Source organism: Nocardia sp. NPDC056952, assembly GCF_042674185.1.
In the GTDB taxonomy this organism is placed as follows: Bacteria; Actinomycetota; Actinomycetes; order Mycobacteriales; family Mycobacteriaceae; genus Nocardia.
Genome location: NZ_JBHURA010000017.1, coordinates 1 through 55,969, shown reverse-complemented (window position 1 = coordinate 55,969; position 55,969 = coordinate 1). Strand labels below are relative to the sequence as shown.

Sequence of the window (55,969 nt, the reverse complement as noted above, 5' to 3'; positions counted from 1 at the left end):
CCCCGCGGGCCTGACGGTGGCCACCGAACTCGCCGCCGCCGGACTGCGGGTACTGGTGCTGGAGAGCGGCGGACACGAGATCACCGCGGACGACACAGCATTCGCCGCGATCGAGAACATCGGCGCACCCCGCGCGGAACCGCACCGGATCGCGGGAAACCGGGTGCTCGGCGGCAGCTCACACACCTGGGCAGGGCGCTGCGGCGTGCTCGACGATCTCGACTTCGCCCATCGGCCCTGGGTCACCCGGTCCGGCTGGCCGATCGACGCGGGCGCACTGCGCCCCTTCGCCGAACGCGCCGCCGCGCACGCCGGGCTCGGGCACGGCACCGGCTTCACCGAGCGCGAATTCTGGCCGCTGGCCGGGCGGCAAGCACCCGCCGACGCGCTCGACACCGCCGCGCTGCGCCCCTACTTCTGGCAGTTCAGCCGCGACCCGGCCAACCGGCTCGACTGCAAACGGTGGGGACCGCGGGTGCGTGACATCGTCGCGCCGACCGCGCGGGTACTGGTGAACGCGACGGTCACCCATATCGATACCGATACCACCGGCGCGCATGTGAATTCGGTCGAGGTGACCGGAGCGGGTGGCCGTGTACGCACCGTGGAGGCGCGGGTGTTCGTGCTGGCCGCTGGTGGAATCGCGACACCACGGCTGCTGCTGGCATCGCGACGCACCGTCGTCGGCGGGATCGGGAATCGGTACGACCAGGTGGGGCGATGCCTGATCGATCATCGCAGCGGAGTGGTCGCGACGCTGCGCCCCGCGCAGGCCCGGGCAGCGCTCGACCGGTTCGGCAAGTACGTCGTGAAGAGCGCGCGAGGTAAGCACACCTTTCTGCACGGGATGGCGTTGTCGCCCTCGGTGCAGCGGCGCGAGTCGCTGGTGAACTGTGCGCTGTGGTTGCAGGAGATCACCGACGACGACGATCCGTGGGACTCGGCGAAGCGGTTGCTGCGCGGCCGGGTTCGGTGGCAGGACCTGCGAAACTTGCTGTCCGACAACGGGTTTCTAGCCAGCGGTGCGCGGCGCGGATCGGTCGACGGTGTCGGGTTGCCACACCGGCTGGTCCATGTCGAGGTGCGGGCTGTAGTGGAGCAGACACCGGACGCCGACAGCCGGGTACGGCTCTCGACGCGCACCGACCCGCTGGGAATGCCGCTGCCGCAGGTGGACTGGCGGATCAGCGATCAGGAGGATCGGACGGTGCGCCGGGCGACAGCATTGCTCGCGGGCGAGTTCGCCCGGATCGGCTTGCCCGCGCCGCAAGTAGTTCCCGCGGCGTTGCCCGACAGCACCGATTCCCTACCGCTCACCGACTGCGCGCATCCCAGTGGCACCACCCGGATGTCGGCCGACCCACGGCACGGGGTCGTGGACCAGCACTGCCGGGTGCACGGGGTGGACAACCTCTACATCGCGGGCAGTTCGGTCTTTCCGACGAACGGGCACGTCAATCCGACGTTGACCGTGATCGCGCTCGCGGTACGTCTGGCCGACACACTGCGCGCGGCCATGGCGGCCACTGCTGATTCCCCGGTTACCCGACGGAACTGAGCGGTGGCCGACTTCTCCGCGGCGAGCCGATGATCTGCTGGTTGTCCCGACTAGGCTGAGCGGGTGCCGGACTCGCCCGCAGAGAACAGTCGTCCGAGGCAGGCCGGGGATGCGCCCCGGTCAGGTCATCCGCACGAGCCGCATACCGAAGGTCTCGCGACCCGGTTGAACTGGTTGCGTGCCGGAGTGCTCGGCGCGAACGACGGCATCGTTTCCACCGCCGGGTTGGTCGTCGGTGTCGCCGCGACCACGAACAACGCCCAGACGATCCTCACCGCGGGCATCGCGGGACTGGTGGCGGGGGCGATCTCGATGGCCGCGGGCGAATACGTGTCGGTGAGCACTCAGCGGGATTCGGAGAAGGCGCTGCTCGCCAAGGAACGCCGAGAACTGGCCGACGAACCCGATTTCGAACTGGCCGAGCTGGCCGGGATCTACGAGAAGAAGGGCCTCAGCCCGGCCACCGCGCGCACCGTGGCCGCCGAGCTCACCGCCCACGACGCGTTCACCGCGCACGCGGAGGCCGAACTCGGCATCGACCCGCGCTCGCTGACCAACCCGTGGGCGGCCGCGATCTCCTCGGCGATCGCGTTCACCTGCGGTGCGCTGCTGCCGTTGCTGGCGATCGTTTTGCCGCCCACCGGATGGCGGGTACCGGTGACGTTCGCCGCGGTGCTGATCGCCCTCGCGATCACCGGGTCGGTGAGTGCGCGGCTCGGCGGTAGCAATCTCGGACGCGCGGTGCTGCGAGTGGTGGTCGGCGGCGCGCTGGCCATGGCGATCACCTACGGAATCGGGGCTGCCACAGACTCGCTGGGAATCGGCTGAGCTCCGAGCAGGTCGGCTCGCGACTGACAAACGGGCAGTGCGCCGTCAATGCATCGGGCCGAGGTCGAGCCGGCGGGTGACTCGGTCGACAACATCCGGGGGCATGCCGGGTTCGCGACGAGCGGCTTGGGCTTCGCGACGGCCTGCCTCGGTGACGGCTGCGCGGACCGCACGCATCTGGGAGGCGAGTTTGCGTTCCTTGTCCAGCGCGGCTTTCGCGTCGGCGTCGGCCGCCTCGGGATCGGCTTTGGCGGACAGCCGACGCAGCAGCGCCTTGAGATCCTCGTAGACGTCCTCCGGGAGGTTGTCGCGGGCGGCGATCGCTTTGAGTTCGGTGAGTTCGGCGTTGACGACCCTGGTCCAGAGCGCCTGTTCGACGGCGCGTTCCTGGCGGGTGTCGGCGTGCACCCCGGTGAGGCGGACCACCAGTGGGAGGGTCGGGCCCTGTACGAGCAGGGTGAACAGCACGACCGCGAACGCGATGAACAGGATCTCCGAGCGGGCGGGGAAGTCGGCGCCGGTGTCGAGGGTGAACGGCACGGCCAGTGCCAGCGCCACCGTCGCGACCCCGCGCATGCCCGCCCACCAGGTGACGATCACCTCGCGCCAGGTGAACGGTTCGTCGGTGTTGGGCAGTTTGCTGCTGATCGCCCAGGTCGCCATCAGCCAAGCCAGGCGCAATCCGACGACGACCACGATCACCGCGGCGGTGACCCCGGCCAGTCCCGGCCAGTTGTGTCCGGTGGTGTCGATGACCACCCGCAGTTCGAGGCCGATCAGGGCGAAGGCGAAACCGGTGATGAGCATTTCGGTGATGTCCCAGAACGAGTCGGCGACCAGGCGATAGTCGCGGTCGCCGATTTCGGTGACGGCATCGGTGAGGTACAGCGCGCAGACCAGCACCGCGAGGACCGCCGAGCCCTCCCAGTGCTCGGCGATGCCGTAGGCGGCGAAGGGCAACAGCAGGCTCACCGCGACCTGACCGGTGGCCGTGTCCAGATACTTGGTGAGCTTGCTGCCCAGCCAGCCGAGCAGCAGGCCGACGGCGACGCCGACCACCGCGGCGATCGCGAAGTCACCGAGCGCGTGCCACGGCGAGAACAGGCCGGTGACCACTGCCTGGATTCCGACCGTGTAGATGACGATCGCGGTGACGTCGTTGAACAGCCCTTCGCCGCCGAGGGTCACGATCAATCGGCGTGGCAGGCCTAGGCTGCCCGCCATGGACGTGGCCGCGACCGGGTCGGGTGGTGCGACCAGGGCACCGAGCACCAGGCCCGCGGCGACCGCGGTGGCGGGATTCCACGCGTGGAAGACCGCGGTGACCGCGATCGCGGTGACGATCACGAGCCCCACCGCGCGCAACGCGATGATCTGCCAGTTCTCCGCGAACTGCCGCCATGACGTGCGGCGCGCGGCGGCGTAGAGCAGTGGCGGCAGGACCAGGGGCAGGATCAGCTCGGGCGGGATGTGCAAGCTGGGCACGGCCGGAATCAGCGCGAGCAGGCAGCCGAACACTGTCATCAGGATCGACGGCGCGAGACCGAGGCGCGCGCCGAGTGGTTCGGCGAGCACGGCCGCGAGCAGGATCACCAGAGTCAGCACCAACTGGTCCATAGCTGACCAGTCTCACCGACATCGGCGGCGCACGGGGATCGACCCGCCGCCGGTCAGGGCCGGACGGCTGCCGCCGGTGGGAGCAGGATCGGCGGGAGGGGGAACGGCAGTTGCAGGACAGGGGGCGGCGGAGGAGGCGGGGGCGGCGCCGGGGCGGGTTCGGGTTCGAAGACCGGGGGCGGCGGCTCGGGCGGGGGCGGCGGCTCGTAGGCGGGCGGCTCGTAGGCAGGCGGCGGAGGCGGGGGCTCGAACGCGGGCGGGGGCGCAGGTGCCTCGACAGGCACGGGCCCGGGGGCGGGTTCGGTTCCGGGCGGCGGGGGCGGAGGTGGTGGCGGCGCGGGGGCCGCTGCCGGGGGCAGGGCGTCGGGGGTGGTCACCGTGCACTGCCAGCTGCCGTCGTCGTGGACGCGCCAATGCGCGACGATGCCACCGGCCGAGCAGTTCCCGCCGACCCGCCTGGCCGGCCACGGGGGTGCGAATTCCTGGTCCTGATCGGTCCCGGCGATCGGGAGACCGTTGGCGTCGGATCCCATCGGGTTCACCGACGGGTTGTCGTCACCACCCTGATCGGCGCGCATCACCAGGCCGAGCGCGACCACCAGCGCGAGTATCGCGGCGAGTACCGCCGCGATCGCGATCATCCGAGTACTGCTGCCGGTCCGTGTTTGTGGACCCTCGCTGCTCTCTGCCATCGCACCGCCTTTGCCGCGGACCAGGTCTCCCCTCGTTCGGTCACGCTACCGTACGGTTGCTCGCAGATCGCTCTGCTCGACGGAACAACCACTGGCCAGGGCAGATACCTATATCCGATGGTTGCCGGATGTTCACTTGATCGCGACCCGCACCTTCACCGCGTCGGCGTCGGTGTTGTGCAGAGCCTGCGCGATCAGTGCGCTCAGATCGAGCTGCGGAGCGGTCGCGGTCACCGATTCGGTGAGTGGGCGCAGTCCGGGCAGCAGGGCGGAGAGCTCGGGGCCGAGCTCGTTCAGCTTGGCGCTGAGCTGCTCGAGCAACGGCACCAGACCACCGTCGCGCACGTAGATCCGCGGATCGCCTTCGGTGGCCCGGCCGACCGATTCGACGAACTGGTCGATCACCTGGCTCAACCGGATGAAGGCGGGCGCGGCGGCCGAGGTGGCCGGTCCGGCCCAGCCGATGTCACCGGAAACGTACTCGAAGTTGTTCTGCAACTCGCCGATCGCCGGTGCGCGGCTCATGAGCGCGGCGGCGAGCAGGTCGCCCGCCCTCGCCAGCTCGGGGACGACATTCTCGGTGCCGACCATCGCCGTGCCGAGGGTGTCGACCAGGGAGCCGACGACCGCGGGATCGAGCTGCTCGACGGTCTTGGTGACCAGCCGCGCGACCTCGGGGATCGACATCGGGGTGCGCACGTTCTCCCCGGACAGGCGCTGTCCGTCGGTGAGATAGGGACCGTTCGCGTCGCGCGGCACGAACTGCACGTACGGCTCGCCGAGGGAGGACAGGTGCTCGATGGTGACGACGCTGCTCATCGGCACCTTGTGGTCGGCGCCGAACCGGAAGCCGACCTGCACCCGACCGCTCGCCGAGGTGTCGACGCCGGTGACCTCGCCGATCTCGATGCCGGTCAGCAGGATCGGCGAACCGACACTGAGGCCACCGGAATTCGCGATCTCGATCGAGGCCGCGGTGTAGTCGGCGAACGGGTCGACGCGCACCACCCCGAAGGTCAGGTAGCTCGCGCCGAGCACGGTGATGGCGGCGATGCCGCCGAGGGAGGCCAGTGCACCGATCTTCATCGCACCATTCCGATCATCCGCAGCGCGGTGACGATCTGCGCCACCTGGTCTTCCTCGGATACCTGGACGCCGGTGACGTTCACCTTCGGGCCGTTCTCGACGAAGGGAATGATCTTGTCGCGCAGCAGCGCGGTGAGCAGCGCCATGTTGGTCGAGGAGCGCAGGTCGGCCGAACCGCCGGTGGCCAGCGGCAGGAACGCCGACGCGGCGGCATCACCGGAGTTCGCGATCGGGGCCAGCCAGGTGAGCGAGGAACCCACCGGGCCGAGCGCGTCGAAGATCTTCATCGTCTTGGCGATCGAATCCTGGGTGCCCGTCAGCGACGCGACGGCCTCGGGAGTGAGGATGCTGGTCAGCGCTTCTTCGGTGTCGTCGTGCAGGATCGCCGCATTCCGGCTCAGCCCGTTGACCAGCAGGTCGACCTGGTCGAGATGGGCCGCCAGGTCGGCGGCGTCGGCGCCCATCACCGCCGAGATGCGCGCGGTTTCCTTGGGATCGGGTGGCATCACCGAGTTGATCCGGCCGAGCATCTCCTGCAGCTGACCGATCGCACCGCCCTGCACGAACAGCGCCATGGTGGCCATCGTGTCTTCCAGCTGCACAGGCGGTTTCGTGCGCTCGATCGGGATGGTGCCGCCGTCGCGCAGCAGGTCGCCGAAGCCGTCCTTCGGAGTGGTGAGCGAGAGATGGATGTCGCCGAGGATGGTGTCCTGGCGCAGTTCGGCGATGGACTTCGCCGGCAGCTGCACGGTGTCGAGGATGTCGGCCTCGACGATGACGTAACCGCCGCGGCCCGCGGGCGCATCGGCGGGCTGGACCACCCGCACACCGTCGACGATGCCGATCTCGGCGCCGTTGGCGATCACCTTCGACTTGGCGGGCAGGTTCAGCGCGCTGCTGAACTCGATCTGCACACGATAGGTCGAACCGCTGACGGTCGAGCCGGGGACGGGCACTTCCGCGGGGTCGAAACCGCAGCCGCCGACCGCGAGTCCGGCCGCGACGACGAGTGCGACCGCGCTGCGGCGCAACATCTTTCGGGTGTTCATCGAGCACCTGCCATTCCCAGCACAACCTGCACGAGATTCACATCGGCCAGTCCCTGCGCCGGGTCGGGGCACTGCCCCGGAATCAGCTCGTTCACCGCGCCGCACACCTGGTCGGCCTCACCGACGGGCAAGGCGACCTTCGGCGGCGCGTAGGTGATCGCGGTGCCGCCCGCGGGATCGGTGGCGCTGCGGAAGGCGGAGGCGAGCGCGGGCATCTTCGCCACGATCTCGCTGAGCGATCCGACGTTGGCGCGCAACAACTTCACCAGCGGGACCACGTCGTCGAGCGCGCCGATCAACGGATCACCGAGAATGACGGCGACATCGTTGAGCATCGGCAACAGCTCGCCGAGACCGTCGAACAGCGAGGTGGCCGGGCCGAGCAGGTCGTCGGAGGCCATGTTGAGCAGCGGGGCCAGCCGGACCAGCATCGTCTGCAGGTCGCCCCAGTTCGCGGAGACCCGGTTCGAGACCGAGGCGAACGCGTCGAAAAGACTGGCGAGATGGCCGATGTCGGCGTCGGGCTTGTTCATCGCCGAACCGAGCTTGTGGATGAGTTCGTTGACCGTCGGGCCGGTGCCCTCGGTGGCGCGGTTGAGCGAGGACAGGCCGTCCGACAGCGCGCTCGGCGCACCCGCGGTGCCGCCGGAGAGTTCGTCGGACAGGCTCGCCAGCGCCGTGAGCGTTTCGGTGATGCTCTTGGGTGTCAGCGTTTTGGTGATGCAGCCCCCCGCGAGCGGCGGCGCGGCCTTGCCGGTGGTGAGCACCGCCAGATTGCGGTCCGCCGCCACCGAATACGCGACGGTGGTGGCGGAAGCGTCGGAGTTGACGTCGAATTCGGCGTCGACCTCGAACTCGACGCGGACCTTGGCGCCCTCGTTGCGCACCGCGGTCACCTCGCCGACATCCATGCCGCGCATGGTGACGTGGTTACCCGGGTAGAGGCCGATCGCGTCGGGCATGAGCGCGCAATAGGATTCGGTCTTCTTCAGCGGATCGAAGGCGATGAAGTAGCCGCCGGTGACCAGCGCCACGAGCACCGCGACGCCGGCGATCGACATGAACGCCTGGGATCCGAGTAGTCGTTTCAGCATCAGCACGCCTTCCCGGGCAGCGGTACGCACACGCGGGCGCTCGACTGGTCGACGACCACACCGGCCTCAGGGGTCGCCAGCTGCGACAACTTGGTCTGCAGCGCACCGACCGTGCCGATGACGGGCTCGAGCTGACTGCTGAGTTCCCCGAGCCTCGGCAGCGCGTCGGCCAGCGCCTGCACCTGCGGCTTCAGGGTGGAGTCCCAGGTCGGGGCGAGTCCCGCCAGGCGATTCACCACCGAGGTGAGCAACCGAACCGCTTCGGCCATTTCGGCCCGCTTGCTCAGCAGCACGTCTTCGAGCATGTTGACGTTGTCCATCAGCCTGCCCAGATCCGCCTTGGCGCCGTCGTACATGGTGATGTACTCGTCGACGACCGCGATCGACTTCGACACCTGCGAGCGCTGACGATCGAGCATGTCGACGTACTTGCCGACGGTGTCGAGCGTGGTGCGCAGGGCTTCGGGCGAGGTCGCGATCGCGGAGTTCGCGGCGGCCAGGTTGTTGCGCACGGTGTCGCCGTCGACGGCGGCCAGCGGCGCGGTCGCGTCCTGGAAGGTCTCGATCAGGCTGTAGGGCAAGCGGATTCGATCAGCGGGAATCGCCTTGTCCCCCAGCGGCTTCGAACCCGCGGGGTAGAGCGCCACGTAGTGACCGCCGACCACGGTGAGCATGCGGACATCCAGGGACGTCTGATCACCCACGAAGACATCGTTTTTCACGGTGAACCGCATGAGCACCTTGTCGGGCTTCAGTTCCAGCGAGGTGACGCTGCCCACCGAGATGCCGGCCAGGCGCACGTCGTCGCCCTCGCGCACCGACTGCGCTTCGCTGAGCTCGGCGGTATAGGTGTTCTTGCCCAGCGGCACCACATACACCACGCCCGCGGCGATGATGAACAGCACGACCAGGCTCAGGCCGATGATCCCCATCCGCAGTTCCCGTGCGAGTTTGCCCGCTTCATCGGGGATCGGGCGATCACCGGCGAACAGCGCGGCGAGCTTCTTCAGCGGTTGCATACGGTGACCTTCTGTCCGGCGATCAGCACCTGTAGCGGCGCGGGCACCTCGGCGGCGCCGTTGCTGCAGTGCGGCGTGAAGTCGGCGAAACCGCGCGCGAGCGAGGCGTCGACCGTGGCCAGCAGACCGGGGAGCTTGCCGAACACCTCGACGGCTTCCTGTGGATTGGGGAACAGCGCGCGGATCATCGCGTCGACATCGGCGCCGCCGCCCTCGACCAGGCCGAGCGAGGCGAGCAACCGGTCCACCGGCGCCAGCACCGAGGGCGCGGTCATCGCGAACTGCGCGACACCGCCGATATTGCGCTGCATCGCCTCGAAGATGTCGGTGAGCCGGGCCAGCAGCGGCACCAGGTGGCCGACCTTGCCGCCGTGGCGTTCGGACAGCTCCGACAAGTTGTGGATCAGCGTGCTGATCACCTGCTGACGGTCGTCAGCGTAGCTCGCGAGCTGATCGATCGCGGTGAGCGCGGGGCCAAGGCCCGTGCCATCGCCCTCGATCACGGCGAGCATGCTGGCGGTGAACTGGTTGATCGCCTCGGGCGACAGCGTGGCGAGCACCGGCTTGAGGCCGCTGAACAGACTGGTCACGTCGAAGGACGGGACGGTCATGTTGGCGCCGATCCGTGCCCCTGCCGCGATGGTCTTGCCCGGTTTCGGCGCCTGCTGCAGGTCGATATAGCGCTGGCCGGTGAGGTTCTGGTAGCGGATGGCCAGCTTGGAGTTGTCGTAGATCGGGGTGTCGGTCTTGACCGTGATCGCGACCTTGGCCTTGTCGCCTTCGAGGCTGATCTTCTCGATCTTGCCCACCTGCACGCCGAACATCCGCACGTCGTTGCCGACCTTGAGGCCGTTGGCGTCGGTGAACAGTGCGTCATGGGCGACGGTGTCGCCGTCGACCGGGCGCTTGATCAGGGTGAACACCATGCCGAGGATGGCGATCATCACCAGGCTGAAGACACCGAGGCGCAGTGCGGTTCCGCGAATCTTCATCGCCCACCGGCCTTTCCGAACAGCGGCACCGCGATGCCGGGGACACCGCTGAGCTCGACGTCGAGATTGAGGACAGGACCGTTAGGGCTGTCGGGCATCGCGCCGCGCAGATTCTGCAGCAGGGCGGTGAGATCGGCGCCGGTCCGGCTCGGATTCGGCGACATCTGCGCCAGCGCGAGCAGCATCGGCGCGAGCATGTCGGTGGTCTCGGCGAAGTGCCCGCCCGCGGTGCTCACGGTGGTGGTGAGCGCGGGCAGGATGGAGCCGCCGATCACCCCGACGCCGATGTCGTAGCGCTCTTTGTCGATCTGGGTCACCCGGATGTCGCTGAGCTGGTCGATCACCTTCATGGTGGCGCTCGCGAACTCGCCGCCGCCGTCGAAGGCGGGACCGAGCTTGCCGAACAGCTCCGACGGCATCACGTCCTGGTTGTCGGCGAGGGTCTTGGCGACCGTGATCAGGGCCTGCACCAGCGGGGTGAAGGCCTTGAAGTCAGCGGCCAGCTGGGAGATGACGGTGGCCATCTGGGGGCTGGTCACGGTCATGCCGACCTGCGAGAGGCTGCGCAGGATGGCACTCATCGTCGCGTCGTAGACCCGGTCGTTGTTCGCGCCGGTGAGGTCGAGGACCGCGCCCTCGCGCAGCGGCGAACCGCCCGCGCCACGGCGCAATTCGATCTCGGCGATGCCGAACAGGTTGGTCGGGGCGTAGTCGATCGCGAGACTGTCGTCGATGCCGACCAGTCGCTCGGTGTCGAGCAGCAGCGCGATCTGCTGGGTGCCGCGCTCGCCGGGGGTCACCTCGGCGACCTCGCCGACCGTCACGCCGTCGACGCGGACCTGGCTGCCCGCGCTGATGCCGTCACCGAGGTGTTCGGTGTGCAGGGCGATGCGCAGGCCGTCTTCGGCGCGCAGATTCGAGTAGGTGACGTAGGCGAGTGCGATGGCCGCGATCACCGACAGGATGATCACGCCGGTCAGCCGCGACGTGCGCCGATCGGCCGCGACGCCGGGCATTCCATAGTTAGGCATCTACTCTTCTCACCCCGTAAAACTGATCGCCGAGTTGAAGCCCCAGAGCATGATCGTGAGGACCATGTCGATGGCGATGATGGCCACCGAGCTGGCGCGCACCGCGCGACCGGAGGCGATGCCGACCCCCTCGGGGCCGCCGGTGGCGAAGAACCCGAAGTAGGCGTGCACCAGGATCACCACCGTGCCGAACACGGCCACCTTGATCACCGCGGCGATCATGTCGAAGCCCGAGATGAACTGGAAGAAGTAGTGGTCGTACACACCGGCCGACTGCCCGTAGACCATGGTGAGCAGCCCGCGGCAGGCGCCGTAGGCCAGGATCAGCGCGATCAGGAAGGTCGGCACGATGGCGATGGCGCCGGCGATCACCCGGGTGGTGACGACGTAAGGCACCGAACGCAGGCCGAGCGCCTCGATCGCGTCGATCTCCTCGGAGATGCGCATCGCGCCGATCTCGGCGGTGATCCGGCAGCCCGCCTGTGCGGCGAAGCCGATGGCCGCCGCGATCGGGGCCAGCTCGCGGGTGGTCGCGTAGGCCGAGATCACGCCGGTGACCGGGCCCATGCCGAGCATGTCGAGTGAGGCGAACGATTCGACGCCCACCGAGGCGCCCATCACCAGGCCGAGCACGATCATCATCGGGACGGTGCCGCCGCCGACGATGATCGACCCGCGTCCCCAGGTCATATCGGTGACCGCGCGCAGCGTCTCGTCCCGGTAGCGGCGCAGCGTCAGCGGCACCGAGGACAGCACCTGCCAGACGAACACCGCGACGAAGCCGAGCGATTCACCGGCGGTGACGATCCGCTTGCCGATGCGGGCGGGCTTGCGCAGCCAGTGCAGCGAGGTGGGGATGTACGACGAGGCAGCCATCACGCCAACTTCGTCGGCAGGAACATGGCACTGATCTGGCTTGCGAGGAGGTTCACGATGGCGATCGAGACCACCGAGAGCACCACCGCCGCGTTCACCGCGTCGGCCACACCGCGCGGTCCGCCCTTGGCTTCCAGTCCGCGCTGGCAGGAGATGATCACGACCAGGAAGCCGAAGATCAGCGCCTTGAGCAGCGAGACCCACACGTCACCGGCGGTCGCGAACGAACCGAACGTCGACCAGTAGCTACCCGGGGTCACGCCCTGACCGCCGACGGCGACCGCGTACCCGGCCAGCACGCCGACGAAGATGATCAGCACATTGAGCATCGGCGCGACCAGCAGCATGGCGGCCAGGCGCGGGATGACGAGCCGGTGCACGGGGTTGATGCCCATGGTGTTGAGCGCGTCGATCTCCTCGCGGATGGTGCGCGCGCCGAGGTCGGCCGCGATGGCCGCCGCGCCCGCGCCACCGAGCAGGAAGCCGGTGGCGATGGGCGCGCCCTGCTTGATCACGCCGAGGCCGCCGGTGGCGCCGAGCATGGAGTCGGCGCCGAGGCTGTGGATCAGGTTGCCGACCTGGACCGAGACGATCACGCCGAACGGGATCGCCATCAGGATCGCGGGAATGGCGGTGACCGTGATCAGGCGCCAGGCCTGCACGAGGGTCTCCCGCCACTGGAACTGCCTGCGGGCGATGTCGGAGAACGAGCCGCCGACCGATTGCTGTGCGAGATCGACCGCACGCCCGAAGGTCCGCAGCGACGACACGACGGTGTCGGTGAAATTCTTGCGGACGATCTGGGTAGCGGAATCCGGCTTCGCGGAGTGCAGATCGGTAGGCATCAGAGATGCCTCCGGGCCGCTCGTGAAGCACGGGGCTTGGTGATTTTCATACCGCACTCTCTGGCTTCGGCGTCGGTGCCAACTCCAGCAAGCTAACCGGTACTCTGCGTCACAACAAAATTTCCAGTGGGTGACCCTGGTCGCTTTTCCGCGGTTTCCATGACAGGTCGACCCACCATGTGATCCGCAACACCCCAGCTACGGACTTGCGGCCAGGAACACGAACGCCGCGAACAACGCCAGGTGAACACCACTGTGCAGCAGGGTCGCGCGGCCGGGAACGATCGTCAGCGTGCTCACCACGACGGTCAGTGCGAGCAGCACCATCTGCGTGGCGCCCAGACCCAGCACCAGCGGCCCGCTCAACCAGATGGTCGCGATCGCGATCACCGGGATGGTCAGACCGATACTGGCCATCGCCGAGCCGAGTGCCAGGTTCAAACCGATCTGCACCTGATTGCGGCGCGCGGAGTTCACCGCGGCGATCGTCTCGGGCAACAGCACCAGCATCGCGATCACCACACCCACCGCCGACTGCGGCAATCCGGCCGAGGCCACCGCCGATTCGAGCGCGGGCGAAACCACCTTGGCCAGGCCGACCACGCACACCAGGGCGAGTACCAGCATCCCGAGGCTGATCAGCGCGACCTTGTTGGACGGCGCGTGGCTGTGGGTGTCGCTGTCGTCGACCGCGCCGCCGTCCTCCACCGGGAGGAAGTCGTCGGGGTGGCGCACCGTCTGCACCATCACGAACAGCCCGTAGAGCGCCAGCGACGCGACCGCGGCGAAGGCGAGCTGCGCGGGCGAGAACTCCGGGCCCGGCGCGCTGGTGGTGAAGGTCGGCAACACCAGACTCAGCGTGGCCAGGGTCGCGACGGTGGCCAGCGCCGCGCCGGTGCCTTCGGCGTTGAACACCGCCACCCGCCTGCGCAGCGCGCCGACCAGCAGCACCAACCCGAAGATGCCGTTGCAGGTGATCATCACCGCGGCGAACACGGTGTCGCGAGCGAGCGAGGCCGCCTTGTCGCCGCCGGAGATCATCATCGTGACGATCAGTGCCACCTCGATCACGGTCACCGCCACCGCGAGGACCAGCGAGCCATAGGGTTCACCGACCCGGTGGGCCACGATTTCCGCGTGATAGACCGCCGAGAGCACCGCGCCGACCAGCGCGACACTCACCAGCGCGACGATCAATCCCGGTACGGAACGCCCCCAGCTGAGTACGAGCACGAGCGCGGCGAGGATGGGCACGTACAGGGTCCATTTAGTCGTCAACGCGGCAATCATGACCCCCATCCTTCCAGCTACGGCCGGGCACACCCGGAATCGTCACCGCACGGATCTCGGCGATGGATTCACTCACGCCCCCTCGATGGGGAACAATTCAGCGCGTGCGGACCCAGTTCACCCTCGAGCTCGTCGCTTTGGCCAACGACCTCACCCTGATGTCGCGCGTCGCCCATGACGCGACCGAGCGGGTTACCCAGGCGCTGGCCGGCGCCGACCTCGCGGCCACCTACGAGGTGTTCGCGCTCGACGAGCAACTACAGCTGATGTTCGCCGCCTGCGAATCCCGCACCATGGCGCTGCTCGCGTTGCAGGCGCCGGTGGCGCGCGATCTGCGTCACGTGGTGACCGCGATTCAGGTCGCCGGTGAGCTGTCGCGGATCGGCCGGCGCACCGAAACCGCTGGGCAGTACGTCTATCGGGCTCATCCGGCCGCGGTCGCGCCCGCACCGGTGATCGCCGAACTCGTGTCGATGGGCACGCTCGCGGCCGGGTGCGTGGCGCGGGTGAGCGCGTCGGTGGCGAGCGGGCGGTTCGCGGCCGGTGACGGCTCCGATGTCGAGGCGATGGAGACGCTGTGCAAGCAATTGCGCACCGCCCTCACCGAAGCCGACGTGAGCACCGAAGCCGCGATCGATATGGCGTTGCTCGGCAGCCAATTTCAGCGCTGCGTCGACCATGCCGCCCGCATCGCACGCCTGATCCGCTTCCTGGACACCGGCATTCCGCCCGAATCGGGATCACTACCCGACTGATCGATTGTGATCTACGTCACCATCGGTTTGCGCCTCGGCGCCGACGGTCACCTCCGTCGATAGATGAACGCTATTGAGCCGCAATCAGTTCACGCTGTGCTGTGCGGAACCTCATAGCGGACAATCACTGACGACACCCGGCGCGGCCGTTAGGTTGTGCCGGTTCATTTTTCGACGGAGCATCTGGGTGGTACGGGCATGAAGTGGTCTTCGATCAGCGGTTCTCCCCTGGGTCGAGCCCTGCTCGCCCTAGCCGCGGCGGCGGTTATCGCCGTGGTGGTCACCCTCGCGAACACGTTCCTGGACAAGGTGAGTCCGACCGCGCCCGGTCCGGGTTCCGCGGGCGCGGCGACGGTGTCGGGCAAGGAAGTCGGCGATCTGGTCGCCACTCTCGTCGTCGCGAAGGAAGGCCCGATGACGGGCTACACGCGCGAGAAGTTCCCGCACTGGGACACCAACAAGCCCGAGCACGGCTTCACCGGCGACCTGGCGCAGTACACGAAATGCACCAGCCGCGAAGTGATGATGCTGCGCGACGCCAACGGCAAGGTCACCCTCGACGCCAAGACCTGCGACCTGAAGGTGGCGGCCGGTGGCGGCTGGCAGGACCACTACGGCTTCATCGACAAGAAGACCGGGCAGCTCGGGCCGTACAAGTTCATCACCGACCCGTCCAAGGTCGACGCCGAACACATTGTGGCCCTTGCCGAAGCATGGCGATCGGGCGCGGCCGACCGCGACGAGGACACCCGCCGCCGCATCGCCAACGACTCGATGAACCTGGTCGCCGCCGACCCGTCGGCGAACCGTTCCAAGGGCGATCAGGACCCCGCGAACTACTTGCCGCCCGGGAACTTCCGGTGCGCCTATGTCGAGCATTACGTCAAGGTGAAGGTAAAATACGCCTTGACCGTTGACACCGCAGAGCACACCGCGTTGCGCACCGCAGTCGATGACTGCCTCCGCCGAGGAGAGTTCAAATAAGCGAGCCCATCGAGATCACCGCCGAGAGCGCCGTCATGACCGAAGAGGAAGGGACGGTGTCCGGCGAGCTCGATGTCATGCTCGACGACGCGGGCAAGGGCCTCGTCCGCTATCGCGGCACCGATACCTGGTACACGATCGGCAATATCGAGGGCGAGCCGCCGCGCACCTGGGACTGCGTCGCCGACCTGGTGAAGGCGATCAAGAAGGACGCGGGCACCCGCGACGTCGCGGGAAACACGGTGGTCTTCGAAGCCTGAGGCGCGAGCTGGCAATCTGGTAGCTATGCCGACTGCCTATCGACAACCACCGCCCACCGAGGTCGCCTGGACCTCGCTCTGCCGCCGGACGCCGATCCTGGTGGCCATGATCGTGACCGCGGCGGTGCTGATCACCGCCCTCACCTGGCAGGTCACCAGCGGCGTCAGCGCGATGGACACCGCGGTACTCGACTGGATGATCGCGCACCGCGGCGAAGCGCTCACCGACATCGCCACGGTGATCACCGACCTGGGCGACACACTGTCGATGACGATTCTGGCGGTGGTCACCGTCGGCTGGTTCGCGCTGCGCCGCAATCTGCCGGTGGCCGCCCTGGTCGCGATCACCTCGCTGGGGGCGGGCGTGCTGGTGTGGGTGATCAAACGCCTCGTCGGGCGTCATCGACCGCCCGAGGCGTCCCGGCTGGTCTTCGAACCGAGCCTGTCGTATCCGTCGGGCCACACGCTCGGTTCCACGGTGGTGGTCGGCATCGTGGCGATCGCGGTGATCCCCCGTCTGCGCAGGCACTGGGTCCGGGTGAGCGCCACCGTGTTCGCGATCGTCTTTCCCGTCGCCGTCGGGTTGTCGCGCATCTATCTGGGCGTCCACTGGACCACCGACGTGCTCGCGGGCTGGATCATCGGGTTGCTGTGGCTCGTCCTGTGCGTCACCGCCTTCACCCGCGGGCTGTGCCCTCAACCCACCACGATCACCACCTTGCCGAACGAGGCACCCGACCGCAGGTAGTCGTAGGCGTCGGCGGCCTTGTCGACCGCGAATTCGCGGTCGATCACCGGGCGCAGGCGGTGCTCGGTGATCGCACGGTTCATCGCCTCGAAACCGGCGCGGCTGCCGACCGCGATGCGCCGGATGGCCAGGTAGGAGGAGCCGAACGGGTTGTCCGGCAGTGTGGTTCCCGGGGCGGGCGCCATCGCGCCGACCATCGTCACCGTCGAGTTGTACGCGCCCGCGCGCACCGATTGTTCGAGCGTGGGCAGGCCGACCGCGTCGACGATGTGCTCGGCACCGGTCCCGGTCATGTCCATCACGGCGTCACCCCAGTTCCGGGTCACGGTGCGGTCGATCACCGCGTCGGCGCCCAGCGCGCGCAACCGGTCTGCCTTCGCTTGGCTGGAGGTGATCGAGATGACCTCGGCGCCGAGGATTTTCGCGAACTGGATCGCGTACAGCGCCACCGCGCCGCTGCCGACGGTGAGCACGCGCGCACCGGGTGCGGGCGGGCCGGGAGTGGTGAGCGCCGACCAGGCCACCAGGCCCGCGCAACTCAGGGTCGCCGCCTCCGCGTCGGTGAGATGGGCGGGCACGTGCACGATCGAATCCTCTTCGATGAGCGCGTAGGTGGCGAGAAATCCGTCGTAGTTCGCGCCGTACTGTTCGGCGGCGGTGGCGAGGGTTTGCGGACCGTCGACCCAGTGGACGAAGTAACTCGCGGTGATCCGGTCGCCGATTCCCGCACGGGTCACCCCGGGGCCGAGCGCGATCACCTCGCCGACACCATCGGAGAGCGGGATGATGCCCGCGGTAGCGGGCAGCGGGTAGGTGCCGTCCATCAGCATCAGGTCGCGGCGGTTCACCGACGCGGCGCGGACCCGGATCAGGACCTGGTGCGGGCCCGGTTCCGGCCGCTGCTGCGCGGACCGTGTGAGACCGCCGTCGAGGTGGTAGGCGACGGCGTGATCAGGGTGGATGTCGCTGTCAGGCATGGGACAACTCTGTCGGTGACGGCGTCATCGCGCGATTCCCCGGAGGGTATGGGCAGGTGCTCGTCGGGATCGGTGCCGCATCGACCGATCGGTTCTGCTAGGTGGCGCCGGAGGCTGATTCCCGGCGGGAATGGTGGCGGCCGTCGACGCGGTTCACTCAGTTCATGACCGCTGCCCCGCCATCGACCGGATTCGGCCCCCAACTGCGTCACTGGCGCACCCTGCGCCGGGTCAGCCAGCTCGACCTGGCGATCCGGGCCGAGACCAGCCAGCGCTATCTGAGCTTCCTCGAGCAGGGCAGATCGCAACCGGGACGCACGATGGTGGTGCGGCTGGCCGAATCGCTCGAGCTGTCCCTGCGCGACCGCAACACCTTGCTACTGGCCGCGGGGTTCGCACCCGTTTTCCCCGAAAGTGATCTGGCGGCACCGGAATTGGCGCCCGTTCGTGCGGCGATCACCGCCGTGCTGGACGGGCATCTGCCGTATCCGGCGCTGGTCGCTCGCCCGCGCGGCGAACTCGTCACGGCCAATGCCGCCTTCGACCTGTTCACCGAGGACGTGGCCCCGGAACTGCTGGTCGCGCCGATCAACATCCTGCGGTTGGCCCTGCACCCCGACGGCGTCGCCCCGCGCGTGCGCAACCTGCCGGACTGGGGCAGGCACATCATGGATTCGTTGCGAAACCGCGCCGCCCACACGCCCGATCCAGCCCTCGACCAGCTCATCGCCGAACTGGCGGGCTACCTCCCCGCTCCGTGCCCAGGGCCCGACCACGTCGGCTTCGCCGTCCCCCTGCACCTGCGTACCCCAGACGGCGACCTCCGTCTGATCACCACACTCACCTCGTTCGCGACCGCCACCGATGTCACCCTCGCCGAACTCCACCTCGAGGCGTTCCTGCCCGCCGACGCGGAGACCGCGCGCATTCTCGCGCTGCGCGCGACCCGTCGCTGATCGCGCCGTCGGGCAAGTACCGGTGCGCCCTCGATCGCCGCAGCGCGGCAACCGAGGGCGGACGGATCAGCCTGCGGCAGTGGCGAGTTCATCCTGGACCGGCGCGTCCCAGTCGATGCGGTATCGACGTTCGGTACCCATCGTCTTCTCCGGGTTCATCACCGTTTTGACCATGAGCGGCATCACCGCGTTCATCACCTTGCGGGCGATCGGGCCCGGTGTCTTGCTGTGGTTGATCTTCGCCGCGCGCGCCGCGACCCCCTCCACCCTGGCCCGGCGCAACTGCTCGTAGACAGCGAAAGCCTCGGTGGGCGAGGCGATATCGCGCAGGCACCGCGCCAGCTGCACGCCGCTCTCGATCGCCAGTGACGCGCCCTGTCCGGAGCTGTTCGACGGAGCGTGCACCGAGTCGCCCACCAGCACCATGCGATCGCGATACCAGTGCGGCACCGGCGGCATGATGTGCAGGGCGCCGGTGATCTCGAGGTTCCGCGCCGTGGTGCGGCGGGCGAATTCGGCACCGGGCGAGTCGGCGGCGTAGGTCTCGCGTAGCACCTCGAGCCAGTGTTCGGCGGCGACAGCGCGGGCTTCGGTGAGCGAAAGGTACTGCTTGCTGGGAAGATTCGCGCCCCACGTCACGCGGCCGTCGGCATGCTTCCAGTACAGATAGTAGGCCTTGGCGCCGAAGGCGAACACCATGGTGTCGTCGGGCAGGTCGAGGTCGCAGTCGACCATGGCGCCGAAGCCGAGCATGCCGGTGTAGTCGGGTCCCGGTGCGGCCGGATCGATCAGACCCCGCACGGTGGAACGGATTCCGTCGGTGCCGACGAGGATGTCGGCGGTCGCGGTGGAGCCGTCGGTGAAGTGCGCGGTGACGCCGTCGGGGTGTTCGTCGACGCTCACCAGCCGCTTGTCGTAGCTGAACGGCACGCCCGCGGCGACCGCGTGATCGTGCAGCGTGCGGTGCAATTCGCCGCGGTCGACGGCCTGCAGCGGGGGCTGGTCGGCCAGCACCGGCACGACGTGTTCGCGGCCGCTGACGCGCAGCCGCATCTGCGCGACCGGCAGGGCGATCTCGCGCACCGCGTCGCCGGCGCCGATGATGTCGAGCGCCGCGACACCGTTGGGCGCCAGCGCGAGCCCGGAGCCGATGCCCTCGGAGGGACCGGAGTAGGCCTCGTGCACGTGGGCCTGGATGCCTGCCTTGTGCAAGGCGGTGGCGGTGACGGGTCCGGCGATGCCGCCGCCGATGATCAATGCGGAACGGGTGGTGGACATGGGTGATCTCCAGATCTGATGTCGGCGTCACCCAGCTATCCTGTGGTTGCCTCACCTCGTGGCCGGGTGCGCCTGGTTGCGGGACGGTATCTCGGGCTCGGTGGGGTGTTGCCGCACGCCACCGGGTCCGGGTCTTCGGGGTCGAGCTAGCCGTTCCCCCTCTCGCCGAGTTCGGGGATCTGTTCGGTGGGCATGCCGTCGGCATGCCACTGCCGCCAGAGTTCGAGGCCTTCGAAGGTGCCCGCGGCCAGTTCGTCACGCAGGGAACGCGCCCAGTTCGCCTCGGCTTCCAGCATCGCCAGGCCGAATTCGGATTCGACGACGAACAACCGGGGCAGCGTCAGCGCGCCGAGCTCGGCCCTGGTGGTCTCGATGGTTCGCTCCAGCGCCGCGATGCGCGTGCCGAGCAGGACGATCACCTCATCCGGCGGCAGCACCGCCAGAATCGACAGACCCGCGGTGAAGCGGTGGTGTTCGGGCTCGGGTGCGGCGAGCAGTTCGCGGGTCCAGTCCGCCATCTCGGCGCGACCGGCGTCGGTGATCCGGTAGATCACCCGCTCGGGGCGCGCGCCGTCGCGTTCGCTGCCGATGACCTCGAGGAATCCGGCCTTCTCCATGTTCTGCACGACGGTGTAGAGCGAGCCCCATTTGATGTCCATGTCGCGGTCTTTGCCGTGGGCACGCAGGGTGGCGGCGATCTCGTAGCGGTGCATCGGGCGCTGCACGATCACCGAGAGCACGGCGAGCGCCAGCAGGTTGTTCACTTTGCGCTTGGTCGCCATGACTGCCTCCTTACTCGTCTACGAATATACGTCCACGAGTATTCCGCGGCAAGGCTCGTTCAGCGGAGTGGACAACCGAAATCAGACTTTCGATACCTCGCTGCTATCAGCGCCCTGGTCGAGCAGCTTGGCCGCGATCTTCGACAGCGCCTCGTCGAGCAGCGCGCGGTCGACCGGGTCCTCGGAATTCCAGTCGTCGAGGCGGTCGCCGAGCCAGCGGCGCCAGCCCGCGCGCAGCTTGTCGACCTCGTTGTCGCCGTCGGCGGTCAGCGACAGGGTGCCCCCGTCGTCGTGCAGCAGACCCGCATCGACGGCCTGCCGAAAGACCGGCGACAGCACCTCCACCGGCAGCCGGTGCCGGTAGGCGATGGCATACACCGTGGCGGGCACCTCTTCCTTGGAGTACAGGTACACCTGCCCCAGCGCCCACACCGAGTCCGGGCTCAGCGTGCTACCCGAGGCCGTGATGAGCTGGGGGATGAGCGGTTTCTCCGCCCTGGCCTTGCGCACCGTCGTGGCGACCGAGCGTTCCAGCTGCACCACCCGGTCGTGCGAATCGGGCACCGAGAAACCCTCACCGACGTCGGCCGCGCCGTGGCGAGCGCTGTCACGCAACCGCACCTGCGGCAGGAACCAGGCGACGGCGAAACCGACCAGCGCCACCGGAACAACCCAGCGGAACACGTAGTCGATCGAATTCGCGTAGGCGTCGATGATCGGCGCGGACTGCTCGAGCGGTAGCTCACGCAGCAGTTTCGGGTTCGCTGCCACCTCCGGTGAGACGCCGGGGGCCTGCTGCAACGCCTCCGCCAGCGCGGGTTTGCTCTTGTTGTTGTAGAGCGTGCCGAAGACCGCGGTGCCGAACGCGCTGCCCAGGGTGCGGAAGAAGGTGACCCCCGAGGTGGCGGTGCCCAGATCGGCGTAGGGCACGGTGTTCTGCACGACGATGGTGAGCACCTGCATCGACAGGCCCAGCCCGGCACCCAGAATCAGCATGTACAACGATTCCAGCCACACGCTGGTGCCGCGGCCCATCGTCGACATCAGGGCGAGGCCGACCGCCATCACCGCCATGCCGACGACCGGGAAGTACCGGTACTGCCCGGTCTTGCCGACGACCTGACCGGAGAAGACCGAGGTGACGAACAGGCCGACCACCAGCGGCAGGGTGCGGACGCCGGAGATCGTCGCCGTCGCCCCGTCGACATATTGCAGATAGGCGGGCAGATAGGTCATCGAGCCGAGCATCGCGAAACCGACGATGAAACTGAGCACCGACGACACGGTGAACACGCGGCTGCCGAACAACCGCATCGGCAGCATCGGCTCCTTCGCGCGGTTCTCCACCAGCACGAACCCGGTGATCAGCACGGCGGCGAGCACGAACAAACCGATGATCTGCCAAGAGCCCCACGGATATTCGCTACCGCCGAACTCGAGTCCGAGGATCAGCGACGACACACCGAGCGCGATCAGGCCGATGCCGAGGTAATCGATCACCGGCCGGGTCACCGCGCGCAGGTGCGGCAGGGTGCGCGCCGCCATCACCACCATGATGATCGCGATCGGCACATTCACGTAGAAACACCAGCGCCAGCTCGCGTGGTCGGTGAACAACCCGCCCAGGGTGGGCCCGACGACGGTGGTCACGCCGAACACCGCGCCGAGGGCGCCCTGATACTTGCCGCGTTCACGCAGCGGAATGGTGTCGGCGATCAGGGCCATCGAGGTGACCATCAGCCCGCCCGCGCCGACGCCCTGGATTCCGCGCGCCACGATCAGCACGCCCATGCCGCCCGCGACGCCGGCCAGCGCCGAGCCCGCGATGAAGATGATGCCGCTGATCTGGAACAGCAGTTTGCGGCCGAACAGGTCGCCGAGCTTGCCCGCGAGCACGGTCGCGACGGCCTCGGCGAGCAGATATGCGGTCACCACCCAGGCCATGTGCCCGGCGCTGCCGAGGTCGGCGACGATCGAGGGCAGCGCCGCCGACACGATGGTCTGGTCGAGGGCGGCCATGAGCATGCCGAGCACCACCGTCGCGAAGACGATATTGATCTTCGCCTTACTCATCGGCTCGACGGGCTTGTCCACAGCAACACCATCCGGCATGCCTCAGTATGGGCTTTCAGGCCCTGCGCGAGAGCTCAGTGACACGGCAGCAATCGCCACCGATCGCTCAGCGGACGGCGTAGTTTCCCAGGCCGGGTTCGAGCGTGTCGAACGCGATCTCGGCATCGCGAGTCAGCGCGGCGGCGATCTCGGCGTTGGATTCGCCTTCGAGGGTGCGGCGCATGATCTCGTTGAACAGCACTCGCTGCACGCCGGCGATCTGGGCCGCGGCAACGCGCGGGGTGATGTCATCGGGCGCGGCACCCGTCTCGGCGGCGAGTGCGTCGGCCAATGCCAGCTGACGGGCGTCGTGTAGATCGCGCCCGCGCGCGGTCAGCGCGGGACTGTCGGCGATCATCCTGGCGAACGGCTCGCCGCTGAAGCCGATGAGCTGGTCTTGCGCCGCTATGGCTGCCAGGCAAGCGTGGCGCAGCGCGGCCAGTGCCGACTGGCCTGGCGCGCGTTCCCGGACGATCGACGCGAGTTGCTCGATGTAGATCTCGCCGAGGTCGAGCGCCAGGTCTTCCTTGCGGGGGAAGTAGTTGGTGACCGTCATCTTCGAGACATCGGCGGCCGCGGCCACCTCGGCGATGGTCACCTGATCGAATCCGCGAGCCAGGAACAGCTCGGTCGCCCGGTCCGAGATCTGCTGCCTGGTCTGCTGCTTCTTCCTGGCACGGAGGCCCTGCTGCGTCGTCATGTCACCAGCATATCTGAACTCGTCCTAAATTTGTTCTTGACATATTTTTAGGTTCGTTCTAAGTTTATGTCCGTCGCCGCAAGCGACACGATCGAAGGAGACAGCGCATGCCGCACGGACCCGATATCGCCGCCGAGCCCCTCAACACCCGTTCCACCACCGAAGGAGCAGCCGATATGGCCCGATTCACGACGATGCGACGTTCACTCGACGACGCGGTCCGCGAGATCATGACCGCGCCGCAACCCCTCCCCCTGCCCGGCCGACCCCGGGCGGCCCGCCGCGTCGAAGCGTCTTTCCCGGCGCACCGGCGACGTGGAACCGGCTCGGCCATTCGCGGCGCGCAGACCCGGTCGACGGCCGTGCGCCGCCCGATCCGGATTCCCGGCAAGTAGTCACTGCGATCCCCGCGTAACCCGACCGGTGGGGCGCCGTCGCCCCACCGGTCACCAGCCCCACATCGAACGGGAGTTCTCTTGACCACCACCGTCACCGCCGACCCCATTCGCGACTACCTGACCGCCATCGGGCGCACGCCCCTGCTGACCGCCGAACAGGAATACGCCCTCGGTGCGCGGATCGCCGCGGGCGCGGCCGCGCGTGCCGAGATCGATGCGGCCGGCACCGAACTCACCGCCGCACGACGAGAACTGTTGCGCCGCACCGAACTCGACGGACTGCGCGCGAAAGATCACATGGTGCGGGCGAATCTGCGCCTGGTCGTCTCCATCGCGCGCCGGTTCCCGACCAACACCGGGATGTCGCTGCTCGATCTGATCCAGGAGGGCACGCTGGGGCTGATGCGTGCGGTAGAGAAGTTCGACCACGAGCGCGGCCTCAAACTCTCCACCTACGCGACGTTCTGGATCCGGCAGTCGATCGGGCGCGCACTCACCGATCAGGGGCGCACGATCCGGCTGCCCTCGAATGTGGCCGATGTCCTGCATCGGGTGATCCGGGTGCGGCGCGAGCTGGCGCATCAGCTGGGGCGCGCGGCCACCACCGAGGAACTGGCCGCGGGCGCCGACCTGACCGTCGCGCAGGTAGCGGCGGTGCTGCGGCACGAAGCCGAGCCCGTGTCGCTGCACGCGCCCGTCGGCGAGGACACCGATCTGGGCTCACTGTTGCCCGACACCACGCCCGCGCCGGCGGATGTGGTCGCGGCGCGGATGCTCGGGGGCTACGTGGAGGCGGCGTTGGCGGGGCTCACCGAGCGCGAATCCGCCGTCATCCGACTGCGTTTCGGCCTCGACCGCGGCGAGGGCCGCACGCTGGAGGAGGTGGGTTCGGCGCTCGGCTTCTCCCGCGAACGGGCGCGCCAGATCGAGGCGAAAGCCATGATCAAGCTGCGTAAACCCGCCTGTACCCGTACGCTGACCGGATTGCTGGGCTGACCTTCCCTCCTATCTTACTCCAGAGTAAGATAGGAGCATGGCATGGAAACCAACTGACATCGCGGACCAGTCCGGGCGCACGTTCGTGATCACCGGGGCCAACGGCGGCCTCGGTGCCGAGACCACCAAGGTGCTCGCAGGCAAGGGCGCCACGGTGATCATGGCCTGCCGCAACGCGAGCAAAGCGCAGCCGATCGCCGACGCCATCCCCGGTGACGTGCGGGTGGCCGCGCTCGACCTGGCCGATCTGGCCTCTGTACGCGAATTCGCCGCGCAGCAGGGCGAATTCGATGTGCTGATCAACAACGCGGGCCTGATGAACATCCCGTTCTCGCGCACCGCCGACGGGTTCGAGACGCAGTTCGGCGTCAACCACCTCGGCCACTTCGCGCTCACCGGACTGCTGCTCGACCGCGTTCGCGACCGGGTGATCTCGCTCGCCAGCATCGCGCACAAGCAGACCCCGAAGCTGTGGATCGACGACCTCAACTACGAGAACCGCCGCTACCAGCGCAATCTCGCCTACGCCCAGGCCAAGCTCGCCAACCTGATGTTCGGCCGTGAACTGCAGCGCAGGCTCACCGAGGCCGGGTCGGCGAAGAAGTCCTACGCCGTGCACCCCGGGGTCTCGGCCACGGACCTGTTCGCCCGCACCGAGACCCCTCTCGACAAGGTCAGCAAGCCGTTCATCAAGCTCATCGGCCACCCCCCACACAAGGCCGCCCACTCCACCCTGTTCGCGGCCACCGAGCCGGACGCCGACCCCACCGTGTACTGGGGACCCAACCGGCTGATGCAGTCGCAGGGACCGGTCGAGGCGTGCCCGTCGAGCAAGATCTCGCGCGATCCCGAGCTGCTGCGCAGACTGTGGGAGGAATCCGAGCAGATGACCGGGATCAGCTACAAGTTCTGATCATCCTCACTGCGTGACCGTGAGCACGATCTTGCCGCGGGTGCGCTGATTGTCGCTGATCTCGTGGGCCTTGCTCACGAGATCCAGTGGCAGGACGGTTTCCACGTGCGGTCGCAGCGCACCGCTTTCGACCAGATCCGCGAGAGCGCGCAGACCCGCGCCGTCGGCTTCGACGATCATGAACCCGGCCCGCAGGCCGAGCGGGCGGGCGACCTCCACCAGGGCCGCTTCCGCCGGGGAAGCCAGCGACACGATGATGCCGCCGGGCCGCAGGGTTCGCAGCGAGCGCGGGCCGTATTCGCCGCCGATGGTGTCGACGACGATGTCGATGCCATCGGCCGCGTCGACGAAATCCGTTGCGGTGTAATCGATCACCTCATCGGCGCCGAGGTCGCGGACGAAGTCGTGATTGTCGGCGCGCGCGGTGGCGACGACGTACGCGCCGCGCGCCTTGGCGATCTGCACCGCGACGTGCCCGACCCCGCCCGCGGCGGCATGGATCAGTACCCGGTGGCCGGGCCGCACGTCGGCGGTGTCGACCAGCGCCTGCCAGGCGGTGAGCGCGACGAGCGGCAGCGCGGCGGCTTCGACGTGGGTGAGATTCGACGGCTTGCGCGCGAGGTGGCGGGCCGGTGCGGTGACGTACTCGGCGTAGGCGCCCGCGGCACGCGGCTGACGCGGCATGCCGAAGACCTCGTCGCCCGGCGCGAACAGGGTGACACCGACGCCGACGGCCTCGACCACGCCGGACACATCCCAGCCCAGCGGTGCGATCGCGCCGAGGAGCCCGCCGGTGGCGCGGTGCCAGGAATCGGTCGGGTTCACCCCGGCCGCATGTACGCGGATCAGCACTTCGGCCGGTCCGGGGCTCGGCTTGTCGACCTCGATCACACGCAGGACCTCGGGTCCGCCGAAGGTGTCCTGACCGATTGCCCGCATGGCGCGTCTCCCTGTGTCTCCCAGGCCGTTTCGCTGCGAACCGGCCGTGTGAAGTCCACGATGCCGGGTGCGCGAATCATCGACGAGTGGCAAGAAAGCCAACATGTGCAAGAATCTTGCCATGCATCGCGTGGTGGTTCTGGCGCTGAACGGGGTCTATCCGTTCGAATTGGGGATTCCCGCCCGGATCTTCGGCACGGCGACCGATCCCGACGGCGCCGCGCTCTACGACGTGCGCACCTGCAGCCTCGACGGGGCCCCGGTGTCGACCAACGCCGACTTCACCATCGCCGTCGAATACGACAGCAGCGCGCTCGCCGAGGCCGACACCGTGGTGATCCCGCCCTTCTCCGCGTGTGACGCCCCAGAGGAGGAGTGGATGCCCGCCGACCTGGCTGACGCGCTGGGTCGGCTCAGACCGGATACCCGCATCGTGTCGATCTGCACCGCGGCGTTCGTACTCGCTGCCCTCGGCTTGCTGAACGACCGCCCCGCGACCACGCACTGGCGGCAAGCCGACCGGTTCCGCGCCCTGTTCCCGCAGGTCAGAATGGATGCCGATGTGCTGTTCGTCGATGAGGGACGCATCCTCACCGCGGCGGGCAGCGCCGCCGGGATCGATGCCTGCCTGCACCTGCTGCGCCGCGATCACGGCAGCGCGGTCGCCAATCACGTCGCCCGCCTGTGCATCGTGCCGCCGTGGCGCGAAGGTGGGCAGGCCCAGTTCATCGACCGACCGATCCCCGAACCCAGCACCGCGACGACCGCCACCACCCGCGCCTGGGCCATGACCCACCTCGATCGCCCACTGCCGCTCACCGAACTCGCCGCCCACGCCCGCATGAGCGTGCGCACCTTCTGCCGCCGCTTCCGCGAGGAGACCGGCCTCCCACCCGGCCAGTGGCTCACCCAGCGACGCGTCGACCACGCCCGCCACCTCCTCGAAGCCACCGACCTGTCCATCGACCGCGTCGCCGCCGACGCGGGCCTCGGCACCGCCGCCTCGCTGCGCCAGCACCTGTCCACCGCCATCGGCGTCTCCCCCACCGCCTACCGCCAGACCTTCCAGGCCGGGACCTCGCGCTCGCGCGCCACCCGGACTACGGTGCTGTGACGCCTGACTCCGCGGTTGACTCCGGCCGCGACCTGCTCCTACGTGCTCTGTAGTAGGCGGGTACCGTGGAGCGCGTGTCCGTTCCACCTTCGCGCCCGACGCACAATCGACCGGCCCTGATCGCGCTGGTCTGTGTCGCCGCACTGGGCTGTCTGGCGTTGGCCTGGTGGCAGTGGGAGCGGTTCGAATCGTCGTCGGGAACCGGCCAGAATCTCGGCTACGCACTGCAGTGGCCGCTGTTCGCCGGGTTCGCGGTGTTCGCCTATGTGCGGTTCGTGCGGCTGGAACGCGAGGCCGAGGAGCCCGCGCCGCCGCGTCCGGGCAAGGCCGAGGCGCCGCGCGAGATCCCCGCGGGCATCCTGCCCGAACGCCCCGAGGCCGCGAAGTCCGAAGACCCGGAAACGGCCGCCTACAACCAGTACCTGGCGCAACTGCACGCCAGCGACATCGATGCGCAGGTCCGCACCGCCGGCTTGCACTCCCCCGAGAGGAACGCCGGGTGACCGACAACAACACCACCGCACCGCCGCTCGACGATGCCACCGCCGCCCCCGCGGGCAGCGCCCCCATCGCCAAGATCACCTCGGCCCTGCAGCGCTACCGCGTGCTCGCCTGGGTCACCGGCCTGTGGCTGCTGCTGCTCACCGTCGAGATGATCGCCAAGTACGGCTTCGGCGTCGACACCCCCAGCTGGATCGCGGTCGTGCACGGCTGGGTGTACTTCGCCTACCTGCTGGTCACCGCCGACCTCGCCGTGAAGGTCCGCTGGCCCATCGGCCGCACCGTCGGCACTCTGATCGCGGGCACCATCCCGCTGCTGTCGTTCTTCGTCGAGCACCGCAACGCCAAAGACGTGAAGCAGCAGTACAGCCTCTGACTCCCACAAAAAGCGCCGCCGCCCCGGTGATCCGGAGCGGCGGCGCTTGTGTTGTGGAGTCGGTCAGGCCAGAGCGGCCAGGGCCGGGATGAGCTGGGTGAGCGCGCGGCCTCGGTGGGAGACCGCGTCCTTCTCGGCGGGGGTGAGTTCGGCGGCGCTGCCGGTACCGCCCTCGGGCAGGAACAGCGGGTCGTAGCCGAAACCGCCGTCGCCGTGAGGTTCACGGGCGATGGTGCCGGGCCATTCCCCGCGCACCACCGTGGTCGTGCCGTCGGGCAGGACCAGCGCGCAGGTGGAGACGAAGCGGCCGCCGCGACGGTCGTCGGGGACGTCGCCCAGCTGGGCGAGCAGCAGGGTGTTGTTCGCGGCATCGTCGCCGTGGCCGCCCGCCCACCGAGCGGACAGCACACCCGGCATCCCGTTCAGCGCGTCGACTTCGATGCCGGAATCGTCTGCCACGCAGGGCAATCCGGTGACGACGGCACCGTCACGCGCCTTCGCGATCGCGTTCTCCTCGAAGGTGGCGCCGGTCTCGGGCGCCTCCTCGTACGGGGGCACCTCGTTCAGGCTCACCAATTCGATTCCGGCCACCCCGGCTTCATCGAGGATCCGGCGAAGCTCCTTGAGCTTCTTCGCATTTCGGCTGGCGACCAGCACACGCACGGCCACGACTACTTCTTCGCGGACGGCTCGGGCAGGGTGCCCGGGTACGGCAGTGCCAGCGCCGCCTTCTGGATCGCGAACAACTGCTCGGCACCGGCGAAGGCCGAGTCGAGCATCTTGTCCAGGGTCGATCGCGGGAACGTCGCGCCCTCGCCGGTGCCCTGGATCTCGACCAGTGTTCCGGTGTCGGTGGCCACCACGTTCATGTCGACCTCGGCGCGCGAGTCTTCCTCGTAGGGCAGGTCGAGGCGAACACGCCCATCGACCACACCCACGCTCACCGCGGCGATCATGCACGAAATCGGCTGCGGGTCAGCCAGTTTGCCCGCGGCGGCCAGATAGGTCACCGCGTCCGAGAGCGCCACATAGGCGCCGGTGATCGCGGCGGTGCGCGTGCCACCGTCGGCCTGCAGCACATCGCAGTCGAGCGCGATCGTGTTCTCGCCGAGCGCGGCCAGGTCGATGCAGGCCCGCAGCGAGCGCCCGATCAGCCTGCTGATCTCCTGCGTCCGCCCACCGACCTTGCCCTTGACCGACTCCCGCCCACTGCGCGTGTGCGTGGCCGCGGGCAGCATCGCGTACTCCGCGGTGAGCCAGCCCAGCCCCGAATCCCGGCGCCACGGCGGCACCCCCTCGGTGACGCTCGCGGTGCACATCACCCGCGTCTGCCCGAATTCCACCAGCACCGACCCCGCCGGGTGCGTGGTGAATCCCCGAGTGATCTTCACGTCGCGGAGTTCGTCATCCGCCCTACCATCAGCTCGTCTAGACACAGCCGACACACTAGCGCGTGCCCCCCACTCCACGCCCAGCCACACCGAACCCCCGAAGCCCGCACCCACACCGCACTACCAGCGACACCGCACACCCCAAGGTCCGTAGCTCTACCGCGCTCCCCGCGACACCGCGCACCCCGAAGTCCGCAGCCCTACCGCACTAGCCGGCCCCACCGTTCAACCCCAGATCCGCCATGACCGCACCACCAGCCACCGCACTCCCGACCCTTAGGGAGGGACGGCCACGAAGTGGCCGGTCCGCGGCCGGGTCGTCGCCGGTCAGCGCTCGAAGCGCATGCGCCGCAGGCGCGAGTCTCGAGCTCTTAAATTATGCCCCTCAGGGCCGCGGACACGCGCGCGCCAGCGCGCCAAAAACACAGCCTCAAACCGTCCCGGGACTACCGAACACCCGATCCCGACCTAAACGTCGAACGACTCCCCCGGCGATACCGCGTGCACCGGCCCCGAGAACGCCGCCTTGGCCTCCGCGATCACATCCTCACGCGAAGTCCACGGCGGAATGTGGGTGAGCAACAATTCCTTGGCCCCCGCACGAGTAGCGATCTCGCCCGCCTCGGTCCCCGAAAGGTGAATCCCCGGAGGACGATTCGCCGGATCGTGGGTCCACGACGCCTCGGCCATCAGCACATCCGCACCCTGCGCCAAGTCGACCACCGCATCGCACATCGCCGTATCGCCGGTGTAGACGAAGACCCGACCGTCGGCCGCGGTGATCCGCAGCCCATAGGACTCCGGCGGGTGGAACATCCGCCGAGCTTCCACCGTGTGACCGGGCCCGAACGGAATCGGGGTGTTCTCGACCCACGCCTGCGAGTCGATCACATCGGACCAGTCGTCGGTCTCGCCGCCGATCTCCGCGGACGCGTTGCCGATCCGCAGCGCGGAATCGGACGGCCCGCGCACGAGCGCCTTCCCGGTCGGCGGATTCGGGTGGTACCGACGCCACACCAGCAGTGCGGGCAGATCCAAGCAGTGATCCGCGTGCAGGTGAGTGAGGAAGATGTCGACATCGGCCGGGTTCATATGCTTCTGCAGGGCGCCGAAAATACCGGGACCGAAGTCGATGACTGTCGGCCGCATATCAGGGCCCGTCAGCAGGTAGCCCGACGCTGGGGAGTCCGGGCCGGACACGCTGCCCGAGCACCCGAGGACGGTAAGGCGCATACCCCCATGCTGCCACGACGTGCTGGTGCTCAATGCAGGATCCCCCCAATTTCCAGACCGGATCCCCGGTTACCGCGTTGGTAGTGCGCGGCCGACCGATGCTCCACGGCGGCGTCGACGTTCATCTGACGAGAGTACCCAGCCCGCGAGCACTCCACCCACCGCCCCGAAAAGATGTCCCTGCCAAGAAATTCGAGGGTCGCTCGGCAGCACGCCCCACAGCATCGAGCCGTAGAACACGAGGATCACCAGTCCCACCACGATCTGGCCCACATTGCGCGCGAACCACCCGCGGCAGATCAGGTACGTCAGCCAGCCGAACACGATCGACGACGCTCCCACGTGCACACTTCCCGCCGACCCTGTGAGCCAGGTACCGACACCCGCGATCACCCAGATGATCGCCGTGGCCGCGATCCCCCGCCCGATCCCGGAGAGCAGCACGAGGAAACCGAGCACGAGCAACGGCAGCGTGTTGGCGAACAGGTGGTCCCACCCGCCGTGCAACAGCGGCGCCCACAGGATCCCGTCGAGCCCGGATACCTCGCGCGGCTCGATTCCCGCCGAGTCGAGTTCGCCGACCGATCCGGGTGGCGAATCGTAGGAGAGCACCATGTCGACGCCCTCGATCACGTACAGCGACCCCACGAAGCCCAGAATCACCACCGCGGCCCGAATCCACGAACCGCCTCGCGACGCGCCGATGCCCGAACTCGCGTTACCGCGCAGCCCCGAGATCCGATCAGGATCGAACGAGGCACCCACCCCACCGCTCACCGACATCGCCTCCACTCCGGCAAGGGACCGTCGAACAGCCCGTTGACCAGAGCGTACCGAAGCCGGGTCACATCGCGTCAGGCCCAGAGTTGCCCGTCCAGCTTCTCCTCGGCTTCGTCCAGCGTGCCGTCGTATGCCCCGGTAGACAGATACTTCCAGCCGCCGTCGGCGACCACGAACGCGATATCGGCCCGTTTCCCGGCCTTCTGCGCCTTCTTGGCGATGCCGAGCGCGGCGTGCAGGATCGCCCCGGTGGAGATTCCGGCGAAGATTCCCTCCTCGCCGACCAGTTCGCGAGTCCGTTTCACGGCGTCGTACGGGCCCACCGAGAACCGGGTGGTGAGCACCTTCTCGTCGTAGAGCTCGGGGATGAATCCCTCGTCGATATTGCGCAGGCCGTAGACCAGTTCGCCGTAGCGGGGTTCAGCGGCCACGATCTCGATATCGGGCACATTCTCACGCAGGAACCGGCCGGTGCCCATCAGCGTTCCGGTCGTGCCGAGCCCCGCGACGAAATGGGTGATCTCCGGCAGGTCGGCCAGCAGTTCCGGCCCGGTGTTCTCGTAGTGCGCGAGCGCGTTGGCCGGGTTGCCGTACTGGTACAGCATCACCCAGTCCGGATTCTCCGCTGCGATCTGCTTGGCCATCGCCACCGCTTGATTGGATCCACCCGCCGCGGGCGAGTCGATGATCTCGGCGCCGAACATCGTGAGCAGCTGCCGACGCTCCACCGAAGTGTTCTCCGGCATCACGCACACGATCCGGTAACCCTTGAGCTTGGCCGCCATGGCCAGCGAGATCCCGGTATTGCCGCTGGTCGGCTCCAGAATCGTGCAGCCGGGGGTGAGCAGCCCGTCGGCCTCGGCCTGTTCGATCATCCGCAGCGCGGGCCGGTCCTTGATCGACCCCGTGGGATTGCGGTCCTCGAGCTTGGCCCACAGCCGCACATGATCGTCGCCGTCCCATTGGGGCGACAGTGTCTGCAATCCGACGAGCGGCGTATTGCCGAGCGTCGCGATCAGCGATTCGTAGCGGGCCACGGGGTCAGGCGCCGCCGGCCACGGCGGGCAGGATGGTGACCGACGCGCCCGCGGGCACCTCGGCTTCCAGCCCACCGGAGAAGCGCACGTCCTCGTCGTCGACGTAGATGTTGACGTAGCGGTTCAGCTTGCCGTCCGACAGCAGCTTCTCGGCCAGCCCGGGGTGGTTCGCGTCGAGATCGGCGATGAGCGCGGACAGCGTCGAGCCCTCGCCCTGCACCCGCTTCTCACCTCCGGTGATACCACGCATGATGGTCGGAATGGACACGGTTACCGGCATGGGGACTCCTCGGGGGTGGTGACTGTTCTCGGACGGTTCAGTAGGAATCGACGATGCGCACCGGTTCTTCGGTGACCTCGCCGTCGACGATGCGGTAGCTGCGCAGTTCGTGCTCCTGCGGGTCGCGCGTGGAGACCAGCACATAGTGCGCGTCCGGTTCGGCGGCGTAGGAGATGTCGGTGCGGCTCGGGTAGGCCTCGGTGGCGGTGTGCGAGTGGTAGATCACGACCGGCACTTCGTCGGCGTCGTCCATCGCGCGCCACACGCGCAGCTGCTCACCGGAATCGAACCGGTAGAAGGTGGGAGAGCGTTCGGCGTTGACCATCGCGACGAAGCGTTCCGGCCGGTCGCTGCCCTCGGGGCCGGCGATGATGCCGCAGGCCTCGTCCGGGTGGTCGGCGCGAGCGTGCGCCACCATCGCGTCAACGAGATCGGCCCTGATCACCAGCACTTCATCGACCCTTTCCACAATCTGCGTGCGCGCTGTCGAGCACCTTCCCCGACAACGACTCACCCTATTCGGGTATTCCGCGGGGTATGCACTCCGGTCCCGGCCGGGCCGTCACAGCCGTCGCCGCAAGTCGCCGAAGGGCTGGTCAGCAGGCGGTTCGGGGCCACGAGGCAGCCGCACCACTGGCAGTGGGCAAGGCCGCCGATCAGCGCGGAAACAGATCGTAGTAGGCGGGGATACCGGCGATCGAGGTCGCGGCGAGCACCGCGTCGACGACGGCGCGCTCGACAACCACCGCCGCGGCCGTACACAACTGGTCGAGCAGCAGCAGGTCCGTGGGGAACGCCGGCGGCAGCGCGAGCGGGGCGACCTCGATGGCGCCGGTGGACAGCGCGAACAGGGTGTCGCCGTCGAGCGGGGAATGCACGGGCCGGATCGCCCGGGCGAGTCCGTCGTGCCCGGTCGCGGCCAGCCGTCGACAACCTGCCGGGTCGAGGGCGGCATCGGTGGCGATCACGCCGATCGTGGTGTTGAGCACCATGCTCTTGGCAGGTAGCGCGGCAAGTGCGGCGATCTCGTCCGGTGTCGCGTGCCGCAGCCCGAAGAAGTCGGGTCCATCGGTGCCGACGCCCCACGGCAACCCGGTGCGCGGATCGACGACCGACCCGACGGGATTGGCCACGATCACCGCGCCGACGGTCACCCCAGCCCCGGGGCCGTCCGCGAGAACCACACTCGCCGAACCGATTCCGCCCTTGATCGCGCCCGCCCGCGCACCGACACCGGCGCCCGCGGTGCCCCTGGCGAACTCGGTCGCCGCCGCCGCGGCCGCGCGATAACCGAAGTCGGGGTCGGGCCGAATACCCCAATCCCCGACCGGCAGGTCGAAGATCACCGCGCCGGGCACGATCGGGACCACGCGACTCGGGTCGGCCGGGTCCATCGGAATGCCCTCGCGGTGTTCCTCCGACCAGCGCATCACCCCGTCCGCGGCGGCGAGGCCGTACGCGCTACCTCCGGTGAGAAGCACGGCATTGAGCTGGCGGACGGTGTTGGCCGGATCGAGCAGGTCGGTTTCCCTGGTGCCGGGTCCGCCGCCGCGTACGTCGACCGAGGCCGTCGCACCGCCGGGGACCCGCACCACCGTGCAGCCCGTCGCAGCGCCGGTACCGAGGGTGACTTCGGCGTCGAGTGCCTGGTGATGCCCGACCAGCACCCCGGCGACATCAGTGATCGAGTTGCGTACTCCGGGGCCGCTGCGCATCATCTCGTCCTTCGTCGGCGATTCCGGTCGTCGCGCTCACGGCGCGAGCGCTTGCAGTAGTGAATCCTGCATCCAGGTGAGCCAGTGGTAGACGTCCAGATGCGGGGCGCGCGGGTCTTCCGGATCGAAATGGTCGGGCGTGTCGTCGTCGATGTCGAGCAGGGTGCCCAGCGCGAGCCGGACATCGGTGAGCGCGGCCAGCCACGCGTCGGCCTGCTCGGGCGTGAGCGCGATCTTGCCGCCCACTTCCGGGCAGCTGTCGAGGACGGTCTGCCCGGCGGCCAGTTTCGCGTCGATGATCTCCGGCTCGTGCAGGCTGCGCAGCGCGCTGTTGAGATCGGCGCGCTTGGCATCGGGAGAACCGGGCTCGGCGCGGTGGAAATCGGGCAGCAGACGCAGCAGTTGCGGATCGTCGGGCGGGGTGGAGTTGCCCGTGCGCAAGCCCGTGAGCGCGGCGAGTTCGTCTTCGGGGGCGTCGGCGGCGCGGTCACTGAGCAGTCCGGACACCGCGCCGATCAGAGAGCGAAGGACGGTGGCCTCGTGCTCGTCCATTTCGGATCGAAGCTTGAGGCCACTCAGTGAGTTCTTCCTGCTCCACTTACGCACAGGGCCCAGGTTACTCAGGTCGTCAGTCGCGCTGCATGGTTGCCCAGAGCCCCGCGGCGTGCAGCCTGCGCACGTCCTGCTCCATCTTGTCGCGCGATCCGGAGGACACCACCGCCTTGCCCTCGTTGTGCACCTGCATCATCAACTCGGTCGCCTTGGCTTTGCTGTAGCCGAACAGCTTCTGGAAGATGTAGGTGACGTAGTGCATGAGGTTCACCGGATCGTCCCAGACCACGGTGACCCAGGGCCGGTCCTCGGCCTCCAGGATCTCGGTGTATTCGGTGGTCTCCGGTGTCGCCTGCGGTGCCGACAGTGCGGCGTTCACAGCGTCGGTGACGGCGCCGGCCCGAACGTTATTGCACACGGCCATAAAAACCAGGGTACGACGAGGCCCGCAGGAAACAACACCCGCGGTGACTAGAGTTTCTGGTGTGCAGATCCGTGACGAGTTCGCCAGCACCGCGCTGCTGACCGACCAGTACGAGCTGACCATGCTGGCCGCGGCGCTGGCCGACGGTTCGGCTCAGCGACAGTGCACCTTCGAGGTGTTCGCCCGGCGGTTGCCGAACGGGCGCCGCTACGGCGTCGTCGCCGGCACCGGCCGTCTGCTCGACGCGCTGACCCACTTCCGCTTCGGCCCCGACGAGCTGGCCGTGGTCGCGAAGTTCCTCGACTCCGCCACCGTCGACTGGTTGCGCGAGTATCGCTTCACCGGCGATATCGACGGCTATGCCGAAGGCGAGCTGTACTTCCCCGGTTCGCCGATCCTGACCGTGCGCGGCAGTTTCGCCGAATGCGTGCTGCTCGAGACCCTCGCGCTGTCGATCTTCAATCACGACAGCGCCATCGCCTCGTCGGCCGCCCGGATGGTGAGCGCGGCCGCGGGCCGGCGGATGATCGAGATGGGATCGCGGCGCACCCACGAGCTCGCCGCGCCGTCGAGTTCGCGCGCCGCTTACCTGGCCGGATTCGACGCGACCTCCAATCTCGAGGCCGTGCGCAGCTTCGGCGTGCCCGGCGCGGGCACCAGCGCCCACGCCTTCACCCTGCTGCACAGCGGCGCCGACGGCGAACACGAGGCCGCGGCGTTCCGCAGCCAGATCGACACGCTCGGCATCGGCACCACGCTGCTGGTCGACACCTTCGACATCACCCGGGGCGTCGCGACCGCCATCGAGGTGGCCGGGCCCGAACTGGGCGGTGTGCGCATCGACTCCGGCGACCTCGGCGTCCTCGCCAGACAGGTCCGCGACCAGCTCGACGAACTCGGCGCCACCGGCACACGCATCGTGGTCTCCGGCGACCTGGACGAGTACGCGATCGCCGCGCTGCGTGCCGAACCGGTCGACGTGTACGGCGTCGGCACGTCGGTGGTCACCGGTTCCGGCGCCCCGACCGCGGGCATGGTCTACAAGCTCGTCGAGGTCGACGGCATTCCGGTGGCCAAACGGTCGAGCCACAAGCAGTCGCGCGGGGGGACCAAGAAGGCGGTGCGGCTGGCCCGCGCCACCGGCACGATCGTCGAGGAGATCGTGTACCCAGAAGGCGGAGAAGCACCGGCTACCAACGGTTTTCAGGTACGCGAGCTTCAGGTGCCGCTGGTACGCGACGGCAAGGTGGTCGACGATGTCGCGACGCTGGCGCAGAGTCGCGCATTGGTCGCGCGCGGTTTGGTGAGCCTGCCGTGGGAAGGGCTGAAGCTGTCCGCGGGCGAGCCCGCCGTGCCGACGACGTTCCTCGGCTGAATGCCTCGGCGAGACCGGGTGGCCGCTCGGCGTTCCACGGCGGAGAATGGTGCTGCTCGAACGAGGCGGAGGACGACATGGCACGTGGCCTGATAATCGTGGATGTGCAGAACGACTTCTGCGAGGGTGGCTCCCTCGCGGTGGCGGGCGGCGCGGCGGTAGCGGCGGCGATCACCGATTTCCTCGCCACCGAGCACTACGACGCGGTGGTGGCCACCCGGGACTGGCATATCGACCCCGGTCCCCACTTCTCCACCGAACCCGACTACGTCGACTCGTGGCCGCCCCACTGCCGAGTGGGCACCCCCGGCGCCGATTTCCACCCCGCGCTCGACGTCTCGCCCATCCAGGAAACCTTCTCCAAAGGCGAGTACACCGCCGCCTACTCCGGATTCGAAGGCGCGGCGGCGGACGGCACCTCCCTCACGAACTGGCTCCGCGCCCGCGACATCGACGCCGTGGACGTGGTCGGCATCGCCACCGACCACTGTGTTCGGGCCACCGCGCTGGACGCCGCCGAGGCCGGATTCGACACCACCGTCCTGCTCGGCCTCACCGCGGGCGTCGCCCCGGAAACCACCGAGATCGCCCTGACCACCCTCCGCGATGCGGGCGTCGGGCTGCGTCCCTGAATACTTCTCCCATGGACTATCGATTCCCGGCGCACACCCGACCCGCCCTGACGAAGGCACTCGCCGAGACCGACAGCATCCACGACGCCGCCGACACCGTCTTCTGGTCGAACCCGGCCACCGACGACCTCCAGCGCCTCGGCATCGGCGCGTTCGGCAAACTGCCCCCGGCCTTCTCCCACCTGCTGGCCCTGTCGAGCCTGCACACGAGCGTTCTCGACGCGGGATTCTCGAGCTACTTGAAAACCCGGCGCAGCGAACTCCCTTGGGCCACCAGAGGTTTGCGTGCGGCAGGCATGCCGCAACTGGCCGCCGCGGCCATCATCGCCGCCCGCGACGCCTCCCTCAGCTCCCCGAACGACGACCTCGACCGCTTCTGGGAAGACGAGCACCGAACCCTCGCGACCCCCGACCAGATCCGCCGCCCCACCGGCGACCGCGCCGAAGACCCCGACGAGATCTACGACATCAACGAGCCCCAGGACTTCGAACAGCGAGTCCTCGACTACGTCCGCGATCACATCGACGACTTCGTCCGCGAGTCCTGACCCACACCCCTCACCCGTTCCCAGCCACACCGCGCACTCCGACTCCGCATGACCGCACTCCCAGCCCCCGACAAAGCAGCCCGACCGAACCTGTCCGACCCGACGGATAAGCTGCGACCGTGCCCGAACTTCCTCCCGTCGCCGACCTGCTCGTCACCGCCGTGCATGCCCTCGGCGGCAAGGAACGCACCGGGCAGACCACCATGGCCACCGCCGTCGATCACGCGATCGACACCAAGGAGCATCTGGCCGTCCAGGCGGGCACCGGCACCGGCAAGTCGCTGGCCTATCTCATCCCGAGCCTGCGGCACGCGGTCCGTACCGGTCGCACGGTGGTGGTCTCCACCGCCACGATCGCGCTGCAACGCCAGCTCGTCGACCGCGATCTGCCGCGCCTGGCCGAGGCACTCACCAAGCCGCTCGGCCGCGCACCCAAATTCGCGATCCTCAAGGGCCGCAACAACTATCTCTGCCTGAACAAGATCAACAGCGTCATCCCGGAAGACACCGGCGGCGAGGCCGAGCTGTTCGACGCCTTCGCCATCTCCCGCCTCGGCCGCGAAGTCCAGCGCCTCAACGAATGGGCCTCCGACACCGAGACCGGCGACCGTGACGAACTCGCCCCCGGCGTCACCGACCGCGCGTGGCGCCAGGTGAGCGTGGGCTCGCGCGAATGCCTCGGCAAGTCGCGCTGCCAGTTCGGCCAGGACTGTTTCGCCGAGAAGGCCCGTGCGGAATCGGCCCAGGCCGACGTGGTGGTGACCAACCACGCACTGCTGGCCATCGATGCCATCAGCGGCATCCAGATCCTGCCCGAACACGATGTGGTGGTGATCGACGAGGCGCACGAACTGGTCGACCGTGTCACCGGCGTCGCCACCGCCGAATTGGCCGCGACCGCGATCAGCGCGGCCGCCCGCCGCTGCACCAAACTGATCGACGAACGCGAGGTCGACCGCCTGGAGGGCGCCGCGGAGGCCTTCCACCAGGCACTGGAGGATCTGCCGCCCGGCCGCTGGGACCAGATGCCCGACGGCATCGCCCCGGTGCTCGCCCTGGTTCGCGATTCCGCCTGGAACGCGCGCACCGCCATCGCACCGCAGGGCACCGTCAAAACCCAGGACGACCCCGACAACGCCGCCGCCCGCACCATGGCCGTGGCCGCCATCGACGACGTGCACGACGCCGCGGTCCGCACGCTCACCGCGTTCGAGGAAGCCGACCCGGCTGCCCGTCGCGATGTCATCTGGTTGTCGGCCGACGAGATGCGCGGCGTCGCCCGCCGCACCTTGCGGATGGCGCCGCTCTCGGTCGGCGGCCTGCTGCGCAGCAGGCTGTTCGGCACCGCGACCGTCGTCCTCACCTCGGCCACCCTGCAGATCGGCGGCTCGTTCGACGGGCTCGCGATCACCTGGGGCCTGCCGTCGCAGTCGGGCGGCAAGGTCGATCCGGCCATGGCCAACGGCGCCACCGCACCCGCCGACCTGGAATCGGTGCGCTGGAACGCCCTCGACGTGGGTTCACCGTTCGACCACGCCAAGTCCGGCATCCTCTACGTGGCCAAACACCTGCCCGCCCCTGGCCGCGACGGCCTTTCGCCCGCCTATCTCGACGAGATCGAACAGCTCATCACCGCCGCCGGTGGCCGTACGCTCGGCCTGTTCTCCTCGATGCGTGCCGCCAAGGCCGCCACCGAGGCGCTGCGCGAGCGGCTCGACACTCCGGTGCTGTGCCAGGGTGACGATTCGATGGGCGCGCTGGTGCGCAAGTTCGCCGACGACCCGGCCACCTCGCTGTTCGGCACCCTCACCCTCTGGCAGGGTGTCGACGTACCCGGCCCGTCGCTGAGTCTCGTTATCCTGGACCGCATTCCGTTCCCCCGGCCCGACGATCCGCTGCTCACCGCACGCCAGCGCGCCGTGGAGTCGCGCGGCGGCAACGGTTTCATGACCGTGGCCGCCAATCACGCCGCGTTGCTGCTGGCCCAGGGCACCGGCAGGCTGCTGCGCAGCGTGGACGACCGCGGCGTGGTCGCGATCCTCGACTCCCGCCTCGCCACCGCCCGCTACGGCAGCTACCTGCGCGCTTCGCTGCCGCCGTACTGGGAGACCAGCGATCCCGAGGTGGTTGCCAAGGCGCTGCGCAGGCTCACCGACTCCGCCTGAGCGAAGCCGACACTCGCAGGTCGAGTCTTGCAATCGAGGTGACCACACTCGTGAATCAGCGAGCGTGCGAACGCAAGTCGTGAGAACGTGTGGTGATGATGCACCACGCCGATGGCGAGGTACTCGGCGAATTTCTGGTCAGTGCAAGATCTTTGGCCGAGTACCGCGCGATGTTCCATCTCTCCGACGATGATCTGGCCGGGCGCCGTGTCCTCGATTGCCCCGGCGGCGCAGCAAGTTTCGCGGCCGAGGCAAGCGCTCTGGGTGCCGAAGTCACCGCGATCGATCCCATCTACGCCACCCCACCGACCGAACTGGCCGCCCGCGCGACCCCCGAAACCGAACGGGCCGTGGCGTGGGCACACTCCCACGCCGACCGCTACCGCTGGGACTGGTACGGCTCCACGACAGAACACGCCGCGATCCGCCGCGGCGCCGCGGCCCGCTTCGCCGACGACGTTCGCGCCGCACCTCACCGCTATCTGGCCGGCTCGCTCCCCTCCCTCCCCTGTCCCGACGACGCGTTCGACCTGGCCCTGAGCTCGCACCTGCTGTTCAGCTACGCCGACCGCCTCGACGCCGACTTCCACCTGGCCGCCCTGCTCGAACTGGCGCGCGTCGCCACCGTCGAAACCCGCGTCTACCCGCTGCTCGACTACACCGGCGCCCCACTCGACGACCTCATCGACCACCTCCGTACCGAACTCCACGACAAGGGCATCGCCACTTCCCTGCAAAAGACCGGCTATGAGTTCCACCACGGCGCCGACACCATGCTGACGTTGCGTCCGGCGGCCTGATGGGCGAGTGTGGAGCGGGCGCGGCGGGCCGCAACGTGCACGCCGAGAACGGTTCGCCGCCAGCCGTACCCGCTTTCATGTCGTTTTCCTACCGAAGTCGGTCCGCCGCCGAACGCCGTCGACCCGGCGCGGTAGGTTCTTAGTCGTGCATACGATGTGGGCCGGCCGGTAGTACGGCCGTGGCGGAGAGATCTCGAGGCGTGGCACTCCCGCGCACGACCCTGACGCTTCTGCTACTACTCGGTACCGCCGTCTTAGGCGTGACACTGCTGTTCACGACCATGGACCCGTGGATGGACAGCGGCGGGATTCTCGTCGGCGGTCTCGACGTGCACATCTACCGCGACGGCGGCTGGCGGGTCGTGCACGAACGGGCGCTCTACATCGAGCCGACGCACTATGGCCTGCTCTACACCTACACACCGTTCTCGGCCGTGGTCTTCCTGCCACTACTGCTGGTGCCGTGGGCGCACGTCACCACGACCTGGCTGGTGCTCAACCTGCTGGTGCTGTTCGGGGTTGTGCTGCAGAGCTTCCGGATGCTCGGCTACCGGGCCACCCCCGGTCTGGCCGCCGTCAGCGCCCTGCTCACCCTGGCCTGCACCTTCGCCGAACCGGTGCGCACCACGCTCTACTACGGGCAGATCAATCTGGTGCTGATGCTGGTGGTGCTGTGGGATTTCTCCCGCGCCGAGAACAGCCGGTTGCGCGGCATCGGCGTCGGTATCGCCGCGGGTATCAAGCTGACTCCGCTGTATTTCATCGCCCAGTATCTGGCGCAACGGCAGTGGCGTGCGGCCGCGACCGGCGCTCTCACCTTCCTCGCGTCGATCGGTCTGACCGCGCTGATCCTGCCGAGCGACTCGTATCAATACTGGACGTCGACGTTCTTCCATTCCGGTCGCATCGCCCCGGATGTCCACCCCGCCAACCAGTCCCTGCGCGGCGCCATCGCCCACCTCACCCACGGCCCGGCGCCGGTGTGGTTGTGGCTGTTGATCGCCGTGCCGATCGCGCTGGTCGCGCTGTGGCTGGCCGCGGTCCTTGTCCGCCGCGGCGAACCCCTGCTCTCGGTCACCCTCGGCGGCCTCACCGCCTGTGCCGTCTCCCCGTATTCGTGGGGTCACCACTGGGTGTGGTTCGTTCCGCTGCTGGTCTACCTGATCCACCGCGCCCAGACCCGCGCGCCCTGGTGGCTCGCCGCGGCCGCGCTCTACCTGTCCATCGCCGCGTGGACCTACACCTATACCCCCACCTGGGTGAGCGTGGGCACCTTCCTGCTCCCCCCGTGGTGGCCGCTGCCCCAGGTCCTGATGAACATCTACGTGATCATCTATCTGATCACCCTCGCGGGAATCGCCCTGCGCGTCCGCGCCCGCAAACTTCCCCCGGCCCCGATCGAGCCCGCCATCGATCTCGCTGTCCCCGAACAGCTTTCACCCGAAACCCGGACCGTCGCCGCCCCACACCCCGACGACGACCGCCCGGCGATGATGAACTGAACTACCCGCAGGACCAATCGAAAACGCCCGACTCCAAGTCGAGCTGGGCGTTGCCGCCGCCGAAGTTCATCCCGGAGATCTCCTCGATCTCCAGGTAGTACGGGGTCAATCCCTCGGGCAGCGCCTGGACGGGGAAGGCGGTGCCGCCGAGGTGGGAGCGGCCGAAGAGCGGCTCGGCCCACGTGGTCCAGCCGGAATCCTCGGTGAGCGGGTCCTGGTACTTGGTGTTCGGCTCGTATTCGACCGGGGGAACGCCCACGTTCGGGTCGGCGGTGCGCTCGGCGAGCCAGACGCCGACGGTGGGGTGCACGTCGTCCCAGGCATTGCAGCCCTCATCGCTCGCGGTCGGGGAACCCGGCTTGCGAACATCGGCGGGCGGGGCGACGGGGCCGCCGGCGAATTCCTTGTCGGTGAGCCAGATCAGCGCGAAAGCGCCGCCGATCTCGTCGTGCATGATCTGCAACTTCGGATGCAGGCGGGTGGCGACGAGATCGCGGGCAAGGGGATCGTCCGACGAGGCGTCGGCCTCGACCGCGTCGGTTCCGGCGAACTGCCCCTCGCCCTGGAAGAGCGCGATGGCGGGGAATCCGGGTCCGCGACGCTGGAAATCGGTGGGCAGGCGCAGGGTGAGCGCGTGCATCATCGGCAGGCCGGTGACAGGTCCGCGCGGCCATGTCGCCGGATCGATGGCCGGTCCCTCACTACCGATCCAGCCGGAGCGCACCGGCGCGTCGAGCACCAGCGGATCACCCTCGGGCGTCTCGGCCAGTTTGTCCGCCGAGTCTCCGAAACCCAGGTCGTAAGCCTTCATCGCAGCTCTCCTCTTCCATCCGCGGACAATGCGTGGCGCCGCTGTGTACAGGCGCCGCCACGAGGTTAATCGCTGCCACCGACTCCCCGCGCGTGCTCCGTGGAACCACGGACGTACGGGCGATGACGAATCGGCTCGAGGCGGCGCGAAAGAGGCGGCGCGGCAACCGAACCCCGGTCACCGCGCCGCCTCTCGACGATCAGTGTGCTGCGTCGGATCAGAGCACAGCCTTGAAGATCAACGTCACCACCGCGGCCACGACGGCGAGCGCCACGGCCCCACCGCCCCATACCACACCCTGGCGCTGCCACGGCCGCCCGGCATCGAGCGAGAAACGCCCCGGCCCGGTGAACGCCAACGCCGCGGCGGCCAGCGCGAACAGCAGCGGCGTCGTGAACCCCGGTACCGACGGATCCGCCGGGAAGAGCCCGCCGCTCCACAGCACGTTGATGGCGTTGATCATCGTTCCGAGCACGATGGCGGCGGCCAGCGGCGTGACCAGCCCGACCACCAGCAGCAGCCCACCGACCAGTTCGGCGAGCCCGGCCAGGGTGCCGAAGAATTCGCCGGGGTTGTAGCCCATGGCGGTGAAGCCGTCGGCATTGGCACGCCAGCCGGGTCCGTTGAACCAGCCGAACAGCTTCTGGGTTCCGTAGGCGGCCATCAGTCCGCCGAAGCCGACGCGCAGCACCAGCAGGCCGATGCCCGCGGCGGTGGTTTCGTCGGCGGTGGTAGGAGTGAGGCGGGTAGCGGTGTCGGTCATCGTGTCCTCATCTGCGATTCGAAACATCCCCGCAACCGGACCGTGGTCCGATTGCCTTCCTCGATCACAACCCTGGGTCCGAGGCCACTATTTCACGCCGTTCCGGGCAATTCTGTGATGCCGGTCACTATCGATCGAAAAGGGCCGCCCCATCGGGACGGCCCTGCTCGGAATTCCTCAGATCACCACGCCATGGTGGCGTAGCCGACCAGCGTCTCCTCGGACTCCTGCGACAGCTTCCACATGCCGCCGATGTTCTTCCAGGTCACCGGGATCGGGAAGGCGTAGTCGCCGAGGCGGCTGTTCAGGGTGGCCGACAGGGTGTCGCCGTCCACGGTGACCGGGCCGGAGACATCCCAGCTGTAGCCGGGGATCCGGTTGACGGTGTCGCGCACGACCGCGAGGCTGCCGCCGTTGCCCGACTCGAGCTCGGCCGACGAACCGTTCATGGCCGCCTGCAGCTTGCCGTACAGCTCGCCGACCGAGGGCGTGGCCGGAGCGGCGATCGCGGCGGGGGCGGTGGCGACAACAGCGGCGGTGACCGGCGCGAAGATGGTGGCAAACGCCATCGACGCGGCAACGAGCGAACGCTTCATGGGTGGATCTCCTCTAGTTAGGCAAGCCTAGGCTAGCCTGAGTATAGACACACCTACGGCCGGAACGTCTACTCGACCAGGAAGAAGAAGTACGCGAGGAACAGCACCATCAGCGCCCACATGGCCGGGTGCACATCCTTGATACGACCCTTGGCGACCATCACGATCGGGTAGAAGATCATGCCCATCGCCAGACCGTTCGCGATCGAGTACGTCAACGGCATCATGATGACGGTGATGAACGCGGGCACCGAGTACTCGAGGTTCTGCCAGTCGATGTCACCGAGCGAACGCGCCATCAGGATGCCGACCACGATCAGCGCGGCCGAGGTGATCTCGGCCGATCCGGCGACCACCGAGAAGATCGGATAGCAGAACATCGCGATCAGGAACCAGCCCGCGGTGGTCACCGCCGTGAGACCCGTTCGGCCACCCGCCGACACACCCGCCGTCGATTCGACATACGCGGTGGTGGTGGAGGTCCCGATGATCGCGCCCGCGGTGGTACCGACCGAGTCCGCGGCCATCGCGCTCGCCGCGCGCGGCAGGGTGCCGTCCTTGTTCAGCAGACCGGCCTGGTTGGCGACGCCGATCAGGGTGCCCGAGGCATCGAAGAAATCGACGAACAACATGGTGAGGACCACAACGATCATCTGCCCGGTGAAGGCGTCGGGCAGGTGGATGATCGCCTGCCCGAAGGTCTGATCCAGGCCCTTCGGCATCTCGGCGATGCCGTCCGGCACGCCGACCAGACCGGTGACCATACCCAGGATCGTGGTCGCCACGATGCCGTAGAGCACCGCGCCGTGCCAGCCGATCACCAGGAAGACCACGGTCACGATCAGGCCGAACAGGGCGAGCAGGGTGGTGCCCTCGGTGAAATCGCCGAGAGTCACCAGCGTCGCGTCACTGTTGACGACGATGCCCGCGTTCTTCAGACCGAGGAACGCCACGAACAAACCGATACCCGCGCCGACCGCGAACTTCATCTGCAGCGGGATCGCGTTGAGAATCCGTTCCCGGACCTTCGTGACCGCCAAGATGAAGAAGATGATGCCCGAGAGCAAGGTGCCCGAGAGCGCTACCTGCCACGGGATACCCATGCTGAGCACCACGGTGTAGGCGAAGAACGCGTTGAGTCCCATGCCCGGCGCGAGCGCGATCGGGTACTTCGCCCAGATGCCCATGACCAGCGTGCCGAAGACGGCGGCGACGGCGGTGGCCGTGAAGACCGCCTGCATCGGAATGCCCTTGTCACCGAGAGCGCCTTCGTCACCGAGGATCGACGGGTTCACCGCCAGCACATACGACATCGCCAGGAACGTGACCGTGCCCGCCATCGCCTCGCGCTTGAAGGTGGACCCACTCGACGAGATACCGAAGTATCCGTCGATGCGCCCTCGGGCACGGGTTAGGACGTCGCTGGCCATGACTCTCCTCAATGATCGACCCAGGAACGGTAGCGGAAAGTTCACTGAATCGAATAACCCGGCGCCCGTGTCACCGTGTACGGTTACGCGCCCGCGACGGCCACCAAGCCCAGTTCCGCGTCGGACGCGAGCAGCGCGTTGTGGGGAAGCACACGGACCGTGTACCCGACAGCACCCGACAGCGGGACCGGAGCCTGAATCGAATACAGCTCGCTGCCCTCGTCGGTGCCGAGGTGGCGCATCTCGATCGTGGTCGTATCGGAGAGGTCGTCGGTCGGCGAGACCCGGCCGAGTACCGCCTGCACCACCACATCCGACGGCGAGAGCCCGCCGAGGTCGATGCGCGCGTGCAGGGACAGGTCCGCGCCGATCACCGGAGTGTCGGGCAGCCCCGAGCTGTCGACCTGCGCGATTCGCACCGACGGCCACGCGGCGTCGACGCGCCTGCGGTACTCGGCGACCTCCGCGGCGCCCGCGAATGTGTCGGCGGCGGCCCGGCCGAACGCGGCGGCCGCGGGCCCGTAGTACTGCTCGGCGTAGTCGCGCACCATCCGCGAGGCCAGGACTTTCGGGCTGGTGGTCTGCAGGGTGTGGCGCACCATCTCGGTCCAGCGGACAGGGACATCGCTCGCGTCCCGGTCGTAGAAGCGCGGCGCCACCGTGCGTTCGACGAGTTCGTAGAGCGCCGAGGCCTCGAGATCGTCGCGGCGGGATTCGTCGCGGACACCGTCGGCGGTGGGGATGGCCCAGCCGTTCTCGCCGTCGAACATCTCGTCCCACCAGCCGTCGCGGATGGACAGGTTGAGGCCGCCGTTGAGCGCGGACTTCATGCCCGAGGTGCCGCACGCCTCGAGCGGGCGCAGCGGATTGTTCAGCCACACGTCGCAACCCCAGTACAGGTAGCGGGCCATCGACATGTCGTAGTCGGGCAGGAAGACGATGCGATGACGCACCTCGGGATCGTCGGCGAACCGCACCACCTGCTGGATCAGCGCCTTGCCGCCGTCGTCGGCGGGGTGGCTCTTGCCCGCCACCACCAGCTGCACCGGACGTTCGGGGTCGAGCAGCAGCGCGCGCAGACGTTCGGGGTCGCGCAGCATGAGGGTGAGCCGCTTGTAGGTGGGGACGCGGCGGGCGAAACCGATGGTGAGCACGTTCGGATCGAAGACGTCGTCGATCCAGCCGAGTTCGGCGTCGGCGGCGCCGCGCTGTCGCCAGGAATCGCGCAGCCTGCGCCGCACTTCGTCGATCAGGACGCCGCGCAACGTGTTTCGCGTCGACCACAGCTGACCGAGGTCGACGTCGCTGAGCTTCTCCCAGCCCCGCGCCTCCTCGACCAGCTCTGGCCCGACGAGTTCGCGTGCCTTGTCGATCCATTCGCGCGCGGCCCAGGTCGGGGCGTGCACGCCGTTGGTGACCGAGCCGATCGGCACCTCGGCCGCGTCGAATCCGGGCCACAGTGCCGCGAACATTTCCCGGCTGACCTCGCCGTGCAGTTTCGATACCCCGTTGGCACGCTGGGCCATGCGCAGACCCATATGCGCCATGTTGAACACCGAGGGATCGCCCTCGCGCCCGAACGCGAGGATCCGGTCCACGGAAAGCCCCGGCAGCAGCGCGGATTCGGACTCGCCGTGCGAGCCGCCGAAGTACCTGCGCACCAACGGCATCGGAAAACGGTCGATGCCCGCGGGCACCGGGGTGTGCGTGGTGAAAACGGTTCCCGCCCGCACCGCGGCCAGCGCGGTCTCGAAATCCATTCCGCCCGCGATGAATTCACGCATGCGCTCGACGCCGAGGAAACCCGCGTGGCCCTCGTTCATGTGGAAGACATCGGGATCGGGCAGACCGTTGGCGCGGGTGTAGGCGCGCACGGCGCGCACGCCGCCGATACCCGCCAGGATCTCCTGCTTGATGCGGTGGTCCTGGTCGCCGCCGTAGAGCCGGTCAGTGACGGCCCGCAGTTCGGGGTCGTTCTCGGCGATATCGGAATCGAGCAGCAGCAACGGAATCCGCCCCACCTGCGCGATCCACACCCGTGCCCGCAGTACGCGCCCCTCGGACATGCCGACGTGGATGAGCACCGGCGAACCGTCGCTGGTGAGCAGACGCAGCGGCAGGCCCTGCGGATCGAGCGCCGGATAGTGCTCCATCTGCCAGCCGTCGGCCGACAGCGATTGCCGGAAATACCCGGAGCGGTACAGCAGCCCCACGCCGATCAGCGGCAGCCCGAGATCCGAGGCGGCCTTGAGATGATCACCGGCGAGGATGCCGAGGCCGCCGGAGTAGTTCGGCAGCACCTCGGTGACACCGAACTCCATCGAGAAATAGGCGATCCCGGCGATGTCGGTGCCGGTCTGCTCCTGGAACCAGCGCGGCCGCGTCAGGTAGTCCGCCAAACCCGCGGCGGCCGCGTCGACGCGCGCGATGTAGGCCGGGTCGGCGGCGAGCTCGTCGAGCCGCTCGGCAGGGACCTCACCCAGCATCCGTACCGGGTCCTGACCGACGGTTCGCCACAACTCGGGGTCGAGCTCGGCGAACAGATCCTGCGTCGGGCCGTGCCACGACCACCGCAGGTTGGTCGACAACTCACCCAGCGCGGCGAGCCGCTCCGGCAAATGGGCACGGACAGTGAACCGACGAAGTGCCTTCACCCCGGAAGAATAAACGATCGCGCCCGCACTGGGGGTCTAGGTGAATTGGGCAGCGAACTCGGGGCTCGGCGGGACCTCGGTGATCACGTCGATCAGGACGCCGGCGGGGTCGGCGACGATGAAGTGGCGCTGGCCGAAGTCTTCGGTGCGCAGGTCGAGCTCGGCGCGCAGGCCGCCGGTTTTCACGAGTCGGTCCCACTCGGCGTCGACATCGTCGACCTCGAAGTTCAGCACCACACCCTGGACGGGTTTTCCGAAGCCCGCCGGAATCGTGGGGTGGGTGGGGTCGAGCAGAGCCAGTTCGTAGGTCGGCTCGTCGCCGGCACCCGGCCGCCGCAGGCTGACGTACCAGTCCGCCTCGAAGACGATCTCGAAGCCGAACCAGGCCGTGTAGAAGTCGCGCGATTCCGCGATCCGGGTGGTGGCGAGAACGGGGTAGTAGCTGCTGAGTTTCATGGCGTCACCTTTCACATACCGTTGGTATGTGTCGTACCGTAGTTCACATACCAGCGGTAGGTCAATGGGAGGACGGCCGATGACATCGACAGCACGGACGCGGCAACGCGAGGAGACGCGGCGCATCCTGCTGCACGAGACCAGGGCGCTGTTCGCCGCGAAAGGCTATGCCGCAGTGGGTCTGTCGGAGATCGTGACGTCCGCCGGGGTCACCAAGGGCGCGCTGTACCACCACTTCGACAGCAAGGCCGACCTGTTCCGCGCGGTCCTCACGCAGGTGCAGGAGGAGGTGGGCGCGCAGGTGGCCGCTGCCGCGGACACCGAGTCCGACCCCTGGACGCAGCTCACCACCGGCTGCGCCGCGTTCCTGCGAGCCTGCGCCGACCCCCGTGTCCAGCGCATCCTGCTGATCGACGGCCCCGCCGTCCTCGGCTGGCACGAATGGCGGGCCATGGACGAAGCCAACTCGGCCCGCCACCTCGACGAGGCCCTGCAAACCCTCGTCGACGCCGGTGTCCTTCCTCCACAACCGATCGCCCCACTGACCCAACTGCTCTCCGGCGCGATGAACGAAGCCGCGCTGTGGCTGGCCACCACCACCGACCCCGACGCGCTGACCGGCACCATCGCCGCCCTCGACCGCCTCCTCGCGGGGCTGCGCATCACCTGACCCAAAGAAATCGGTTCGCCATCCCCCGGCGCTCCGTGTCACCATGCACCGATGCCGCACTGGGTCGATGTCCTGCCCGAATTCCTGGTCGCCGCCATCATCTTGGCCGCGCTTCCCGGACCCGCGACGGCGCTGTTCCTGCAGCGATCGGTGCGTGACGGGCGGTCCGCCGGTCTGGCCGCGGTGGTGGGCAACGAGATCGGCATTCTCGGCTGGACGCTCGCGGGCGGCACCGGGTTGTCGATCCTGCTGGCGGCCAACCGCTGGCTCAACACCACCATGCACGTCGTGGGTGCCGCGGTGCTGATCTGGCTCGGCGTGCAGTCGTGGCGCCATGCCCGCGGCCACCACGACGAGTTCGGCGCCGCGCTCACCGCGAAACTGCCCGGCGGCAACACTCCCGCCGCAGCCTTCCGCGCCTCACTGATCTCGATCGCCGCCAACCCGAAGGCCGCCGTCTTCGGCATGACGATCCTGCCCCAGTTCCTCCCGGACGAAGGGCCCGTCATCCCCACCCTGCTCATCCTCGCCACCATCCAGGTCGTCGTCGACGGCGCCTGGTGCGTAGCAGTGGTGCTGGCCGCCGACCGAGCCGGCGCCTGGCTGCGCCGCGCGACAATCCGCCAACGGATGGAACGAACCCTCGCCGCCATCCTGGTCGCCCTCGGCCTCGGCCTGGCCGCGGATACCCGCTGAACACCACGTCCTCCCCCCGGCCGCCGGCGCTCCCCACCCAGCGAAAATGCAGTAAGTTAGCCGAGTGACCGGCCGGATTGCCATCGATGACATCGCCCCGTCCATTCCCGGCGGCCGCCCGGCCAAAGCCGCAGTCGGCGAGGTGTTCCCTGTCCGCGCCGTCGTCTGGCGCGAGGGTCACGACGCGGTAGCCGCCACCCTGGCGGTCCGCGCTCCCGGCTCCTCCCGGATCACCCGTGTCCGGATGACGCCCGACTACCAACCCGACGTGTTCAACGGCCTCTTCACCCCCCACCTCCCAGGCGTGTGGACCTACCGCGTCGAAGGCTGGAGCGACCCCATCGCCACCTGGCGAAGCGCGGTCGAGGCGAAGTTGTCGGTCGGCCAGTCCGCCGCCGACCTCGCCAACGACCTCGAGATCGGCGCCGTCCTGTTCGAACGCGCCGCCCAGGCTGTCCCGAAGAAGCAGTTCGAACGCCTGCGCGCCGCCGCCACCGCCCTGCGCGGTGACGAACAACTCCCGGCCCGGGTCGCGCCCGCGTTCTCCGAGGAGGTCGCCGAGATCCTGCGCGCCACCCCGCTGCGCGAGATGGTCACCCGCGGCACCCAGTTCTCGGTCCTGGTCGAACGCCGCCGCGCCCTGGTCGGCTCCTGGTACGAGTTCTTCCCGCGCTCCACCGGCGGTCGCGACGCCGACGGCGCCCCGATCCACGGCACCTTCGCCACCGCGGCCCGCGAACTCCCCCGCATCGCCGGCATGGGGTTCGATGTCGTCTACCTCCCGCCGATCCACCCGGTCGGCGAGGTGAATCGCAAGGGCCGCAACAACAGTCTCACCACCGAACCCGGCGACGTGGGCTCACCCTGGGCCATCGGCTCGGCGGACGGCGGACACGATGCGGTGCACCCGCTGCTGGGCACCGAGCGCGACTTCACCGAATTCATCTCCGAGGCAACCGCTCTCGGCCTGGACGTCGCCATCGACCTGGCCCTGCAATGTGCCCCCGACCACCCGTGGGTCGCCGCCCACCCGGAGTGGTTCACCACCCTGCCCGACGGCACCATCGCCTATGCCGAGAACCCACCGAAGAAGTACCAGGACATCTACCCGGTCAACTTCGACAACGATCCCGACGGTCTCTACGCCGAGATCCTGCGGGTGGTCCGGCACTGGATCTCCTTGGGCGTCACCATCTTCCGCGTGGACAACCCGCACACCAAGCCCGCCGATTTCTGGGAATGGCTGATCACCGAACTGCGCCGCACCGACCCCGAGGTGATCTTCCTGTCCGAAGCGTTCACCCGTCCGGCCCGCCTCTACGGCCTGGCCCGCCGCGGCTTCAGCCAGTCGTACACGTATTTCACCTGGCGCGTGCACAAGTGGGAACTCACCGAGTTCGGCTACGAGATCGCCGCCAAGGCCGACGAGGCCAGGCCCAACCTGTTCGTGAACACCCCCGACATCCTGCACGAGAGCCTCCAGTACGGCGGCCCCGGCATGTTCGCCATCCGCGCCGCCCTCGCCGCCACCCTGTCCCCCACCTGGGGCGTGTACTCCGGTTTCGAGCTGTTCGAACACGAGGCGGTCCGCGAGGGCAGCGAGGAGTACCTCGATTCGGAGAAGTACGAACTGCGTCCCCGCGATTTCGCCGGCGCCCTCGAACGCGGTGAATCGCTGGAACCGTGGCTCACCCGCCTGAACGAGATCCGCCGCAATCACCCGGCGCTGCAGCAGTTGCGCTGCATCCACTTCCATCACGTCGACAACGACGCGCTGATCGCCTACTCCAAGGTCGACCCGGCCACCGGCGACGCGGTGCTGGTCATCGTGAATCTGAACCCCTATGCCGCCGAGCAGGGCCACATTTCACTCGATCTCCCCGCCATCGGCCGCGAATGGCACGACCACCCGGTGGTCTTCGACGAGGTGAGTGGCGAGGAATACCACTGGGGCCAGCAGAATTTCGTGCGCCTCGACCCCACGCGTGCGGTCGCGCACATCCTGTCACTGCCCGCAGTCCCGGCCGCGGCCCGCGCACCGCTGGCCTACCGCGAGACACTGTGATGAAGCGCCGCGATCTCCTGCTGCTGGCCGCGGGCACCCATCCCGACCCGCACACCGTCCTCGGCGCGCACGCCCACGCCGACGGCACCGCGGTCCGTGTCCTGCGCCCCCACGCCGACACTGTGACGGTTCTCGTCGGGGAGTCCGAACATCGGCTGAAGTCGCTGGGTCACGGCATCTTCGACGCGATCCTGCCGTATCCACAGATCGACGACTACCGGATCCGCGCCGAGTACCCCGGCGGCCAGACCGTGATCTCGGCCGACGGCTACCGCTTCCTGCCTACCGTCTGCGAGCTCGACCTGCACCTCATCGGCGAAGGCAGGCACACCCGCCTCTGGGAGGTTCTCGGCGCCCATCCGCGCCACTACACCACCCTCGACGGCGACGTCGACGGCACCTCCTTCGCGGTGTGGGCCCCGAATGCCCGCGGCGTCACCGTCTTCGGTGATTTCGATCACTGGAGCGGCACCTCGGCCCCGATGCGCGCGCTGGGCAATTCCGGTGTGTGGGAGGTGTTCGTGCCCGGCGTCGGGCCGGGCACACGGTACAAGTACCGGATCCACGGCGCCGACGGCCGTGTCGTGGATCACGCCGACCCCCTTGCCTTTTCGACCGAGATACCGCCCGCCACCGCCTCGGTGGTGTCCCGCACCGACCACGTGTGGACCGACAGCGCCTGGATCGACCGACGCGCGAGAACCGACGCGGTCCGCTCCCCCATGAGCGCCTACGAAATCCACCTCGGTTCCTGGCGACCCGGCCTCGACTACCGCGAATTGGCCCACCAGCTGGCCGATTACGTCCGCGCGACCGGATTCACCCACGTGGAGCTGCTGCCGGTCGCCGAGCACCCCTTCGGCGGCTCGTGGGGATACCAGGTCACCTCGTACTACGCCCCGACCTCACGTTTCGGCAGTCCCGACGACTTCCGCTACTTCGTCGACCACCTCCACAGCGCGGGCATCGGCGTGCTGCTCGACTGGGTCCCCGCGCACTTCCCCCGCGACGAATGGGCACTCGCCCGTTTCGACGGCACCCCACTCTACGAACACCCCGACCCGCGCCGCGGCGAGCAACTCGACTGGGGCACCTACGTTTTCGACTTCGGGCGCAACGAGGTCCGCAACTTCCTGGTCGCCAACGCGGCCTTCTGGATCTCCGAATTCCACATCGACGGCCTGCGCGTCGACGCCGTCGCCTCGATGCTGTACCTGGACTACTCCCGACCCGACGGCGGCTGGGAGCCCAACATCTATGGCGGCCGGGAGAATCTGGAAGCGGTCGACTTCCTGCAGGAACTCAACGACACCGTGCACGGCGCCCATCCCGGCGTGGTCACCATCGCCGAGGAGTCGACCACCTGGCCCGGCGTCACCCGTGGCACCGACGTCGGCGGCCTCGGTTTCACCATGAAGTGGAACATGGGCTGGATGCACGACACCCTCGGCTACCTGGGTCGCGACCCGATCCACCGCTCCTGGCACCACAACGAGATGACGTTCTCGCTGGTCTACGCGTGGAGTGAGAACTACGTCCTGCCGATCAGCCACGACGAGGTCGTGCACGGCAAAGGCACCCTGTGGACCCGCATGCCCGGCGACGACTTCGCCAAGGCGAGCGGCGTGCGCGCCCTGCTCGCCTACATGTGGGCCCACCCCGGCAAGCAACTGCTGTTCATGGGCCAGGAATTCGGCCAGTTCCGCGAATGGGACAACGACCGCGGCCTGGACTGGCAGGAACTGGAAAACCCACTCCACCAGGGCATTTCGACGATGGTCGCCGACCTCAATCGCACCTACACCGCCCACCCCGCACTGTGGACCCAGGACGCCACCCCCGGCGGCCACTCCTGGATCGAAGCCGACGACAGCACCGCCAACGTCTTCGCCTTCCTCCGCTGGGGCACCGACGGCAGCGCGGTGGCGGCCGTCTTCAACTTCTCTGGTTCGATCCGCGAGAACTACCGCATCGGCCTGCCCCACCCCGGCGCCTGGCACGAAATCCTCAACACCGACGCCCACGAATACGCGGGCTCCGGCATCGGCAACCTCGGCATCGTCACCGCCGTCGACACCCCCAGCCACGGTCACCCCGCCTCGGCCACCGTCACCATGGCGCCCCACAGCGCCCTCTGGCTGTCCTGGACGGTCTAACGATCCAGGTCGACCCGAATCGTCAGCAGGTCGGTACCGAACGCCCGCACCGCGGTGCTGTTGTAGCGCGGCAGCTGCCGCAGTCTGGCTCGCGCGTCGTCCTCGGGCAGCAGCACGGCGGTTCCCGCGTACCACCGTCCGCCCAGGCGCACCCTGACCTTGTTGTCGGCTTTGATGTTGCGCACATACTGCGAGCGATCCCCGAACTCGGAGACCAGCCAGAACTCGTCGCCGACGCGGCGACCACCGATCGGCGTGACCCGCGGCTGCCCACTCACCCGCCCGACCGTCTCGAGCAACTGCTGGCCGGGCAGTCTGCCCAGTATCGGATTCAGTCGCCGCTGCAACGCGGTGACAATCCGATGCTGAATATCGTTCTTGGACGCCATATTTCGACCGTAGCACCGCTCATATCGCTTCGAAGCCGCCCCGGCGGTGTTCGGCCGGGGCGGCTTGTGTCTCTTATACACAA

Annotated in this window: 57 protein-coding genes (1 of these 57 cut by a window edge); 23 read left to right on the top strand and 34 right to left on the bottom strand. The window is 68.4% G+C overall.

All coding sequences use genetic code 11. From position 1 onward, the window contains the following. Positions 1-1,558, top strand: partial view of a GMC oxidoreductase gene (locus ACFTS5_RS33070; protein WP_378638996.1) — the 3' portion only. The gene continues 71 nt to the left of window position 1, outside the view; 1,558 of the gene's 1,629 nt are visible here — the last part of the coding sequence; its start codon lies beyond the left edge, outside the window; it ends in the stop codon at positions 1,556-1,558. A 165-nt stretch (positions 1,559-1,723) separates the two neighbouring features. Beyond that, on the top strand, positions 1,724-2,386 hold the full coding sequence (locus ACFTS5_RS33065; protein ID WP_378638993.1) for a VIT family protein: 663 nt from the start codon (positions 1,724-1,726) through the stop codon (positions 2,384-2,386). Between the two features lie 45 nt (positions 2,387-2,431). Here ACFTS5_RS33065 and ACFTS5_RS33060 read toward each other — a convergent pair whose 3' ends face one another. The 11 genes from ACFTS5_RS33060 to ACFTS5_RS33010 all read right to left on the bottom strand — a co-directional run bounded on the left by ACFTS5_RS33060 (position 2,432) and on the right by ACFTS5_RS33010 (position 13,977). Continuing rightward, complete coding sequence (locus tag ACFTS5_RS33060) at positions 2,432-4,003, bottom strand: Na+/H+ antiporter (protein WP_378638990.1); 1,572 nt, start codon at positions 4,001-4,003, stop codon at positions 2,432-2,434. Between the two features lie 53 nt (positions 4,004-4,056). Further along, on the bottom strand, positions 4,057-4,695 hold the full coding sequence (locus tag ACFTS5_RS33055) for a hypothetical protein (protein ID WP_378638987.1): 639 nt from the start codon (positions 4,693-4,695) through the stop codon (positions 4,057-4,059). Positions 4,696-4,827: 132 nt separating this feature from the next. Beyond that, positions 4,828-5,781 (bottom strand): MlaD family protein, encoded by a 954-nt coding sequence (locus ACFTS5_RS33050; protein WP_378638984.1) that lies wholly within the window; start codon positions 5,779-5,781, stop codon positions 4,828-4,830. Beyond that, entirely contained in the window at positions 5,778-6,830 is a 1,053-nt protein-coding gene (locus tag ACFTS5_RS33045; RefSeq protein ID WP_378638982.1) for an MlaD family protein, read from the bottom strand. Before ACFTS5_RS33045 ends, ACFTS5_RS33050 begins: the two co-directional genes overlap by 4 nt. Continuing rightward, the gene (locus ACFTS5_RS33040; RefSeq protein ID WP_378638979.1) at positions 6,827-7,924 is read right to left on the bottom strand and encodes an MlaD family protein; all 1,098 of its coding nucleotides are present in this window, start codon (positions 7,922-7,924) and stop codon (positions 6,827-6,829) included. Before ACFTS5_RS33040 ends, ACFTS5_RS33045 begins: the two co-directional genes overlap by 4 nt. Beyond that, complete coding sequence (locus ACFTS5_RS33035; RefSeq protein ID WP_378638976.1) at positions 7,924-8,943, bottom strand: MlaD family protein; 1,020 nt, start codon at positions 8,941-8,943, stop codon at positions 7,924-7,926. Before ACFTS5_RS33035 ends, ACFTS5_RS33040 begins: the two co-directional genes overlap by 1 nt. Continuing rightward, complete coding sequence (locus ACFTS5_RS33030) at positions 8,931-9,935, bottom strand: MlaD family protein (protein WP_378638974.1); 1,005 nt, start codon at positions 9,933-9,935, stop codon at positions 8,931-8,933. The genes ACFTS5_RS33035 and ACFTS5_RS33030 overlap by 13 nt, the downstream gene beginning before the upstream one ends. Further along, complete coding sequence (locus ACFTS5_RS33025; RefSeq protein WP_378638971.1) at positions 9,932-10,966, bottom strand: MlaD family protein; 1,035 nt, start codon at positions 10,964-10,966, stop codon at positions 9,932-9,934. Before ACFTS5_RS33025 ends, ACFTS5_RS33030 begins: the two co-directional genes overlap by 4 nt. 9 nt (positions 10,967-10,975) lie before the next feature. Continuing rightward, positions 10,976-11,842, bottom strand: a complete 867-nt coding sequence (locus ACFTS5_RS33020) for an ABC transporter permease (RefSeq protein ID WP_328659724.1) — start codon at positions 11,840-11,842, stop codon at positions 10,976-10,978. After that, positions 11,842-12,687, bottom strand: a complete 846-nt coding sequence (locus ACFTS5_RS33015) for an ABC transporter permease (protein WP_063006068.1) — start codon at positions 12,685-12,687, stop codon at positions 11,842-11,844. The genes ACFTS5_RS33020 and ACFTS5_RS33015 overlap by 1 nt, the downstream gene beginning before the upstream one ends. 198 nt (positions 12,688-12,885) lie before the next feature. Beyond that, the gene (locus ACFTS5_RS33010; RefSeq protein WP_378638966.1) at positions 12,886-13,977 is read right to left on the bottom strand and encodes a calcium:proton antiporter; all 1,092 of its coding nucleotides are present in this window, start codon (positions 13,975-13,977) and stop codon (positions 12,886-12,888) included. Between the two features lie 104 nt (positions 13,978-14,081). On the opposite strand from ACFTS5_RS33010, the gene ACFTS5_RS33005 reads away from it, so the two are divergent. From ACFTS5_RS33005 to ACFTS5_RS32990, 4 genes are all read left to right on the top strand, one after another. Then, complete coding sequence (locus ACFTS5_RS33005; protein WP_378638963.1) at positions 14,082-14,732, top strand: phosphate uptake regulator PhoU; 651 nt, start codon at positions 14,082-14,084, stop codon at positions 14,730-14,732. 198 nt (positions 14,733-14,930) lie between these two features. Then, positions 14,931-15,716 (top strand): HNH endonuclease family protein, encoded by a 786-nt coding sequence (locus ACFTS5_RS33000; RefSeq protein ID WP_378638960.1) that lies wholly within the window; start codon positions 14,931-14,933, stop codon positions 15,714-15,716. Positions 15,717-15,751: 35 nt separating this feature from the next. After that, positions 15,752-15,976, top strand: a complete 225-nt coding sequence (locus tag ACFTS5_RS32995) for a hypothetical protein (RefSeq protein ID WP_378638957.1) — start codon at positions 15,752-15,754, stop codon at positions 15,974-15,976. A 25-nt stretch (positions 15,977-16,001) separates the two neighbouring features. Next, complete coding sequence (locus tag ACFTS5_RS32990; RefSeq protein WP_378638954.1) at positions 16,002-16,724, top strand: phosphatase PAP2 family protein; 723 nt, start codon at positions 16,002-16,004, stop codon at positions 16,722-16,724. Here ACFTS5_RS32990 and ACFTS5_RS32985 read toward each other — a convergent pair. After that, positions 16,673-17,701, bottom strand: a complete 1,029-nt coding sequence (locus ACFTS5_RS32985) for an NAD(P)-dependent alcohol dehydrogenase (RefSeq protein ID WP_378638951.1) — start codon at positions 17,699-17,701, stop codon at positions 16,673-16,675. The genes ACFTS5_RS32990 and ACFTS5_RS32985 overlap by 52 nt on opposite strands. Before the next feature lie 164 nt (positions 17,702-17,865). On the opposite strand from ACFTS5_RS32985, the gene ACFTS5_RS32980 reads away from it, so the two are divergent. Next, positions 17,866-18,657 carry a helix-turn-helix domain-containing protein gene (locus ACFTS5_RS32980; RefSeq protein ID WP_378638948.1) on the top strand — a complete coding sequence of 264 codons (792 nt, stop codon included), beginning with the start codon at positions 17,866-17,868 and terminating at the stop codon, positions 18,655-18,657. A gap of 66 nt (positions 18,658-18,723) precedes the next feature. On the opposite strand, the gene ACFTS5_RS32975 is transcribed toward ACFTS5_RS32980, so the two are convergent. From ACFTS5_RS32975 to ACFTS5_RS32960, 4 genes are all read right to left on the bottom strand, one after another. Then, entirely contained in the window at positions 18,724-19,935 is a 1,212-nt protein-coding gene (locus tag ACFTS5_RS32975) for an FAD-dependent oxidoreductase (protein ID WP_378638945.1), read from the bottom strand. A 146-nt stretch (positions 19,936-20,081) separates the two neighbouring features. Continuing rightward, positions 20,082-20,717: a PadR family transcriptional regulator gene (locus ACFTS5_RS32970; protein WP_378638942.1), complete on the bottom strand. Its 636-nt coding sequence runs from the start codon at positions 20,715-20,717 to the stop codon at positions 20,082-20,084. An 81-nt stretch (positions 20,718-20,798) separates the two neighbouring features. After that, positions 20,799-22,790: an MDR family MFS transporter gene (locus ACFTS5_RS32965; protein ID WP_378639008.1), complete on the bottom strand. Its 1,992-nt coding sequence runs from the start codon at positions 22,788-22,790 to the stop codon at positions 20,799-20,801. Positions 22,791-22,896: 106 nt separating this feature from the next. Then, positions 22,897-23,529, bottom strand: coding sequence for a TetR/AcrR family transcriptional regulator (locus ACFTS5_RS32960; protein ID WP_378638940.1), 633 nt, complete (start codon positions 23,527-23,529; stop codon positions 22,897-22,899). Positions 23,530-23,636: 107 nt separating this feature from the next. Between ACFTS5_RS32960 and ACFTS5_RS32955 the strand changes: the two genes are divergently transcribed. The 3 genes from ACFTS5_RS32955 (at position 23,637) to ACFTS5_RS32945 (ending at position 25,836) form a co-directional block, all read left to right on the top strand. Continuing rightward, positions 23,637-23,924: a hypothetical protein gene (locus ACFTS5_RS32955; protein WP_378638938.1), complete on the top strand. Its 288-nt coding sequence runs from the start codon at positions 23,637-23,639 to the stop codon at positions 23,922-23,924. Between the two features lie 81 nt (positions 23,925-24,005). After that, positions 24,006-24,923: an RNA polymerase sigma factor RpoD/SigA gene (locus ACFTS5_RS32950; protein WP_378638935.1), complete on the top strand. Its 918-nt coding sequence runs from the start codon at positions 24,006-24,008 to the stop codon at positions 24,921-24,923. A 37-nt stretch (positions 24,924-24,960) separates the two neighbouring features. Beyond that, entirely contained in the window at positions 24,961-25,836 is an 876-nt protein-coding gene (locus tag ACFTS5_RS32945) for an oxidoreductase (RefSeq protein ID WP_378638932.1), read from the top strand. Between the two features lie 6 nt (positions 25,837-25,842). Here the strand turns inward: ACFTS5_RS32945 and ACFTS5_RS32940 are convergent, their stop codons facing one another. Then, positions 25,843-26,775 carry an NADP-dependent oxidoreductase gene (locus ACFTS5_RS32940; protein ID WP_378638929.1) on the bottom strand — a complete coding sequence of 311 codons (933 nt, stop codon included), beginning with the start codon at positions 26,773-26,775 and terminating at the stop codon, positions 25,843-25,845. Positions 26,776-26,878: 103 nt separating this feature from the next. Here ACFTS5_RS32940 and ACFTS5_RS32935 point away from each other — a divergent pair, with 103 nt between their 5' ends. The 3 genes from ACFTS5_RS32935 to ACFTS5_RS32925 all read left to right on the top strand — a co-directional run bounded on the left by ACFTS5_RS32935 (position 26,879) and on the right by ACFTS5_RS32925 (position 28,766). Beyond that, positions 26,879-27,889, top strand: a complete 1,011-nt coding sequence (locus ACFTS5_RS32935) for a GlxA family transcriptional regulator (RefSeq protein ID WP_378638927.1) — start codon at positions 26,879-26,881, stop codon at positions 27,887-27,889. Positions 27,890-27,963: 74 nt separating this feature from the next. Next, the gene (locus ACFTS5_RS32930) at positions 27,964-28,392 is read left to right on the top strand and encodes a transcriptional regulator (RefSeq protein ID WP_378638924.1); all 429 of its coding nucleotides are present in this window, start codon (positions 27,964-27,966) and stop codon (positions 28,390-28,392) included. After that, positions 28,389-28,766 (top strand): DUF3817 domain-containing protein, encoded by a 378-nt coding sequence (locus ACFTS5_RS32925; RefSeq protein ID WP_378638921.1) that lies wholly within the window; start codon positions 28,389-28,391, stop codon positions 28,764-28,766. The genes ACFTS5_RS32930 and ACFTS5_RS32925 overlap by 4 nt, the downstream gene beginning before the upstream one ends. Positions 28,767-28,829: 63 nt before the next feature. Here the strand turns inward: ACFTS5_RS32925 and rdgB are convergent, their stop codons facing one another. The 10 genes from rdgB to clpS form a co-directional block, all read right to left on the bottom strand. Beyond that, on the bottom strand, positions 28,830-29,435 hold the full coding sequence (gene rdgB / locus ACFTS5_RS32920; RefSeq protein WP_378638919.1) for an RdgB/HAM1 family non-canonical purine NTP pyrophosphatase: 606 nt from the start codon (positions 29,433-29,435) through the stop codon (positions 28,830-28,832). Positions 29,436-29,437: 2 nt separating this feature from the next. Continuing rightward, positions 29,438-30,202: a ribonuclease PH gene (rph, locus tag ACFTS5_RS32915; protein WP_378638916.1), complete on the bottom strand. Its 765-nt coding sequence runs from the start codon at positions 30,200-30,202 to the stop codon at positions 29,438-29,440. 423 nt (positions 30,203-30,625) lie between these two features. Next, complete coding sequence (locus ACFTS5_RS32910) at positions 30,626-31,390, bottom strand: cyclic nucleotide-degrading phosphodiesterase (protein ID WP_378638913.1); 765 nt, start codon at positions 31,388-31,390, stop codon at positions 30,626-30,628. Between the two features lie 69 nt (positions 31,391-31,459). Further along, positions 31,460-32,173, bottom strand: coding sequence for a rhomboid family intramembrane serine protease (locus ACFTS5_RS32905; RefSeq protein ID WP_378638911.1), 714 nt, complete (start codon positions 32,171-32,173; stop codon positions 31,460-31,462). Positions 32,174-32,244: 71 nt separating this feature from the next. After that, the gene (locus tag ACFTS5_RS32900; RefSeq protein ID WP_378638908.1) at positions 32,245-33,207 is read right to left on the bottom strand and encodes a PLP-dependent cysteine synthase family protein; all 963 of its coding nucleotides are present in this window, start codon (positions 33,205-33,207) and stop codon (positions 32,245-32,247) included. A 4-nt stretch (positions 33,208-33,211) separates the two neighbouring features. Then, positions 33,212-33,487 carry a MoaD/ThiS family protein gene (locus ACFTS5_RS32895; RefSeq protein ID WP_101464168.1) on the bottom strand — a complete coding sequence of 92 codons (276 nt, stop codon included), beginning with the start codon at positions 33,485-33,487 and terminating at the stop codon, positions 33,212-33,214. 37 nt (positions 33,488-33,524) lie between these two features. Next, positions 33,525-33,938: a M67 family metallopeptidase gene (locus tag ACFTS5_RS32890; RefSeq protein WP_358071628.1), complete on the bottom strand. Its 414-nt coding sequence runs from the start codon at positions 33,936-33,938 to the stop codon at positions 33,525-33,527. A 205-nt stretch (positions 33,939-34,143) separates the two neighbouring features. Further along, the gene (locus ACFTS5_RS32885) at positions 34,144-35,205 is read right to left on the bottom strand and encodes a P1 family peptidase (RefSeq protein WP_378638904.1); all 1,062 of its coding nucleotides are present in this window, start codon (positions 35,203-35,205) and stop codon (positions 34,144-34,146) included. Between the two features lie 33 nt (positions 35,206-35,238). After that, complete coding sequence (locus ACFTS5_RS32880) at positions 35,239-35,808, bottom strand: DUF2017 domain-containing protein (protein WP_378638901.1); 570 nt, start codon at positions 35,806-35,808, stop codon at positions 35,239-35,241. Positions 35,809-35,830: 22 nt separating this feature from the next. Continuing rightward, complete coding sequence (gene clpS, locus ACFTS5_RS32875) at positions 35,831-36,178, bottom strand: ATP-dependent Clp protease adapter ClpS (protein WP_101464172.1); 348 nt, start codon at positions 36,176-36,178, stop codon at positions 35,831-35,833. Between the two features lie 61 nt (positions 36,179-36,239). Between clpS and ACFTS5_RS32870 the strand changes: the two genes are divergently transcribed. From ACFTS5_RS32870 to ACFTS5_RS32845, 6 genes are all read left to right on the top strand, one after another. Next, entirely contained in the window at positions 36,240-37,553 is a 1,314-nt protein-coding gene (locus tag ACFTS5_RS32870) for a nicotinate phosphoribosyltransferase (RefSeq protein ID WP_378638898.1), read from the top strand. Between the two features lie 77 nt (positions 37,554-37,630). Beyond that, on the top strand, positions 37,631-38,185 hold the full coding sequence (locus ACFTS5_RS32865) for an isochorismatase family protein (protein ID WP_378638896.1): 555 nt from the start codon (positions 37,631-37,633) through the stop codon (positions 38,183-38,185). An 11-nt stretch (positions 38,186-38,196) separates the two neighbouring features. Then, entirely contained in the window at positions 38,197-38,733 is a 537-nt protein-coding gene (locus ACFTS5_RS32860; protein ID WP_378638894.1) for a hypothetical protein, read from the top strand. Positions 38,734-38,852: 119 nt separating this feature from the next. Then, positions 38,853-40,898, top strand: coding sequence for an ATP-dependent DNA helicase (locus ACFTS5_RS32855; RefSeq protein WP_378638891.1), 2,046 nt, complete (start codon positions 38,853-38,855; stop codon positions 40,896-40,898). Positions 40,899-40,993: 95 nt separating this feature from the next. Next, entirely contained in the window at positions 40,994-41,698 is a 705-nt protein-coding gene (locus ACFTS5_RS32850; protein ID WP_378638888.1) for a hypothetical protein, read from the top strand. A 260-nt stretch (positions 41,699-41,958) separates the two neighbouring features. Next, a complete protein-coding gene (locus ACFTS5_RS32845; RefSeq protein WP_378638886.1) occupies positions 41,959-43,200 on the top strand; it encodes a glycosyltransferase 87 family protein in 1,242 nt (413 codons plus the stop codon). A gap of 1 nt (position 43,201) precedes the next feature. Here the strand turns inward: ACFTS5_RS32845 and ACFTS5_RS32840 are convergent, their stop codons facing one another. From ACFTS5_RS32840 to ACFTS5_RS32815, 6 genes are all read right to left on the bottom strand, one after another. After that, complete coding sequence (locus ACFTS5_RS32840) at positions 43,202-44,011, bottom strand: hypothetical protein (protein WP_378638883.1); 810 nt, start codon at positions 44,009-44,011, stop codon at positions 43,202-43,204. A 217-nt stretch (positions 44,012-44,228) separates the two neighbouring features. Then, the gene (locus tag ACFTS5_RS32835; RefSeq protein WP_378638881.1) at positions 44,229-44,774 is read right to left on the bottom strand and encodes a DoxX family protein; all 546 of its coding nucleotides are present in this window, start codon (positions 44,772-44,774) and stop codon (positions 44,229-44,231) included. A gap of 182 nt (positions 44,775-44,956) precedes the next feature. Further along, on the bottom strand, positions 44,957-45,370 hold the full coding sequence (locus tag ACFTS5_RS32830; RefSeq protein ID WP_378638878.1) for a hypothetical protein: 414 nt from the start codon (positions 45,368-45,370) through the stop codon (positions 44,957-44,959). A gap of 68 nt (positions 45,371-45,438) precedes the next feature. Beyond that, the gene (locus tag ACFTS5_RS32825; RefSeq protein WP_378638875.1) at positions 45,439-46,800 is read right to left on the bottom strand and encodes an NCS2 family permease; all 1,362 of its coding nucleotides are present in this window, start codon (positions 46,798-46,800) and stop codon (positions 45,439-45,441) included. 83 nt (positions 46,801-46,883) lie between these two features. Beyond that, positions 46,884-49,454 (bottom strand): alpha-glucan family phosphorylase, encoded by a 2,571-nt coding sequence (gene glgP / locus ACFTS5_RS32820; RefSeq protein WP_378638872.1) that lies wholly within the window; start codon positions 49,452-49,454, stop codon positions 46,884-46,886. Between the two features lie 36 nt (positions 49,455-49,490). Next, positions 49,491-49,910, bottom strand: a complete 420-nt coding sequence (locus tag ACFTS5_RS32815) for a VOC family protein (protein ID WP_378638870.1) — start codon at positions 49,908-49,910, stop codon at positions 49,491-49,493. A 79-nt stretch (positions 49,911-49,989) separates the two neighbouring features. Between ACFTS5_RS32815 and ACFTS5_RS32810 the strand changes: the two genes are divergently transcribed. The 4 genes from ACFTS5_RS32810 (at position 49,990) to glgB (ending at position 55,497) form a co-directional block, all read left to right on the top strand. Next, positions 49,990-50,580: a TetR/AcrR family transcriptional regulator gene (locus tag ACFTS5_RS32810; protein ID WP_378638868.1), complete on the top strand. Its 591-nt coding sequence runs from the start codon at positions 49,990-49,992 to the stop codon at positions 50,578-50,580. Between the two features lie 51 nt (positions 50,581-50,631). After that, the gene (locus ACFTS5_RS32805; protein ID WP_378638865.1) at positions 50,632-51,276 is read left to right on the top strand and encodes a LysE family translocator; all 645 of its coding nucleotides are present in this window, start codon (positions 50,632-50,634) and stop codon (positions 51,274-51,276) included. Positions 51,277-51,340: 64 nt separating this feature from the next. Beyond that, positions 51,341-53,341, top strand: coding sequence for a maltotransferase domain-containing protein (locus ACFTS5_RS32800; RefSeq protein WP_378638863.1), 2,001 nt, complete (start codon positions 51,341-51,343; stop codon positions 53,339-53,341). Beyond that, on the top strand, positions 53,341-55,497 hold the full coding sequence (gene glgB / locus ACFTS5_RS32795; protein ID WP_378638860.1) for a 1,4-alpha-glucan branching protein GlgB: 2,157 nt from the start codon (positions 53,341-53,343) through the stop codon (positions 55,495-55,497). The genes ACFTS5_RS32800 and glgB overlap by 1 nt, the downstream gene beginning before the upstream one ends. Here the strand turns inward: glgB and ACFTS5_RS32790 are convergent. Continuing rightward, positions 55,494-55,886 carry a nitroreductase/quinone reductase family protein gene (locus tag ACFTS5_RS32790; protein ID WP_378638858.1) on the bottom strand — a complete coding sequence of 131 codons (393 nt, stop codon included), beginning with the start codon at positions 55,884-55,886 and terminating at the stop codon, positions 55,494-55,496. The genes glgB and ACFTS5_RS32790 overlap by 4 nt on opposite strands. Positions 55,887-55,969 lie beyond the last annotated feature (83 nt).

What these genes read in the sequence shown, in the direction of transcription:
- ACFTS5_RS33060 (WP_378638990.1), bottom strand. Translation starts at nt 4,003, where the DNA reads ATGGACCAGTTGGTGCTGACTCTGGTGATCCTGCTCGCGGCCGTGCTC.
- ACFTS5_RS33055 (WP_378638987.1), bottom strand. Translation starts at nt 4,695, where the DNA reads ATGGCAGAGAGCAGCGAGGGTCCACAAACACGGACCGGCAGCAGTACT.
- ACFTS5_RS33050 (WP_378638984.1), bottom strand. Translation starts at nt 5,781, where the DNA reads ATGAAGATCGGTGCACTGGCCTCCCTCGGCGGCATCGCCGCCATCACC.
- ACFTS5_RS33045 (WP_378638982.1), bottom strand. Translation starts at nt 6,830, where the DNA reads ATGAACACCCGAAAGATGTTGCGCCGCAGCGCGGTCGCACTCGTCGTC.
- ACFTS5_RS33040 (WP_378638979.1), bottom strand. Translation starts at nt 7,924, where the DNA reads ATGCTGAAACGACTACTCGGATCCCAGGCGTTCATGTCGATCGCCGGC.
- ACFTS5_RS33035 (WP_378638976.1), bottom strand. Translation starts at nt 8,943, where the DNA reads ATGCAACCGCTGAAGAAGCTCGCCGCGCTGTTCGCCGGTGATCGCCCG.
- ACFTS5_RS33030 (WP_378638974.1), bottom strand. Translation starts at nt 9,935, where the DNA reads ATGAAGATTCGCGGAACCGCACTGCGCCTCGGTGTCTTCAGCCTGGTG.
- ACFTS5_RS33025 (WP_378638971.1), bottom strand. Translation starts at nt 10,966, where the DNA reads ATGCCTAACTATGGAATGCCCGGCGTCGCGGCCGATCGGCGCACGTCG.
- ACFTS5_RS33020 (WP_328659724.1), bottom strand. Translation starts at nt 11,842, where the DNA reads ATGGCTGCCTCGTCGTACATCCCCACCTCGCTGCACTGGCTGCGCAAG.
- ACFTS5_RS33015 (WP_063006068.1), bottom strand. Translation starts at nt 12,687, where the DNA reads ATGCCTACCGATCTGCACTCCGCGAAGCCGGATTCCGCTACCCAGATC.
- ACFTS5_RS33010 (WP_378638966.1), bottom strand. Translation starts at nt 13,977, where the DNA reads ATGATTGCCGCGTTGACGACTAAATGGACCCTGTACGTGCCCATCCTC.
- ACFTS5_RS33000 (WP_378638960.1), top strand. Translation starts at nt 14,931, where the DNA reads ATGAAGTGGTCTTCGATCAGCGGTTCTCCCCTGGGTCGAGCCCTGCTC.
- ACFTS5_RS32995 (WP_378638957.1), top strand. Translation starts at nt 15,752, where the DNA reads ATGACCGAAGAGGAAGGGACGGTGTCCGGCGAGCTCGATGTCATGCTC.
- ACFTS5_RS32990 (WP_378638954.1), top strand. Translation starts at nt 16,002, where the DNA reads ATGCCGACTGCCTATCGACAACCACCGCCCACCGAGGTCGCCTGGACC.
- ACFTS5_RS32985 (WP_378638951.1), bottom strand. Translation starts at nt 17,701, where the DNA reads ATGCCTGACAGCGACATCCACCCTGATCACGCCGTCGCCTACCACCTC.
- ACFTS5_RS32980 (WP_378638948.1), top strand. Translation starts at nt 17,866, where the DNA reads ATGACCGCTGCCCCGCCATCGACCGGATTCGGCCCCCAACTGCGTCAC.
- ACFTS5_RS32975 (WP_378638945.1), bottom strand. Translation starts at nt 19,935, where the DNA reads ATGTCCACCACCCGTTCCGCATTGATCATCGGCGGCGGCATCGCCGGA.
- ACFTS5_RS32970 (WP_378638942.1), bottom strand. Translation starts at nt 20,717, where the DNA reads ATGGCGACCAAGCGCAAAGTGAACAACCTGCTGGCGCTCGCCGTGCTC.
- ACFTS5_RS32965 (WP_378639008.1), bottom strand. Translation starts at nt 22,790, where the DNA reads ATGAGTAAGGCGAAGATCAATATCGTCTTCGCGACGGTGGTGCTCGGC.
- ACFTS5_RS32960 (WP_378638940.1), bottom strand. Translation starts at nt 23,529, where the DNA reads ATGACGACGCAGCAGGGCCTCCGTGCCAGGAAGAAGCAGCAGACCAGG.
- ACFTS5_RS32955 (WP_378638938.1), top strand. Translation starts at nt 23,637, where the DNA reads ATGCCGCACGGACCCGATATCGCCGCCGAGCCCCTCAACACCCGTTCC.
- ACFTS5_RS32945 (WP_378638932.1), top strand. Translation starts at nt 24,961, where the DNA reads ATGGCATGGAAACCAACTGACATCGCGGACCAGTCCGGGCGCACGTTC.
- ACFTS5_RS32940 (WP_378638929.1), bottom strand. Translation starts at nt 26,775, where the DNA reads ATGCGGGCAATCGGTCAGGACACCTTCGGCGGACCCGAGGTCCTGCGT.
- ACFTS5_RS32935 (WP_378638927.1), top strand. Translation starts at nt 26,879, where the DNA reads ATGTGCAAGAATCTTGCCATGCATCGCGTGGTGGTTCTGGCGCTGAAC.
- ACFTS5_RS32910 (WP_378638913.1), bottom strand. Translation starts at nt 31,390, where the DNA reads ATGCGCCTTACCGTCCTCGGGTGCTCGGGCAGCGTGTCCGGCCCGGAC.
- ACFTS5_RS32905 (WP_378638911.1), bottom strand. Translation starts at nt 32,173, where the DNA reads ATGTCGGTGAGCGGTGGGGTGGGTGCCTCGTTCGATCCTGATCGGATC.
- ACFTS5_RS32895 (WP_101464168.1), bottom strand. Translation starts at nt 33,487, where the DNA reads ATGCCGGTAACCGTGTCCATTCCGACCATCATGCGTGGTATCACCGGA.
- ACFTS5_RS32885 (WP_378638904.1), bottom strand. Translation starts at nt 35,205, where the DNA reads ATGATGCGCAGCGGCCCCGGAGTACGCAACTCGATCACTGATGTCGCC.
- clpS (WP_101464172.1), bottom strand. Translation starts at nt 36,178, where the DNA reads ATGGCCGTGTGCAATAACGTTCGGGCCGGCGCCGTCACCGACGCTGTG.
- ACFTS5_RS32865 (WP_378638896.1), top strand. Translation starts at nt 37,631, where the DNA reads ATGGCACGTGGCCTGATAATCGTGGATGTGCAGAACGACTTCTGCGAG.
- ACFTS5_RS32860 (WP_378638894.1), top strand. Translation starts at nt 38,197, where the DNA reads ATGGACTATCGATTCCCGGCGCACACCCGACCCGCCCTGACGAAGGCA.
- ACFTS5_RS32850 (WP_378638888.1), top strand. Translation starts at nt 40,994, where the DNA reads ATGATGCACCACGCCGATGGCGAGGTACTCGGCGAATTTCTGGTCAGT.
- ACFTS5_RS32840 (WP_378638883.1), bottom strand. Translation starts at nt 44,011, where the DNA reads ATGAAGGCTTACGACCTGGGTTTCGGAGACTCGGCGGACAAACTGGCC.
- ACFTS5_RS32835 (WP_378638881.1), bottom strand. Translation starts at nt 44,774, where the DNA reads ATGACCGACACCGCTACCCGCCTCACTCCTACCACCGCCGACGAAACC.
- ACFTS5_RS32830 (WP_378638878.1), bottom strand. Translation starts at nt 45,370, where the DNA reads ATGAAGCGTTCGCTCGTTGCCGCGTCGATGGCGTTTGCCACCATCTTC.
- ACFTS5_RS32825 (WP_378638875.1), bottom strand. Translation starts at nt 46,800, where the DNA reads ATGGCCAGCGACGTCCTAACCCGTGCCCGAGGGCGCATCGACGGATAC.
- ACFTS5_RS32815 (WP_378638870.1), bottom strand. Translation starts at nt 49,910, where the DNA reads ATGAAACTCAGCAGCTACTACCCCGTTCTCGCCACCACCCGGATCGCG.
- ACFTS5_RS32810 (WP_378638868.1), top strand. Translation starts at nt 49,990, where the DNA reads ATGACATCGACAGCACGGACGCGGCAACGCGAGGAGACGCGGCGCATC.
- ACFTS5_RS32805 (WP_378638865.1), top strand. Translation starts at nt 50,632, where the DNA reads ATGCCGCACTGGGTCGATGTCCTGCCCGAATTCCTGGTCGCCGCCATC.
- glgB (WP_378638860.1), top strand. Translation starts at nt 53,341, where the DNA reads ATGAAGCGCCGCGATCTCCTGCTGCTGGCCGCGGGCACCCATCCCGAC.
- ACFTS5_RS32790 (WP_378638858.1), bottom strand. Translation starts at nt 55,886, where the DNA reads ATGGCGTCCAAGAACGATATTCAGCATCGGATTGTCACCGCGTTGCAG.